The sequence below is a fragment of the Arthrobacter oryzae genome (assembly GCF_030812315.1).
Classification (GTDB): Bacteria; Actinomycetota; Actinomycetes; order Actinomycetales; family Micrococcaceae; genus Arthrobacter; species Arthrobacter oryzae_B.
Window position 1 is genome coordinate 115344 of sequence record NZ_JAUSSM010000005.1, and the last position, 57671, is coordinate 173014.

Sequence of the window (57671 nt, forward strand, 5' to 3'; positions counted from 1 at the left end):
AGGGACCGAGATGGCGCTGGTGACACCGGAAATGACCTTGACGGGTACGCCGGCAGCCACGCAGGCTGCAACCTCTTCGCCGCCGCGGCCGAACACGTAGGGGTCGCCGCCCTTGAGGCGCACCACGTTGTTGCCGGCTAGCGCGCTCTGCACCATGAGCTTCTCGATGTCGCCCTGGCTGACCTTGTGGTGGCCGGGCTGCTTGCCCACATCCACCAGCTCGGCCGAGGTCAGGGACGGCAGGTCCTGGTAGGGGGCCAGCCTGTCGTAGAAGACGACGTCCGCATCGCGCAGGGCCTTCACAGCCGCCACGGTCAGCAGCTCGCTGACGCCTGGGCCGCCGCCCACGAGGGTCACGTGGCCCACTGGTCCGGCTGACGGTTCCATTGAAACGGGGATGCCGGTTTCGCGGCACCGGTCCAGCAGCGCATCCCAGCCGGGCTGGCCGTCGTCGACGGCAGCCACGAGGAACGGGCGCTCGGGCAGCGGCCCGTCATGGCTCGCGCCCTGCGGGGTGCTGAGCCGGGACACGACGGCGCCGGCGGCCTGGTAGCGGCGGACCGCCTGCCTGGCGGCGTGGTCTCCGCCGGTGACCAGGACTTCACGGCCGGTGAGATCAATGCTGAGCTGCATGCCTATACCTCGTTCTCGTCGCGGGGCCTCATCGGGATGGAAGACCCGATCAGGACCTTCCCTTTTTCCTCGGGGGTGGCCGGACGCATCTGGCCGCGCTCGTCGGAGACGAACGTGATGGAGTCGTCCTTCTGGTCGGGAGCGTTGACGAAGGAGCGGAACCGGCGCAGGCGCTCGGGATCCTTCAGGGTGTCGGCCCATTCGTCGACGTACGTGTCAACGTGCTTGGCCATGGCTGCCTCGAGGTCCTCGGCGATGCCCAGGGTGTCCTTGACCACCACGTCCTCAACGTGCTTGATGCCGCCGTCAAGCTCTTCCTGCCAGCGCGCCGTGCGCTGCAGGCGGTCAGCGGTGCGGATGTAGTACATGAAGTAGCGGTCGATGTACTTGATCAGCGTCTCGTCGTCGAGGTCCTTGGCCAGGAGCTGGGCGTGGGCCGGGGTTGCACCGCCGTTGCCGCCGACGTAGAGGTTCCAGCCGTCGGCGGTGGCGATCACGCCAACATCCTTGCCGCGTGCCTCGGCACATTCGCGGGCACAGCCGGAGACGCCCATCTTGAGCTTGTGCGGGCTGCGGAGGCCGCGGTAGCGGAGCTCGAGCTGGATGGCCATCGCCACCGAGTCCTGGACACCAAAGCGGCACCAGGTGGACCCGACACACGATTTCACCGTGCGGAGGCTCTTGCCGTATGCCTGGCCGGATTCGAAGCCGGCATCGACCAGTTCCTTCCAGATTTCCGGAAGCTCCTCCAGCCGGGCACCGAACATGTCGATGCGCTGGCCGCCGGTGATCTTGGTGTACAGGTTGTACTTCTCGGCCACGGCGGCAATGACGCCGAGCTTCTTCGGGGTGATCTCACCGCCGGCGATGCGGGGGACCACCGAGTAGGTGCCGTCCTTCTGCATGTTGGCGAGGGCACGGTCGTTGGTGTCCTGCAGGGTGCCGCGGCCGGCGTCCAGGACGTACGCGCTGTTCTGGCTGGCCAGGATGTTGGCGATGGTCGGCTTGCAGATGTCGCAGCCTGCGCCGGTGCCGTACTTGGCCATGACCTCCTCGAAGGAGGTGAGTTCCAGGACGCGGATGGTCTCGAAGAGTTCCTGGCGGGACAGCTCGATGTGCTCGCAGAGTGCCTTCGAAACTTCGACGCCGGACTTGGTCAGTTCGGTTTCGAGCAGCTTCTTGAGCATCGGCACGCAGGAACCGCAACTGGTTCCGGCGCGGGTGCAGCCTTTCAGTTCGCCGAGTTCCTGGACGGGAGCGTTGCCGTCGCAGGCCCCGCAGCCGTTGACGGTGTCGCGGATGGTTCCGGCAGACACGTTGTTGCAGGAACACAGGATGGCGTCGTCCGGGAGTTCGGTGTCCGGGGCGTCGCCGCCGCCGGCCGCGGTGAGGTACGCGCCGGGTTCGGCGCTGAGCTCACGGCCCAGGAGCGGGCGCAGGCTGGTGTAGGGGGTGGCGTCGCCCACGAAGATGCCGCCCAGGAGGGTCTTGGCATCGTCCGTGGTGACAATCTTCTGGTACACGCCGCGGGCCGGGTCGGCGTAGACGATTTCGAGGGCGTGCTCGGTCTTGGCGAACGCGTCACCGAAGCTGGCAACGTCCACACCGGACAGCTTGAGCTTGGTGGCGGTGTCGAAGCCCGGGAAGGTGGCCTCTCCACCATGGAGGCGGTCAGCGACGATCTCCGCCATGGTGTTGGCGGGGGCGACCAGGCCCAGGCACATGCCGCCGAAGTTGGCGACTTCACCGATGGCCCAAATTCCGTCGACCTCGGTGGCGCAGTAGTCGTTGATCACGACGCCGCCGCGCTGGCCCAGCGAGAAGATCTGCTCCTCGCCCTCGGCTGCGCGGAAGAGTTCGTCGCGCGGCCGGACACCGATCGCGACGATTACAAGGTCAGCGTCGATGATGCGGCCGTCAGCCATGAGGACACCGGTGACCTGGCCGTCGTCGTCGGACAGTACTTCTGAAGGGAATACGCCGCCGTGGACTTCGAAGCCCTTGCCCTTGATGAGCCGGCCCATTGCCTGGCCCGCGCCTTCATCCAGCTGTGTGGCCATCAGCCACTGCGAACCGTCGATGACGATCGGGTTGGCGCCCAGCTGCTCCGTGCCGGCTGCGGACTCGAGCCCGAGGAGGCCGCCGCCGATAGTGACGGCGTTGACCTTGCGGCCGAGCTTCTCGGTGAGTTCGGCAATGGCCTTGTTGATGGCCCAGACGTCCTCGAGCGTGCGGTAGACGTGTGTGTGCTCGGCGCCCGGGATCGGCAGGCGGGCGGCATTCGAACCCGTGGCAACGACGAGGTGGTCGTATTCGAAGACGTTGCCGGCCGCGGTCTCCACGGACTTGGCTTCGTGGTTGATTTTGACGACGCGCTCGCCGGTCTTCAGGGACATGGCTTCGTGGTCCCACATGCTCGCCTCACCGAGGGTGAGGTCGTAGTCCATGACGGTCAAGGCCTTGCTGAGGGCCACGCGGTCGTAGGGGAGGTGGGCTTCCTCAGTGAGGACCGTGACATGCCAGCCTTCGAGGCCGCGGGCATGCATTGCGTCCGCAAAACGGTGGGCCGCCGGGCCGCCGCCGGCGACGACGATGCGGCGCGGAGTCTCTGTGCTTGAAGTCTGTTCGGTCACTGTGGGCCTTTCGCATGGGCAGCAGACGGTTTTCTGCGACCTTCTCTGACGAGGTGTCCATCCAGACTAGGTACCCGCAGTTTCGCTTCAGTTTCCCTTATGTTTCGTGAACTTAACTTCTGCATCACGAATGGATTTCCGGACAGGTGAGTTGCCTTTTACGTCCCGGACACATTCACTGCACGCTGCTGAAACACCGCCGCCCTAGCTTGGATATGTGGCCGCGTCGGCGGTCCGGGCCTGGCAGCCGTTCTAAAGTGCGCCGGGCCGCAGGCAATGCGAGAGGGGCCGGAAATGACCGCAACACTTGAACTTGATGACCAGACCACCGGATTTGCGACGGGCTGGAACCGCGTCTGTGCCGTGGAGGAACTGGAACTGGCATGGGGTGAGGCTGCACTGATAGCAGGCCGCCAGGTTGCGTTGTTCCGCACCGGCACTGCCGAGGTGTTCGCCGTGGCCCAGGAGGATCCCGCCACCGGTGCCCACGTGATGGCCCGCGGCATCGTCGGATCGCGCGGAGCCCGCCCGACCATTGCCTCCCCGCTCCACAAGGAGGTCTACGACCTGGAAACCGGTGAGTGCTTTGGCACCGCCGAACTCCGCCTCCCCACGTTCCGCACCCGTATGGTTGACGGCTACGTCGAGGTTGAGCTCTAGGCCAAAACACCCGGGGTTAAAGCCCGCGCGGCTAAAACCCGCGGGGCTAAAGCCCCAGCGCCTCCCGCACGTCTCCCAGCACGCCGTCGAGCGCTGCCCGGGCCGCCTGCCGCGCCTCGGGCAGCTCCGCGGCTGAACCCACGCTCCGGATGACTTCGAGGTAGCACTTGAGCTTCGGTTCGGTGCCGCTGGGGCGGATGATCACCCTGCTCAGGTCCTTCGTCAGGTAGAGCAGGCCGTCCGTCGGCGGCAGGTTTTCACTGCCTACGGCCAGGTCCCGGAACGCTTCGACGGCCGAGCCGCCGAAGGATTCCGGCGGGCTGACCCGGAGCCGGTTCATCATGGCATCCAGCAGGCCCAGGTCCGCCACGCGGATACTTAGCTGGTCGCTGGCGTGCAGCCCGTGCACCAGGTACAGCTCATCGAGCGTATCGAAAATCGTTTTGCCGTCCGCTTTGGCCGCGGCCGCCAGTTCCGCGATCAGCACGGCGGCGGAAATACCGTCCTTGTCCCGGACCAGTTCCGGGGCCACACAGTATCCCAGCGCTTCCTCGTAGCCGTAGAGCAGGCCGGGAACGCGGGAGATCCACTTGAACCCGGTCAGCGTTTCCTCATGGGAGTACCCGGCCGCAGCGGCGATCCGTGCCAGCAGGCGCGAGGAAACAATCGAATTCGCGAAGACACCCTCGGTGCTGCTGTCCCCGCCCGCGGCGAGCCTGGCCACAACGTGCGCACCCAGCAACGCACCCACTTCGTCCCCGCGCAGCATTCGCCAGGCCCCCGTGTCCGGATCCTTGGCTGCAACGGCGGCGCGGTCGGCGTCGGGGTCGTTGGCCAGCACAATGTCAGCGTCCTCGCGGGCCGCTGTTTCCAGCGCCAGGTCCAGTGCGCCAGGTTCCTCCGGATTGGGAAAATTCACCGTGGGGAAGTCCGGGTCCGGCAGGGCCTGTTCGGACACCAGGGTGACGTCGGCAAAGCCTGCAGCCTTCAGCACGGCCACCGCGGTGTCGCCGCCCACGCCGTGCATGGGGGTCAGGACAATCTTCAGGTCGCGGGCCGGGAACCTATCGGGAAGCGCCAGGGCGGCCACCGCGGCCTGATATCCGGCGGTGATGGACGGCTCAAGAACGGTCCAGCCCGAGGGGGCAAGGGCGATGGATTCCAGAGCACCGACCCCATCGATCTCTGCTGCAATCCGGGCATCGTATGGTGCCACGATTTGCGCCCCGCGCCCGCTTTCCTCGACCGCATGACGGCCGAGGTACACCTTGTAGCCGTTGTCCTGCGGCGGGTTGTGGCTGGCCGTCACCATCACGCCGCCGTCGCAGTCCAGCGCCCGGACAGCGTAGGCGACCAGCGGCGTCGGGAGCGCCTGCGGCATCAGGAAGGTTTCGATTCCCGCAGCCGTGAAGATCGCGGTCGTCTCCTCGGCGAAAATATCGGAGTTGTAGCGGGCATCAAAGCCGACGACGGCGCGGGGCCTGGTGCCCGGCGAGGCCTCCGCGACAGCGGCGGTCAGGAATGCGGCGAAACCGGCGGCTGCCCGCCGCACCACGACGCGGTTCATCCGGTTGGGTCCGGGGCCGAGTTCCGCGCGGAGGCCGGCGGTACCGAACTGCAGCGTTCCGCTGAAGCTGTCTTCGAGTTCCTGGCGGGCAGAGGGAACCCCGTCCTGCGTGAGCTGGATGAGTTCTGTCAAAGCGGCGGCAGTGGCGGGATCCGGGTCCTGGGCGGCCCAGTTACGGGCGTCGCTCAGCAGCTGCGGAAATCCGGCATCGGAAGACGTCATAGGAACAAGCTATCGTCTAACCGTCACTATCCGCTGCCCGACAAGCACCGGAGGGAATCCTTGACAGTAAATTTTCTGGACACGTAATGTCTGAAAAATGAAGATGGGCCAGGGGGTTGAGTGGGCGCTGCACTGCTGCGTCAACATGTCCTGGGCGCCCGCCGGGGAGGCGGTGAACAGCGCGCGGCTGGCGGAGCTGTACCAGTTGCCCGCCGCCTACTTGAACAAGCAACTGCAGGCTCTGGTCCGGGCCGGCATCCTGTCCTCCGTGTCCGGACCCCGCGGCGGCTTCCAGTTGGCTCAGCCTGCGGAAAAGATCACCGTGCTGGACGTTGTCCTGGCTATTGAGGGTCAGGAGCCGGCCTTTCGCTGCGAGTCCATCCTCGCGAAGGCGCCGGGGGCGGATCCCGCCGAAGACTACCTCCGCAGCTGCCTGGTGTCCCAGACCATGCGGCAGGCCGAGCTTGCCTGGCGGCAGACGCTGTCCCGGCAGACCGTCGCCGGCATCGCCGCCAACGTTGAACGGAAGTTTCCCGGATCCCGCAAAGACACGCTGCGCCGGCTGATGCCCGCCAGGTTTTAAGCGGACCCGGCGGGTAGTGCACCGGCTGCCCCACGCACCGGCTGAACCAGCTGTCAGAGCTTGACGATGATTTCCGCGAGCAGCTTGGAGATGCGCGGGCCGGCGGAGTGTCCGGCTTCCAGCACTTCCTCATGGCTCAACGGCACCGGGCTGATGCCGGCGGCGAGGTTGGTCACCAGGGAGATGCCGAAAACCTCCATGCCTGCATGACGTGCGGCGATGGCTTCGAGGGCTGTGGACATGCCCACCAGGTCGGCACCGATCCGCTTGGCGTACTGCACCTCCGCCGGCGTTTCGTAGTGCGGGCCGGTGAACTGCGCGTAGACGCCCTCGTCGAGGGAGGGGTCGACTTCGCGGGCCAGTCCACGGATCCGTGCGGAGTACAGATCTGTCAGGTCAACAAAGGTTGCGCCCTCCAGCGGGGACGTGGCGGTGAGGTTGATGTGATCTTTGATGAGCACGGGAGTGCCGGGCGTCCAGCTCTCATTGAGGCCGCCGCAGCCGTTCGTGACCACCAGGGTCCTGCAGCCTGCAGCTGCGGCCGTGCGGACTCCGTGCACCACGGCGCGGACGCCTTTGCCTTCGTAATAGTGCGTCCGGGCACCTAGCACCAGCGCGCGTTTGCCTTCCTTGGTCAGGACGGAGCGGATGGTGCCGACGTGGCCTTCCACCGCCGGGGCGGAGAAACCGGGGACCTCGTCAGCGGACAGCGTTGCGGTGGTCTCGCCGATCAGGTCCGCGGCGTCGCCCCAGCCTGAGCCGAGCACCAGCGCGACGTCGTGGCGGTCCACGCCCGTCTCCTCGGCGATGTAGTCGGCGGCTGCGCGGGCGGCATCAAAAGGGTCCGTGTTCAGGAATTCTGTATTACTCACTGGTACAAGCTATCGTGCCTGCGGTGCGCTGCCCAGCAGTGGCGCAGCTCCCTTTTCTTGGTGTGCGGCGGCGGATGGGTAGAGAATGGATCTTTGTGACTACGCATCCGGATTTCAGCTCACCTCGCATCGCAATTCTCGGCGGAGGGCCCGGTGGCTATGAAGCCGCCATGGTGGCCGCCTCCCTGGGGGCGCAAGTCACCATCATCGAACGGGCCGGCCTCGGCGGCTCCGCGGTGCTCACCGACGTCGTACCTTCCAAGACCCTCATCGCGACGGCGGACCTGATGACCCGCGTCGGTGAGGCGGGGGAGCTGGGCGTGAAGTTCGACGTCGACGGCGGCGATTTCGCGCCGGTGATGCGCGCTGACCTGAAGCACATCAACGACCGCCTGCTCGGCCTGGCACGGAAACAATCCGAGGACATCAGGGGCGGACTGGAGCATCAGGGCGTGCGCATCCTGATCGGCTCCGGCAGGCTGCTGGACAACCACACCATCGAAGTCCTCACCGTTGACGGCACGGAGACAGTCGAAGCGGACACCATCCTTCTCGCCGTCGGCGCCCATCCCCGCGAACTTCCCACCGCGCGGCCGGACGGCGACCGGATCCTCAACTGGGCGCAGATCTACAACATGGACGAGCTTCCGGAGGAGCTCATCGTGGTGGGTTCCGGCGTCACCGGCGCGGAATTTGCCTCCGCCTACAACGGCCTGGGCTCCAAGGTCACACTGATCTCCAGCCGCGACCGCGTGCTGCCGGGCTCGGACACCGACGCCGCCGAGGTCCTGGAAGGCGTCTTCGAACGCCGCGGCGTGAAGGTGCTTTCCCGCTCCCGCGCCGAAACGGTGGAACGGACGGACGACGGCGTCGTGGTCACCCTGGGCGACGGCTCCAAGGTGACCGGCAGCCACTGCCTGGTCTGTGTCGGTTCCATCCCCAACACGGCAGGCATCGGCTTGGAGGAAGCAGGCGTTGCGGTCACCGAGAGCGGCCACATCAAGGTGGACGGCGTCTCGCGCACCACCGCCCCCAACATCTACGCCGCCGGTGACTGCACCGGCGTCCTGGCTCTCGCATCGGTCGCGGCCATGCAGGGCCGCATCGCCGTGGCCCACTTCCTGGGCGACGCCGTCATGCCGATCAAGCTGCACCAGGTGGCCTCCAACATCTTCACCTCACCGGAGATTGCATCCGTGGGTGTGTCCGAAGCGGAAATTGATTCGGGCAAATACCAGGGCGACGTGGTGAAGCTGTCGCTGCGCAGCAACGCTCGCGCCAAGATGCGCAACCACCGTGATGGATTCGTCAAAATCTTCGCCCGCAAGGGTTCCGGCACGGTGATCGGCGGCGTTGTAGTGGGCCCGAACGCCTCCGAGCTGATTTTCGCGATCTCCATCGCCGTCACCCAAAAGCTTCACGTCGACGACGTCGCCAGCACCTTCACGGTGTACCCGTCACTCAGCGGTTCCATCTCTGAAGCGGCCAGGCGCCTGCACGTCCACATGTAGCACCGGAGGTTGAGCTGAGGCCGCACTCCGGGTCACCCGGGCGGCCACCAGATACAACAGCCCGGTGATCAGCGGCACCACGCTTACGGCAGAGAGGGCCACCACTCCGGCGAGGCTCCCCAGTGCCGAGAACGCGACAGGGCCGACGCCGAGGGCCAGCAGCAGCCAGCCCGCGGCGGATGTCCGCTTCAGGCCCAGGACGGCTGCCGGGAAGGCCAGCACCAGGACAGCCACCGCCCGGACGGGCCCGTTCGCGTTCTCAAACGCACGCCACGACGCCGAATCGACGGCGAACCAGACGCCCGCCGCGATGAGCAAACCGGTCAGCACGGTCAGGGCAGGGGCAGCCCACGCGGGACGAAGCCAGGCAAGTACCGCGAGTGCGGCCATCGGCAGGGCCCAGGACACGATCAGCATGACTCCTTCCGTGCCGCCTGGATCAGCCAGGGCATAGCCGCTGATGAACAGGCCGGCAACGGCGGTGAAGGCCGTCATGATCGCGGCCGCCGTCCAGACGAGCGCGCGGGCCCGGAAGGAACGGTCCGGCTGCCGCAGTGAGACGATGGCCATCACCGCGGCAGCCAGGGTGAGTGCGGCCGCAGCCAGGAATATGGTGACAGCAAACATCGCGGCCCTCCTCCGGATCCAGGGACCGTACGTCCCATGACACCCCAGCAGCTCGGGTCGGGCAAGGGGCCAAAGTCCTGCCGGGGAACGCCCCGCAGTTATTGTCAGACTGATAAAAATGGTGGTAGGTTTTTATTATCAGTTTGATAATAAAAAGGGGAAAGCGACATGAACCACTTGATTGCCTGGATGAACTCGGCAGCCTTCACACTCTTTGACAGCCCTGTCAGCTGGATCGAAGTCATCGGCTTCGCGACCGGCGCGGCCTGTGTCTACGGCGTCGCCCGGCAGAAACTGTGGAACTGGCCCGTCGGTATCCTGAACAACATTTGCTTCATCCTCCTGTTCCTGGGTGCAGGTCTCTACGGTGAGACTCTTCTCCAGCTGATTTTCGCGGCCGTTGCTCTTTACGGCTGGTACAACTGGCTCCGCGGTAATGCCGGGACGGCAGGAAGGAACGACCTTCCCATCCGGGATGCCTCGCGGAAGGAGATCCTCACTGGCCTTGGGATTACCGCCATCGGCACCGCCGCCGTCGCCATGGTCCTCACTCACGGCACCGACTCCCAGGTGCCTTGGCCGGACGCTTTCGTCCTGACTGCCTCCCTGGTGGCAACCTACGGCCAGGCAAAGAAGATTTTCCAGCACTGGCACGTGTGGATCCTCATCGATGTGGTCTCCGTTCCGCTGTACTTCAGCCGCGGGCTGACGCTGACTGCCTTCCTGTACGTTGGATTCCTGTTCCTCTGCGTCTACGGGCTCATCGACTGGAAACGCACCCGTACAGCCGGGGCGCCCGATGCCTTCCCGGCAACCGTTACCGCAGGAGCCTGACATGTACAAGAACGCCATGGTCATCGGAAAGTTCTACCCGCCCCATGCCGGACATGCCCACCTCATCGCGACGGCAGCTGCACAGGCGGAGCGGGTTTCGGTCCTGGTCCTGGGCAGCAGGTTCGAATCCGTGGACGTCGCGGAGCGGACGCGGTGGCTCGAGGAAGAATTCTCCGGCGACGCCGGGGTACAGATCATCGGCATGCGAAATGATTGCCCCGAGGACTACGCGTCCGACGAGATCTGGAAGGCCCAGAGCGAGCTAATGCGCCTTGCGCTGAAGACGCACGGCGTAGCTGCCATTGACGCTGTCTTCAGCTCCGAGGACTACGGATCCCGCCTGGCTGTCGCCTTCGATGCGGAACACATCCTGGTGGACCCGGCGCGGTCCACATACCCGGTCAGCGGGACGTTATGCCGTGACGACCTCACGGCTGCCTGGCCCAGCATCATCGCCCCTGCCCGGCTGCAGATGTGCACCCGCATCATCGTCGTCGGTGCCGAATCAACCGGCACAACAACCTTGGCAAGGGCACTTACCGATTACTACCGGCCCCGATTCCCGAGCATCGCCGAGGTACCCGAATTCGGCCGGCAGTACACCTACGAGAAGTTCGACGCCCTGCGCGCCAACCAACCGGACGCAAGGCTGGAGGACATGGTCTGGACCGCGGCTGATTTCGGAGTCATCGGCAACCGACAGAACGGGATGGAGAACGCCGCCGCCGATACCTGTCCGCTCGTCATTGCGGACACCGACGCCCTGGCCACAACGCTCTGGGAACGCTACTATCTGGGCGAACGCAGCTTTGGCTCCTTTGCCGCCGCTGCCCGCCTGCCCCGTCGCGACCTTTATCTGCTCACCGATCACGAGGGCGTTGAGTTCGAAGACGACGGCTGGCGCGAGGGCGAACACCGCCGATCCGAGATGACCGAATGGTTCAAGGAGACCCTCACTGAGGAAGGGCACTCGTGGATCCTGCTCACGGGGGACCCGGACCGGCGGATGCGCACCGCCATTGAAGTCATTGATGCGATCCTGGCCCAGCGGCACTGTTTCACCTCACCGCCGTGGGCCACCCGCACCGTCCTGGAAGGGGCAGCGGTATGAGCAGGACCCCGAAGGGCGAGCAGGAATACCTCAACGCCTACACGCCAAAGGATTACCCGTCCGTTGCCCTGACGGTGGACTTGGTGGTTCTCGCGGTCGCGGCGGGAGTGCTGCACTCAGCCCTTGTCCGCCGCGGTGTCCACCCGTTCATGGGCGGACTGGCCCTGCCCGGTGGGTTCGTCGGTCCACGCGAGTCGGCAGAGCAGGCGGCCTTCCGTGAACTGGAAGAGGAAACGGGCTTGGATCTGGGCCGGTTGCCCGTGCATGTAGAGCAGCTGGCCACCTACAGCGACCCGGACCGCGATCCGCGCATTCGGGTGGTCTCCGTTGCCCATTTGGCCCTGCTGGCCACTGACGGCCAGACCCTGCCTGCATTGTCGGCCGGGTCAGACGCGGCGGCCGCCGGGTGGCACCCCGTCCACGCGGTGGTGGATAGCCCGATGGCGTTCGACCATTCCTCAATCCTCCGCGATGGCCTGGAACGGCTTTCGGGGAAGTTGGAATACACCACAGTTGCCGCCCGGCTTGTGCCGGAAGAGTTCACCATGACGCAGCTTCGCACCGTCTATGAGGCGACCTGGAACACGCGCCTCGCAGCAGGAAATTTCACCCGCAAGATGCTGCCCCACCTGCACGACACCGGGCGGAAGTCCAAAGCGGCAGCCGGGGCGCCGGCGTCGCTTTTTACGGCCACGGAACGCCACATCCACCCGCCCATGAACAGGCCGGCGACCGACTAGGCGGCGGGCCCGGGAACGGCTGAGCGGCCAGGGCCCGGGTTGCATTGAATTTGCCGGGCCCAGCGTCACATCAGGTTAGGCGGCCGCTGCCGCCTGGAAGTGTTTTTCGATGATGTCCTTGATGTCGGAGTGGCAGCCGCCGCAGCCGGTGCCCGCGCGGGTGGCGCCGGACACCTCGGCCACCGTGGAGCAGCCGTCAACAACGGCGTCCTGGATCTTCGTGCCGGAGACACCGGCGCACCGGCACACGGTGCGCTCGGGGTCGCTGTTGCCGGGGGCGGCCAGCTGGTCCGGTCCGTCCAGGCGCAGCAGCAGCGACCTGTCGGCGGGCAGCTCGTCGCCACGCTCGAAAAGGGAGACGAGCTCCGCGGCCGTTCGCGGCATGCCCACGGCCACGAGGCCTTCCAGGACGCCGCCCCGCGTGGTCATCTTGACGTAGCGCCCGTGTTCCGGATCTGCCCACTGCGCAATCTGCAGCCGCGGGCGCCCGTTGACGGCACCGGCGGTGAGCACTTCTTCATCCCACGGTTCCGCTGCGTTGTCGCCGGCCACTGCCATGTTCATGCCGCGGGCCTTGAGGACGATGACGCCCGGTTTCTCCGTGGGCAGCTCAGGCAGGGACTCGGCAGCGTCCACGGAATCGCCTTCGTGCGAACCCCCGCCGGCGCTGTCAACGGTTTCCCCGGCGAGGAGCGTCAGGTACTCCGCCAGCCACTCCGCCTGGCGCCAGCCCGGGCCCACCAAACCGGACGGACCGCGTGCTGCCCGGCAATCGCTGCAGGAGGGATCGGGGCAGCGGACCTCGGCGCAGTCGCCGATCGCGAAGATGTGCGGCTCGTGGTGTGCCCGCAGCTTGTGGTCCACCAGGATGCCCGTGGCAGTGGACAGGCCGCAGCCCTCGGCGAGCTCCACGCGCGGACGGACGCCGCAGGACAGCACCAGCAGGTCGCCGTCGATCGCCGAACCGTCATCGAGCAGCAGGGCGGAGAAACCGCCGTCGGGAGCATTGTGTTCGACCCCCGTGGAGCGCGCGTTGCCGGCCATGCGGACGCCGCAGTTGCGCATGCTGGCGGCGAGCACCGCGCCGCCGCCGCGGTCGATGTTCCGGCCCAGCGGATGCGGGCCGTTGTGGACCACGGTCACCGTGGCGCCTTCCTCGGCTGCGGCCAGGGCCGTTTCGAGTCCAAGGACGCCGCCGCCCAGCACCACCACGCGCTTGCCGCCGGAGACGGCCTGGAGGAGAACTTCGGCGTCGCGCAGGTCACGCAACGCGGTCACGCCGGCGGGCAGGACGGGGTGGGCCGGGTCCGGGTTGAGGCCGGTCAGATTGGGGATCACGGGACGCGAACCGGTGGCGAACACCAGACGGTCGTAGTGCGGCGTTGTGCCGTCGGTGAGGACCACCTGCTGGCGGGCCCGGTCCACCCGGCGGACGCGGACGCCGAGCCGGACGTCCACGCCGTCGGCGATCAACGCGGCGGCGTCGGACAGCGCCAGCGCTGAAGCCGTCGTCCGCCCCACGCCGACGTCGGCCACCAGCACGCGGTTGTACGCGGCGTCGTCTTCCTCGCCGATCACTGTGAGGCGGGCGAGTCCGCTGCGCACTGCGGGCAGCAGCTCATCGATCAGCCGCGCGGCGACCGGACCAAAGCCAACAATTACAATCTGCTCACTCATGAGGCCTCCGATGTCTGAAGAACGCTGTGCTGAAGTCCTTTTGCGGCCACCCGCACCCACACCTTGTTGAATTTGAACTCGGGCATCCCGGAAATGGGGTCGGTGGCGGCCTCCGTCAGGCGGTTGGCGCTCTCGAGCTCCGGGAAGTGGAACGGCAGGAAGACCGTCTCGGGCCGGATCGCCGTGCTGAGCTCGGCCCGGCAGACCACCTCGCCGCGCTCGTTGGCCACTGAGACGAACGAACCGTCGGTGACGCCCATGGACGCAGCGGCCGCTGGGTGGATCTGCAGCTTCGCCTCCGGCTGCGAAGCCAGCAGCTCGGACACGCGGCGGGTCTGCGACCCGGACTGGTAGTGCTCCAGCAGGCGGCCGGTGATGAGCGTCATGGACTTGGCGCCCTGGTTTGCAATGTCCCGGCTGATATCCCGGGCGGGGGGTGCGGGAGTACGACGGCGGCGCGGCGCCACCGGGGTCATGACCGCCTTGCCGTCGGCGTGGGCAAACCCGTCGAGGAAGAGCCGCGGCGTGCCGCTGCTGCCCACGGGGTACGGCCAGTAGGCCGCTTCGCCGCGGTCCAGCATGGCGTAGTCGATGCCGGAGTAGTCAGCCAGGCCGCCGGCGGAGGCCAGGCGCAGTTCCTCGAAGACCGTCTCGGGATCCTCGCTGTAGGTTGACGGAGCCTCGAGGGCTTCCGCGAGCCGCGCCATGATCCAGAGTTCGCTGCGGGCGCCGGCCGGCGGCTGGAGGGCGCGGCGGCGGCGCAGGACACGTCCCTCGAGGTTGGTCAGCGTGCCCTCCTCCTCAGCCCACTGGAGCACCGGCAAAATGAGGTCGGCCTCGGCCGCTGTCTCTGAGACGAAGAAATCGCAGACCACCAGGAAGTCCAGGCTTCGGAGCCCGTCAATGACGGCATTGGCATCGGGGGAGGCCACCGCGATGTTCGAGGCATGCACGAAGAGGCAGCGGACGCCGTCGGGCTGTCCGAGGGATTTCAGGAGCTGGACGGCGGGGAGACCGGGGCCGGGAATCAGGGATTCCGGCACGCCCCACACCTTCGCCATGTGCGCGCGGGCGGCGGGGTCCGTGATTTTGCGGTAGCCGGGGAGCTGATCGGCCTTCTGGCCGTGCTCGCGGCCGCCCTGGCCGTTGCCCTGGCCGGTGAGCGTGCCGTAGCCGCTGCGTGCAGAGCCGGGCAGCCCGAGCAGCAGGCTCAGGTTGATGGCGGCGGTGGCGGTGTCCGTTCCGTCCACATGCTGCTCCACGCCGCGGCCCGTCAGGATGTAGCTTCCGCCCTGGGTGGCGCCGTGGGCAAGCCGGCGGGCCGTCTCGCGGATCAGGTCCGCGGGTACGCCGGTCAGGGACTGGACGCGTTCGGGCCAGAAGGCGTTGACGCTGCGGGCCAGGGCTTCGAAGCCGCTGGTGCGCGCCTGGATGAATTCGGTGTCTGCAAGGCCTTCGTGGATGACCACGTGCGACAGACCGAGGAGGAGGGTGAGGTCGGTGCCCGGCAGGGGCTGGAGGTGCAGGCCGCCGCCGTCGGACGTGAACGCGGCCGTGGCGGAGCGGCGCGGATCCACCACTATCAGCCCGCCGGCGTCGCGCGCTCCCTGGAGGTGCTGCACGAAGGGCGGCATCGTCTCGGCGACGTTGGAGCCGAGCATCAGGATGGTGCTGGCTCCGTCGAGGTCTTCCAGCGGAAACGGCAGGCCGCGGTCGACGCCGAAGGCCCTCATGCCTGCGGCGGCTGCGGAGGACATGCAGAACCGGCCGTTGTAGTCGATCCGGGACGTGCCCAGGGCCAGGCGGGCGAACTTGCCCAGCATGTAGGCCTTCTCATTGGTGAGGCCGCCGCCACCGAATACGCCGACGGCGTCCTTCCCGTAGCGGGCGCGGGTGTCCTTGACTGCCGCCGTGATGAGCTTCAGGGCATCATCCCAGCTGACGGGGCGGTGGACGCCGTCGGAGCCCTTCAGCATGGGCTCGGTGACGCGTCCGGGGTGGCTCAGCAGCGAGGCGGACGTCCAGCCCTTGCGGCACAGTCCGCCGCGGTTGGTGGGGAAGTCACGCCCGGAAACTTCCAGGACGGGCGCAGTTGCCGGGCCGCCGGCAGCTGCAGCTGCGGCGGAAACGTTTGGAGCGGATGGAGCCGGCACGGGGTCTGACCCCGGCTGGACAGCCGGGGTCAGAGCCGCTGGAGACTTCAGCGTCATGGCGCACTGCAAGGCGCAGTAGGGGCAGTGCGTATCGGCGCTTTTGGTCATGTTAGACGTGTCCCATCGCATTTCGGTTGGCGTTGCGGATGTAGCAGGCCCAGCAGACCACCAGCATCAGGACGTATGCCCCGACGAAGCCGTAGAAAGCGGGAGTGTAGGAGCCGCTGGCCGTGTTGGAAGCGTTCAGCATCTGCGGGATAACGAACCCGCCGTAGGCGCCGATGGCCGAGATCAGTCCGAGGGCAGAGGAGGCCAGGCGCTGGGTTTGCACCGAGCTGGCGCCCTTGCGTGCTGCACGGCTGTTGGTGGCGAAGATGACCGGGATCATCCTGTACGTGGCGCCGTTTCCGAAGCCACTGGCCGTGAAGAGCATCAGGAACAGGACCAGGAAGAGCCAGAAGTTCTTCAGAGGAAGGGTCCAGATCATGGTGAGCGTAATGACTGCCATGGAGGCGAAAGCGGCAACGGTCATGCGGGCGCCGCCCATCCGGTCCGCCATGCGTCCGCCGTAGGGGCGGGCCAGCGAGCCGACCAGCGGGCCGAGGAACGCCAGGGACAGGGCCACCGTGCCCACTCCGATGGAGGAGAAAGCCGGGAAGTAGTCCTTGATGAGCTTGGGGAACACACCGGCGAAGCCGATGAAGGAACCGAAGGTGCCGATGTACAGCAGTGCCATGATCCACAGGTGCGGTTCCTTGAGCGCTGCGATCGAGCCGGCCACGTCACCCTTGGCGCTGGTGAGGTTGTCCATGTATTTGTAGGCGCCGAAGGCGGCGATCAGGATGAAGGGGACCCACATCCAGCCGGCCAGGGGCAGGTTGACGGTGCCAACGGCGAGGAGGGTGATCACGATCGGAACAGCGAGCTGTGCGACGGCGGCACCCATGTTGCCGCCGGCGGCGTTCAGGCCCAGGGCCCAGCCCTTTTCACGGGCCGGGTAGAAGAACGTGATGTTGGCCATGGAGCTGGCGAAGTTTCCGCCGCCGAAGCCTGCAAGGGCCGCCACCAGCAGCATGACACCGAACGGGGTTTCAGGGTTGGAGACGCAGAGACCCAGGCCGATGGAGGGAATGAGGAGCAGCAGCGCGGACACGATGGTCCAGTTCCGGCCGCCGAACTTCGGGACCATGAACGTGTAGGGGATGCGGAGTGTGGCACCCACCAGGCTGGGCATGGAGATCAGCCAGAAGATTTCAGAGGTGGAGAACGTAAAGCCGGCCGCGGGGAGCTGGACCACCACGATGGACCACAGCTGCCAGACGACAAAGCCGAGGAATTCGGCGAAGATGGACCAGTTCAGGTTGCGCCGGGCGATGGAACGGCCCTGGGATTCCCACTGCTCCTTGTTCTCGGCATCCCAGTTGGCGATCCAGCGGCCGGGACGGACTTCAAGGGCGGGGGCGTCAGTGGTGCGGGTAGTGCCGGGCTGTCCGCTGGACGAAGTGGCAACACTTCCGTGCCAAGGCTCGGAGCCAGTCTCAGGGGAATTGCCGGCTCCGGCATCTGCGTTGCGGTCAACAGTCACGGTTTACCTCCTTTGGGGTTTGTTGTCCTTCCAAGGTAGAGACGGCGCGTTTCGTGAAGCGTCGCCGTTTGTTAACGTGCTGTGAAGTTTGCCTATCGTGACCTTTGTGACGGCGTGAGGCGCCGTTAGTGAGACAATTTCAAAAGTCCGGATGATGGACGCCTTTGTCCAGTCGATGGACTACCGGAACTATTATTGAGACCTATGTATCCGTTAGCCGGGCAGCCTTGTGGGGATGAACGCCCGGTTCTCACGAAAGTGTTACTACATGTCATCCACTGCCACTTCACCGCAACCGGGGTCAGCCAAGCAGGTTAACTCGCGCGGGCGCGTGATCGTCGCCAGCCTGATCGGCACTACTGTGGAGTTCTACGACTTCTATGTCTACGCCACGGCCGCCGTACTGGTGTTCCCCAGGCTATTCTTCCCGGGACAGAATGAAACCACCCAGCTGCTGAGCTCCTTCGCAGTGTTTGGCGTCGCGTTCATTGCCCGTCCGCTGGGGTCCATCGTCTTCGGCCACTTCGGGGACAAATTCGGCCGCAAGGGCACCCTGGTGGCCTCGCTGCTGACCATGGGCATTGCCACGTTCCTGATTGGTTGCCTTCCTACAGCGCTCGTTCCGGGCTGGGGCTTCTGGGCCCCTGCCCTCCTGGTGGTCATGCGCTTCGCCCAGGGCCTCGCGCTCGGCGGCGAATGGAGCGGCGCGGCCCTCCTGGCCACGGAGAACGCCCCCGCCAACAAGCGGGCTATCTATGGGACGTTCCCGCAGCTCGGAGCGCCCATCGGCTTCATCATTGCCAACGTGATCTTCCTGGTGGCCAGCTACGTCCTTTCCCCGGCCGCCTTCGAAGCGTGGGGCTGGCGCGTACCGTTCCTGCTGAGCGCCGTCATGGTGATCATTGGCCTGTACGTCCGCCTCAAGCTCATTGAAACGCCGGCGTTCACCAAGGTGCTCGAATCCAACGAAGTGGCCAAGCTGCCGCTTGCCCGGGTCTTCAAGACGAGCTCCCGCCCGCTCATCCTGGGCACGTTCATCATGCTTGCTACGTACGTGCTCTTCTACCTGATGACCACGTTCACGCTGACCTACGGCACGCGCCCGGCCAGCCTGGACGCCGCCAAGGCAGCTGCGGAGAAGGCGGGCAAGCCCATGACCGAGGCAGCCGCCGCGGCGTTCGTTCCAGGACTGGGCTTCACCCGCAACGACTTCCTCTGGATGCTGATCGCCGGCGTCGTGTTCTTCGGAATCTTCACCCTCGTCTCCGGTCCGCTGGCGGAGAAGTACGGCCGCCGCAAGATGCTGCTGGCCGTGACCGGTGGAATCTTTGTCTTCGGCCTGCTGTTCGTCCCGCTGTTCAGCGGCGGCTTCGTGGGCACCATGGCACTGCTGGTCATCGGCTTCTCCCTGATGGGGCTCACCTTCGGGCCGATGGGTGCGTTGCTGCCGGAACTGTTTCCGACCAACGTCCGTTACACCGGCTCTGCTGTCAGCTACAACGTGTCCAGCATCCTGGGTGCGGCTGTGGCGCCGTTCATCGCCGTCGCCCTCTGGGAACAGGCTGACGGCAGCCCGGTCCTCGTGGGCATTTACTTGACCGTCATGGCGGTCCTGACCCTGGTTGCGCTGTTCCTGAGCAAGGAAACGCGGGACCTGGACTACGAGAACAACGTCGCCTGACCCGTTTCGCCTTTCACAACAAATGCCCGGCACTCCTTCACGGAGGTGCCGGGCATTTGTTGTATCCGGCGGCTACCGCGCGTAGCGCTCCACGAAATTGCCCAGGATCTTCATTGGTTCAGTCGCGGTGAACTGCCGCGCGTTCTCCATCAGGATTTCGGCCGATTCCGGCGGGAAGTAGCCGGCATGGCGGTAGATGTCGATCCTGGTGACCAGCCCGTCCGCGTCGAGCTCCGGGTGGAACTGGGTGGCGTACAGGTTGGTCCTGATCCGGAACATGTGAACCGGGCAGGCTGCTGAGCTGGCCAGGAGCACGGCGTGGGAGGGGAGGACGGTGCAGGCTTCCTTGTGGCCGGTGAAGGCCGTGAAGCTCTCCGGCAGCCCGCGAAGGACAGGATCCTGCAGGCCTTCGGCGGTCAGCTTGATGGTGGTGCCGCCCAGCCCCTCGCCGTAGGTCCGGTCGATCACCGCGCCCTGGTGCAGGCCCAGCGTGCCGACCCCGTAGCAGGCTCCGAGGAACGGGAAATCGGCGGGCACAATGCGGTCCAGCAGCAGGGCCAGCTCACGCTCCACCCGGTGCTGGGCTGCGCTTTTGTGGTCCGCCGGGTCGCTGGACGTGAAGGGGCTGCCGCCGACGATCACCCCTGAGTAGTCGGAGAGATCCAGCTCGGGCAGGGGTGCGGCTTCCATCCGGATGCGCCGCAGCTGCGCGGGTTCGAGCCCGCCATAGCGCAGGTAGGCCTCGTATTCTTCCTCGGCGGCCTTGTCCTCAGCGCGCGATGCAAGCAGTAGAAATGGCTTCACACGCTAAGTCTGCATGTAGCCGCCCCCGGGCGCCATGGGCGCGCCGGGGGCGGTGGGCAATGCTGTGCTGCGGCGGGGGAACCTCCGCGGGGATCAGTCCTCGATCGTCGCGATCACTGCACCGGCGGAAACCGTTGCCCCGGCGACGGCAGCGAGGCCCGTGATGGTGCCCGCCCGGTGCGCCGTGAGTGGCTGCTCCATCTTCATCGCCTCGAGCACGACGACGAGATCACCTTCGGCAACAACGGCGCCTTCGGCGACGGCCACCTTGACGATGGTGCCTTGCATGGGTGAGGTGAGCGCGTTGCCGCCGCCGGCAGCAGCCGCCCCGCCGGAACGGGAGCGCTTCTTCGCCTTGGCCGGCTTGGCGGAACCGCCTCCGGTGTTGAATGAGCCGAGCGATGCCGGCAGCACCACCTCCAGGCGTTTGCCGCCCACCTCGACGACGACGCGCTGGCGATCGCCGGCGTCGGACGTTTCAACGTCGGTGCCGGTGGGGGTCCAGGCGGGAATGTCGTTGACGAACGCCGTTTCGATCCAGCGGGTGTGGACTTTAAACGGCCCCTCGGCGGGGGCGAAGTCGGGATTGGTGACGACGGCGAGGTCGAAGGGGATGACGGTGGGGATGCCCTCCACCACCATCTCCTCCAGGGCGCGGCGGGAGCGCTGCAATGCCTGCTCACGGGTTGCGCCGGTGACGATCAGCTTGGAGAGCATCGAGTCGAAGTTGCCGCTGATGACGTCGCCCTGCTCCACCCCGGAGTCGATCCTGACTCCGGGGCCGGTGGGGTTTTTCAGCGTGGTGATGGTGCCGGGAGCCGGCATGAAGTTGCGGCCCGGGTCTTCACCGGTGATGCGGAACTCGATCGAGTGTCCGCGCACCTCGGGATCGTCGTAGCCCAGCTTCTCGCCGCGGGCCAGCCGGAACTGTTCGCGGACGAGGTCGATTCCGGTGACTTCCTCGGAGACGCAGTGCTCCACCTGGAGGCGGGTGTTGACCTCGAGGAAGGAGATGGTGCCGTCCTGGCCCACCAGGAATTCGCACGTTCCCGCGCCGAGGTAGCCTGCCTCTTTAAGGATGGCCTTGGAGGACTCGTAAAGGCGCCGGTTCTGCTCTTCGGTGAGGAACGGCGCAGGCGCCTCCTCCACGAGCTTCTGGTTGCGCCGCTGCAGTGAGCAGTCTCGGGTGGAAACCACCACGACGTTGCCGTAGGCGTCGGCGAGGCACTGGGTTTCGACGTGCCGGGGTGCGTCCAGGAATCGCTCGATGAAGCATTCACCGCGGCCAAAGGCAGCGACAGCCTCACGGACTGCGGATTCGAAGAGTTCGGGGATTTCTTCACGGGTGCGGGCTACCTTGATGCCGCGGCCGCCGCCGCCGAAGGCAGCCTTGATGGCCACGGGAAGGCCGAACTTGTCCACGAATTCGAGGATCTCTTCGGCGGACTCCACCGGATCGGCGGTGCCGGGGACCTGCGGTGCACCCACCTTTTCAGCGATGTGACGTGCCTGGACCTTGTCACCGAGGGCGGAGATCGCCTCCGGGGAGGGTCCGATCCAGGTGATGCCGGCCCCGATGACCATGGCCGCGAACTGTGCGTTTTCAGCCAGGAAGCCGTAGCCGGGGTGGATGGCGTCCGCGCCGCACTGGTGGGCCACCTCGATGAGCTTTTCCATGACCAGGTAGGACTCGGCGGCGGTGTTGCCACCAAGCGCGTAGGCTTCGTCCGCCAGGCGCACGTGCAGGGCATCGCGGTCCGGGTCGGCGTAGACGGCCACCGATGTGATGCCTTCGTCGCGGGCGGCGCGGATGATGCGCACGGCGATTTCACCGCGGTTGGCGATCAGGACTTTGCTCAGCCGCTTGGAGCTCGTCAGGGCGGCTCCTGCGTGGCTTGGGGCGGCGGACTGCTCTGGACTTGCGGACTGCTCCGAATTTGCTGACAAGGCGTCTCCTTCTTTCCTTCAGGGAGCCTAGCGCGATTTTGAGGGTTCCGCCGATATTACTTGCGGATTCCGCGCGTAAAGCTCCTAACCTTTGTAGGGAAGCTACAAAGAGTTGCGAATTGGTTCACTCAGCCCGGACTTCCGCGGGGTCAACGGCACCACCGGTCCATAGCTCTGTGATGCCCACCTGCGCCTGGCCCAGCAGGCCGCGGAGGGTGGATATGGAGAGTCCGACGACGGTGTGGGGGTCGCCGTCGACCTTACGGATGAAGGCCCCGCCGTAGCCGTCGATCGTGAAGGAGCCGGCGCACTGGAGCGGCTCACCTGTGGCGATGTAGGCCTCGATCTCCTCGCTGCTCATCTCCATGAAGTGGACCTCGGCGGACGTCACGGAGCCCAGCGTCGCGCCGGAACCGGCGCCCGTGCCGTCGCTGTTCTCCGACGAGTCGGGATTGGTGTCGCGGCAGTCCACCAGCCAGTGGCCGGTGTGCAGCACGCCCATCCTGCCGCTCATGCGCAGCATCCGTTCCCTTGCCACCTCCGCCGTGTACGGCTTTCCGTGCGCCTCGCCGTCGAACTCGAAGACGGAATCGCAGCCGAGTACCAGGGCTCCTTCCGCGTCGGGCAGCGAGGCGACGGCCTCGGCCTTGGCGCGTGCCAGCAGCAGGGCGGTGTCGTGCGGGTCCGTCACGCCGTAGCGGGCCTGGACGGCGTCTTCGTCCACGTCGGAGACCAGGATCTCGTGCCGGATGCCGGCGTGGCTCAGCAGTTTGGTGCGGGCGGGGGACTGGGAAGCAAGAATGAGGCGGGTCACCGCTCCAGCCTAGTTCCCTTCTGCGCGGTTGGCGGTGGGCCTTATTGTCGTAGGTCGCTGGGTCTCGTCGCCCGGGCGGCAGTGTGCCCAGACCGGTCCGGGAGAGTCCATAAAATGTCATAGCCCGGAGGGACTCGAGGAGTTCTGTCAGCGTGCGCCGACCTCTTCCGGTTCTGCCCCGGCGGGGGAGACCGCGGCCGGCGCATCCTTGCGGAGCTTCGCGCCTTCCACATCCACGTCGGGCAGGATGCGGTCCAGCCAGCGCGGCAGCCACCATGCCTTGCCTCCCAGCAGGTACATCACGGCCGGGACGATCGTCATGCGGACCACGAAGGCATCCACCAGCACACCGAAGGCCATGGCGAAGCCGAGGGGCCGGACCATGTTCAGGTGCGAAAAGATGAAGCCGGCAAACACGCTGACCATGATGATGGCGGCCGCGGTAACCACGGCGGAGGCATGGCTGAAGCCGCTGCGGACGGCATGCCTGGCTGACTCCCCGTGCATGAACGATTCGCGCATTCCGGACGTGATGAACACCTGGTAGTCCATGGCCAGTCCGAACAGCACGCCGATCAGGATGATGGGCAGGAAGCTCAGCACGGCGCCCGGATTTTCGACGCCGAACACCGTCCCCAACCAGCCCCACTGGTAGACGGCCACCACGGCGCCAAAGGCCGCAGCGAGCGACAGCAGGAAGCCGCCGGTGGCGAGCAGCGGCACCACAATGGAGCGGAAAACAAGCAGCAGTAGAATCAGGGACAATCCCACGACGATGGCCAGGTACGGAGGCAGGGCATCGCCGAGTTTGGTGGAGACGTCCACGTTGCCGGCCGTCTGGCCGGTGAGGCCGATGCCAACGCCCGTGGCGTCCCGGATTTCGGCGTTTCTAGCCCGCAGTTCCGAGACCACCTTTACCGTGCTGGCACTTGCCGGGCCTTCCTTCGGAATCACTTGGAACACCGCGGTGCGGCGGTCCTCGCTAAGGGCAACCGGGACAGCGGCGGTGACGTTATCCACCCCGCGGAGGATGTCCGCGACGTCGAGCTGCTTGGCCAGGGCTTCCTCGTCGGTGAGCCCGGCGGGGAAATCGCCCACCACCACGATGGGGCCGGTCATGCCTGCGCCGAAGCTGCGGCCGGTGACATCGTAGGCCTTGAAGGCCTGGGACTCCACCGGCTCCGAACCGCCGTCGGGAAGCGCCAGGCGGAGCTGGCCGGCGGGCAGCGCCAGGACACCCAGCAGCGCCACACCTGCGAGCAGCGCCATTACAGGGTGCCGGGTGACCAGGCCGCCCCATCCGTGGCTGCTGCGGTGTTCTTCCCTGGCCCGGTCCTCGGTTTCGTGCCCGGGGGCTGCGTTGTGCCGCTCGGCCTTGGCCCAGGCCCGCTTGGAGATCAGTCTCCGGCCAACCAGCGACAGCACCGCCGGGGTGAGGGTCAGCGCCACGACGACGGCGACGGCCACCGTCGCGGCGGCGGACAGGCCCATAACTGCCAGGAACGGCAGTCCCGGAACCACCAGGGCGGCCAGTGCGATGATGACAGTCAGGCCTGCAAACATCACAGCGTTGCCCGACGTTCCGGTTGCCAGGGCCACGGACTCCTCAGCATCCATGCCGGTCAGCAGCTGGCTGCGGTGCCGGTTGACGATGAACAGTGAGTAGTCGATTCCTACCGCGAGGCCGAGCATGAGCGCCAGCATGGGGGAGATGGAGCTCATGTCCACGACGCCGCTGAGGGCCATCGTGCCGCCCACACCGACAGCCACGCCCACCACGGCCATCAGCAGCGGAAGCCCCGCGGCGATCAGGGTACCCAGCATCACGATGAGCACCAGGGCGGCGATGGCGATACCGAGGATTTCGGAGATGCCGAAGAGCTCGGAGATATCTTCGGTGATGTCCTTGCTGGCCAAGGCCGTGACACCGGCGGAGGATGTCTCGCCGGCGATGTCCTGGACCTGCTGGCGGGTCTCGGGGGTCAGCCCATTAATGGAAGTCTTGAACTGCACCTGGGCGACGGCGGCCTTGCCGTCCTCCGACACGAACCGCATTCCCCGGGATGCCTCCAGCTGGCGCTTGCCCGTCGCAAGCCTTGCCGCGCCCGCCTCCAGTTCCCGGGTGCCGGCGTCGAGCTTTGCCTGGCCCTCCGCGAGGGCTGCCTTTTGCTGCCCCAGCTGCGCCTCGATCGCGGCGGCGGGCATGCCGGCGGCCGTCATCTGCTGTTCCGCGGCCTCAAGCTGCGCCTTGCCCGCAGCCAGCTCGGCTGCGGCCTGGTCCAGCCGTGCCTTGCCCTCTGCTGCCTGCTGCTCACCGGCGGCGAGGTCGGCGGCCGCCTGGTCAAGCTGCGCCTGCGTCGCAAACGGATCCACTGTTCCCTGCACGTCGGGAAGGGTCTTGAGCTTGGTCAGTGCGGCGGAGACTGCATCTTTGCCGACCTGGCTGAACTGGGCGTCCCGTGCCTCGAAGACGATGGTGGCCGAGCCGCCGGAGGCATTGGGGATCTCCTTCTTGAGCTTGTCCGCCATCTGCTGGGTTTCGGTGCCAGGGATCTGGAAGTTGTTTGACATGGTGCCGTGGAAGGCAGCGGCAGACCCGCCCACGGCGACAAGCACGGCCAACCAGAGGGAAATGACCAGCCAGCGGCGGCGGTACGAGAACTTGCCGAGGCGGTAGAGGAAGAGGGCCATGTCAGTGCCGATCTGTGGAGAGGTTGGCGGTGGGCATGAAACCTGAGCCGAGGAGGCCCATGGCATCGATCAGGAGTTGACGGAGTGTTGAAAGCGACTTGGCCGAAAGGTCGGCGCCGCACTGTGCGAACCAGACGTCCATGGCGGCCTTTCCGCAGGAGATCACGGAACCGGCCAGCGCGCGGAGGTAAAGCTCGTCGAGTTCGGTGCCGGAGGTCCGGGCGAAGCGCTCCCGGGCCGCTTCGATGATTTGTTCGGTGCAGTGGTCCCAGGCTTCAAGTTCGGAGCGGTTCAGCTGGGGATTCGACTGCGCCAGGCTGTACAGCTCGGCCATGGGGGCAACCGTCATGGGGTCGGCCAACTGCACCAGTGCCGCCCGCGCCGATTCAATGATCGGTTCGTCGGCGGGCCTCAGCCGGAACTGCGCCAGGGCGTTGTCCAGGAATCCGTGGGTAACTGAGGCCAGGGCCGCCTCGGTGCTGCTGAAGTAGTTGAAGAAGGTGCGGCGGGAGATGGCGGCGGCATCGGCAATGTCCTCGACGGTGAAGTTCCCAGGTCCTTTGCTGCGCAGGAGCTGCAGGGCGGCGTCGCTGATGGCCTGACGGGTTGCGGCCTTATTGAGTTCACGGCGAGAAGTCGGCGAAGACGCCGGGGTGCCGGTCCCGGTCTGGGTTTTGGGCATGCCCTTACACTACGTGCATTTTTACACTCTGTGCAAGTTTCTGCCTAGGGGGATTCACAGCTTCCTAACAGCTTCATGACAGCTCATCCTTATGCCGATGCCGCAGCCTTATGGAAGGTAGGCGAACTGTAGCTACCACCGGAAAGCAGCCGTGTTCCCGCGGCAGATCGAGGAGACGTGCCATGTCTAGCAGAAAGAAGTTGGGCCTCGGCCTGGGCGCCGCTGCCCTGGTCGTTGGAGCCGGGATCGGTGTCAGCGGAATTGCGTCGGCCGCGACCACGCCGACGCCCACACCGTCAGCCAGCGCATCGGCTGACACCCGCACCGGCGGTCACGACCGCGGCCACATGGGTGGCCGGCACGGGCACGGGCACGGAGGAGGTGTGCGGGCATCGGAGCTCGCCGCCAAGCTCGGTGTCGACGAGGCAAAGGTCACTGAAGCGCTGAAGTCATTCCGTGAAGCAAACAAGCCGTCCGCGCGTCCTGCCGAGGGTACGAAGCCGGACCGTGCGGCCATGGAAGCTGCACTGGCCAAATCCCTCGCGGAATCCCTCGGCATCGACGAGGCAAAGGTCACGGCAGCCTTTGAGGAGTTGCGCAACGACGCTCAGTCAGAGCGCGCCGCAGCCCTCAAGGCCCGGCTGGACAAGGCGGTGGCGGATGGCAAACTCACCCAGGCCGAAGCGGACGCTGTCACCAAGGCCGTTGAGCAGGGTGTGATTGGCGGCGGAGGCCGCTAGTGCCGCGGGCCGTCACAGGAAGCTGGCTTAACGCGGCAGTCCCCCGGTACGTTGCCGGGGGACTGCCGCGTTGGTAGGCGGCGCGTAGCCACCGGGTCAAAGCGGTTACGCCTTCGCGTCTGCCAGCTCGCGTTCTTCCCGTCCAGTGACGGGAGCCGAAGCGGCCGCCGTCGGATCGGTAGCCGGATCGGTTGCTGCGTCGTCGTCCACGAAAGGGTCACCGTTGCGAGGGGCGTTATACAGTGCCTCGTCCAGGATGCCCTGGCGCTTCGCGACGATCGTGGGGACGAGCGCCTGTCCGGCGACGTTGACCGCGGTGCGGCCCATGTCGAGGATCGGGTCGATCGCCAGCAGGAGGCCGACACCGGCCAGCGGCAGTCCCAGCGTGGAGAGGGTCAGAGTCAGCATCACGACGGCGCCGGTGGTTCCGGCGGTCGCGGCGGAGCCCAGCACCGAGACGAGGGCGATCAGCAGGTACTGGCTGAAATCCAGCTGGATGCCGAAGAACTGGGCCACGAAGATCGCGGAGATGGCCGGGTAGATCGCGGCGCAGCCGTCCATCTTGGTGGTGGCGCCCAGCGGCACGGCGAAGGAGGCGTAGGCGCGGGGGACGCCCAGGCTGCGCTCGGTTACGCGCTGGGTCAGCGGCAGGGTGCCCACGGAGGAGCGGGAGACGAAGGCCAGCTGCACGGCAGGCCACACGCCGGAGAAGTACTGTTTGACGGACAGCCCGTGGGTGCGGACCAGGATCGGGTAGACCGCGAACAGGACCAGGGCCAGGCCGACGTAGATGGCGAACGTGAACTTGCCCAGTGAACCGATGGTGTCCCAGCCGTAGACGGCCACGGCGTTTCCGATGAGGCCCACCGTGCCCAGTGGTGCGATCCGGATGATCCACCACAGGACCTTCTGGATGACCGCGAGGGCGGACGCGTTGAGGTTCAGGAACGGCTCGGCGGCCTTGCCCACCTTCAGGGCAGCCACGCCGACGGCGATCGCGATCACCAGGATCTGCAGGACGTTGAAGCTGACGGCGGTGGTGGCCACGCCCTCGGTGACGGTGGTGCTGGCGCCCAGGCCCAGGAAGTTCTTGGGGAAGAGGCCGGTGAGGAAGGCCCACCAGTCACCGGATTTGCCGGCGTACTTGGCTTCCTGGGTGATGCCGGTGCTGGCACCGGGCTGCAGCAGCACACCCAGGCCGATGCCGATCAGCACGGCGATCAGGGACGTGATGGCGAACCAGAGCAGAGTGTTCCAGGCCAGCTTCGCGGCGTTGGATACCTGCCGGAGGTTCGATATGGAACTGACGACGGCGGTGAAGATGAGGGGCACCACGGCGGTCTGCAGCAGCGAGACGTAGCTCGAGCCGATGGTCTGCAGGGTTGCGCCGAGGGCATTGGGGCTCGCCTTGGTGCTGCCCGTGTATTTGGCCAGGAGGCCAAGGCCCAGGCCCACGATCAGGGCGGCGATGATCTGGAAGCCGAACGAACCGGCCCATTTGGGCAGCCGGAAGCCGGTGTTTCCTGCGGGGGAGGGGGTGCTGGTTTGAGTGCTCACCCGAACACGCTAGGCGGATGGTTCATACCACCACGAACGCACGTTGAGAAATGTTACGGGAATAAAATCGATGCGCGCCTCGCAATTCCCTATAGAACGGCGTAATTAGGCACATTTATGAAGTTATTCCCGGCGGGCATGTGGCAAACATCTCGCGGCTGGGCGGCCACGCCGCTGCAGCCAGCCATCAGGCCCTAACCCAGCAATGCCCGCTTGAGGGTATCGAGTCCGACCGAGCCGATGTTCAAGGCCTTGGTATGGAACTCCTTGAGGTCGAATCCGGGGCGGGCTTCGAGGTCGGCGCGGATCTGCTCCCACAGCCGCTGGCCCACCTTGTAGGACGGCGCCTGGCCCGGCCAGCCCAGGTAACGGGCGAACTCGAAGTTGAGCTGGCCCTCGCTGATCGCCAGGTTCTCCTTCAGGAAGTCGTAGCCCTTGTCCGGCGTCCAGGTTCCGCTGCCCCAGCGTTCCGGAACCTCCAGCTCCAGGTGGACGCCGATGTCGAACACCACGCGCGCGGCACGCATGCGCTGCATGTCCAGCATGCCCATATGGTCGCCCGGGTCCTGCAGGTAGCCCAGCTCCTGCATCAGTTTCTCGGCGTAGAGAGCCCAACCTTCGCCGTGCCCCGACGTCCAGCACACGTTGCGGCGCCACTTGTTCAGCAGTTCGCGGCGGTAGATTGCCGTGGCGATCTGGAGGTGATGCCCGGGGACGCCTTCGTGGAACACCGTGGTGGTCTCGGCCCAGGTGGTGAAGGTGTCCTCACCGGCGGGGACCGACCACCACATCCGGCCGGGCCGTGTGAAGTCGTCGGAGGGTCCCGTGTAGTAGATGCCGCCCTCATCGGTTGGGGCGATCAGGCATTCCAGGGTCTTCATGATGTCCGGAATCTCGAAGTGCACGCCGGCGAGGTCCGCCACAGCCCTGTCCGACAGGCCCTGCATCCAGGCCTTGAGCGCGTCAGTGCCCTCGAGCTGACGTGCGGGATCGCTGTTCAGGATCTCCTTGGCTTCCTTCACCGACGCCCCGGGGCGGATTTCGGCGGCCACGTGTTCCTGTTCGGCAATGAGCCGTTCAAGTTCCTGGACGCCCCAGGCGTAGGTCTCGTCGAGGTCCACAGTCGCACCGAGGAATTCCCGGGATGCCAGCGCATATCGGTCCCTGCCCACGGCATCCTTGTCAGGGGCTGCGGGCAGCAGTTCTGTGGACAGGAAGTCCGCCAGCTTCGTGTAGGCCGCGCGGGCCGCGGCAGCGCCGTCGTCGAGCTTTGCCTGAAGTTCCTCGGAAAGCGGGCCCTCCTTGGTCTTTGCGCCGGCGGCCATTTTGGCAAAAAAGCCGTCCTCGGCGGCGTACTTGGTGCTTTGTTCGACGACGATCGACACCTGCCGCGCAGCCGAGACCTTCCCCAGCTCCTTGGCGGACCGCAGCGACGCGATGTAGCCGTCGATCGCTCCGGGGACACTGTGGGCACGGCCGGCGATGTGCTCCCAGTGTTCCGCGGAATCGGTGGGCATCAGGTCAAAGATGGCGCGGATGTCCTGTGCCGGCGAGGAAATGTTGTTCAGGTCCGCGGCATCCCAGCCGGATTCGTGGATTTCCAGTTGCAGCCCCAGCCGTTCACGCATGGCGTCCAGCGTGACGGCGTCGACGTCGTCTGCCGGCTCCAGCCCGTCAAGGGCACTGAGCGTTTCCTTGGCCGCCGCGATGAACTCTTCGATTCCGGCCGGTGAGAAGTCCTGGAATTCAGTCTCGCTGCCCGGCACACCGAGTGTCGTGGCAAGGCTGGGGTCGAGCCTGATAAGGGTATCTGTATAGGCGTCGGCGACGGCGTCAATGGCTGTTTGGGGGCGCGCGGGGGCGGCGGGTTCGGTAGTCACCCCACGAGACTAACGGGGCAATCCCAGTTATGAAAGACTCACTGAACTTTTCGGAGTGTCAGTTGCCGCTGGCTGCGGCGGCCTTTCGGCGCCGGCTTAGCCCCGGCTGCGCTTCCAGGCGCCCGGCCCCGGTGTGGGGGCCAGGCGCAGCTGCTGCCGGCGGACCCACTGGCGGACGCTGGGCTTCGACTTGCCTTCTGCCGCGGACGTGCCAAGGGACAGTACGACGGCGGCCAGCGCCGCTAGCTCCACGTCCGTGGGTTCGCCCTTGACCACGGAGAACAGTGGCTCCGCGGCGGCCGTTTCGGGTGCTGTTTCGTTCACCGCCGGCAGGGCGGCCGGCTCCGCTTCCGGCGTCACAGCGGGATGTTTCCGTGCTTCTTGGCGGGAAGGCTGGCGCGCTTGTCCCGGAGGGCACGCAGGCCCTTGATGATCTGCACCCGGGTTTCGGATGGTGCGATGACGGCGTCCACATAGCCAAGCTGGGCCGCCTGATAGGGGTTAAGGAGCTCTTCTTCGTATTGCCGGATGACCTCCGCGCGCTTCGCCTCGACGTCCCCGCCGTTCTCAGCGACGGCGGCGAGCTCGCGGCGGTAAAGAATGTTGACGGCGCCCTGTGCGCCCATGACGCCGATCTGCGCGGTGGGCCAAGCCAGGTTCAGGTCGGCGCCGAGCTTCTTGGAACCCATGACGATGTACGCGCCGCCGTAGGCCTTGCGGGTGATCACGGTGAGCTTGGGAACCGTGGCCTCGGCGTAGGCGTAGAGGAGCTTGGCGCCGCGGCGGATGATGCCCTGGAATTCCTGGTCCTTGCCGGGGAGGAAACCGGGCACGTCCACGAGCGTGATGATGGGGATATTGAAGGCATCGCAGTGCCGCACGAAGCGGGCGGCCTTTTCCGAGGCCGAGATGTCGAGGGTGCCCGCGAACTGCATGGGCTGGTTGGCCACGATTCCCACGGTGTGGCCTTCGATGCGGCCGTAGCCGATCATCACGTTGGGCGCGTAGAGGGCCTGCATTTCCAGGAAGTGGGCGTCGTCCACGATCTGCTCAACGACCTTGCGCATGTCGTAGGGCTGGTTGGCGGAATCCGGGATCAGCGAGTCCAGGGCGAGGTCGTCGTCGTCGACTTCCAGTTCCTGCTGGTGCTCCAGGACAGGGGCCTCGGCCAGGTTGTTGGAGGGCAGGAAGTCCAGGAGCTCGCGGACGAATTCGACGGCGTCTGCCTCGTCCGAGGCCAGGTATGTGGACGTTCCGGTGGTGGCGTTGTGCTGCCGCGCACCGCCGAGGGTCTCCATGTCAACGTCCTCACCGGTGACGGTCTTGATCACGTCAGGGCCGGTGATGAACATGTGCGAGGTCTTGTCCACCATGACCACGTAGTCGGTCAGGGCGGGGGAGTAGGCCGCGCCGCCGGCGGAGGGGCCCATGATGAGCGAAATCTGCGGGACGACGCCGGAAGCGTGGACGTTGTTGCGGAAGATGTCCGCGAACATGGCCAGGGAAGCGACGCCTTCCTGGATGCGCGCACCGCCGCCGTCGAGGATGCCCACCACCGGGCAGCCGTTGCGGAGTGCGAACTCCTGCACCTTGACGATCTTCTCGCCGTTGACCTGGCTCAGCGAGCCGCCGTAGACGGAGAAGTCCTGGCTGTAGACCGCTACGGGACGGCCGTCCACGGTGCCGTAGCCGGACACGAGCCCGTCGCCGAGCGGCTTCTTCTTCTCCATACCGAAGGAAGTGGAGCGGTGCACTGCAAGGGCGTCGAACTCGACGAAGGAGCCCTCGTCCAAAAGGAGGTCGATGCGTTCACGCGCGGTGTTCTTGCCCCGGGCGTGCTGCTTTTCGATTGCTTCCGGGCCGGAAGGCTGCTCGGCACGAGCCTGGCGGTCGCGGAAGTCTGCAATCTTGCCCGCTGTCGTTGTCAGATCGTGGCTCATCAAGTGTCTCCGGCTCTGTAGCTGATAGTCGCTGGCCCTGTGATGCATCGGCGCTTAAGTAGCTTCCGCACAAAAACAGGACCCTGCTGGCAAGTCTAGTGACGCTATTCGCACGGACCGCTGTAGAAACCCTACAATTTTCTGCCCCTGAGTGACGCCGACCGCTATGTTACCCACCGGTAACATAGTTCGGTTAGAGTTGCCTCATGACTTCAAGCAACGATGCTTCGGGCACCGCCGCAGGGCCGTACCAGGCCGCCGGTTCCCTTAAAGGCCGCACTATCCTGATGTCCGGCGGCAGCCGCGGTATCGGTCTGGCGATAGCCCTCCGCGCCGCCCGCGACGGCGCCAATATAGTGCTGATGGCAAAAACCGGTCAGCCGCACGCCAAACTCGAAGGAACGGTTTACAGCGCCGCCGAAGAGTTGGAGGCTGCTGGCGGCCAGGCGCTCCCGATCGTCGGAGACGTGCGCAATGACGACGACGTGGCCGGTGCAGTTGCCGCTGCTGTCGAACGGTTTGGCGGCATCGACACTGTGATCAACAACGCCTCGGCCATTGACCTTTCCAAGACCGACGCCGTGGACATGAAACGCTATGACCTCATGCAGGACATCAATGTCCGCGGCACCTTCCTGCTGTCCAAGCTGTCACTGCCGGCACTTCGCCGCTCATCGTCCGCCAATATCCTGACCCTTTCGCCGCCCCTGAACCTTGACCCCAAGTGGGCCGGAATGCACCTTGCCTACACGATGGCCAAATATGGCATGAGCCTGACCACGCTCGGACTGGCCGAGGAACTCAGGGGAGACGGCATCGACGTCAACTCGCTTTGGCCCTGCACCCTGATAGACACTGCCGCCATTCGCAACATGCCCGGAGGCGAGAACATGGTCAAGGCCGCACGCGGTCCGGAGATCGTCGCGGATGCGGCACACGCGGTGCTGACGCGCAGCAATGCAGTGGGCGACGGAGGCTCGCGGAGCGGCAATTTCTACACGGACGAACAGGTGCTCGCTGCGGCCGGCGTGACCGATTTCTCCCCATATAGCCTCGGGGTGCCGGAGGGCCGGCTGGTCCCTGACATTTTCCTCTGAGAACGCCGTGGGCCGCCGCCGCAGCTGCGGCAACTCGGTAGGATTCAACTATGGACGCCCCACAGCCTGCCGACGGCATGGACCCGAGCAACGTGCCTTCTCCCGAGAGCAACCCGGAGGAGCCTTCCGCGGCCCAGCCGGTGTCCGCGGCCCGGGTCGGACTCAATAGGAACGAGTTGAGTGGCGAGGATTTCCTGGCGGCCAACGGGATAGCGCAGCTCATTGTGGTGGACTCGACCGGCTCCACCAATGCGGACCTCCTGCAGGGGGTGGCCGTGGACCCGCATGCCTGGCCGGACCTCTCCGTGCTGACGGCAGAGCACCAGACGGCAGCGCGCGGCCGGCTCGACCGCCACTGGGAGGCGCCTCCGCTGAGCTCGGTGTCTGTCTCAGTAGTCCTCCGGCCGGTCAACTCGGACGGACGGCCGCTGCCCACCCACAGCTACTCCTGGTTCTCGCTGCTCGCGGCCCTTGCCCTGCGGGAGGCGCTCCTGGAAACGGCAGGCATCCCCGCCGAGATCAAATGGCCCAACGACGTCATGGTGCGGGGCCGGAAGATCGCGGGCATCCTGGCGCAGCTGGGACCCATGGGGGATGGAACCGTCCCTCCCGTTATCCTCGGCACCGGCCTCAACGTGACATTGACCGCCGCGGAGCTCCCTGTTCCCACGGCCACGTCCGTGCTGCTGGAAAGTGCCCGGACCGTCGACCGGACCACGCTGCTCAAGAGTTACCTGTCGCGCTTTGCCTCCCTGTACCGCAACTTCTGCAATGCCGACGGCGACCCCGCCGCCGGGATGGCCGGCGGGCCGTCGCTGCACAAGCGTGTTGAAGCGGTGATGTCCACCCTCGGCAAGCAGGTGCGCGCGCAGTTGCCCGGTGACCACGAAATCATCGGTCACGCATCCCGCCTGGACGAATACGGCTCCCTGCTGGTGGTCGATGCGGGCAAGCACGAGCACGTGGTGACTGCCGGTGACGTGGTCCACCTCCGGCCGTGGACGCCGCCGGGCGCGGCGGGTTCGCAGACCGGAACCGCGGAAAGCGGATATGCGTAAAGACCTCCTGCCGGGGGAACAGGTCATCACTGTTACCCGGCCTCAGCCCCGGAAGCTGGCATTTCCAGGGCTGCTGTTCATCGTTGCGCCCGCTTTGGGTGCCTTCGCGAGTGCCTGGATCGTCAAAGGCGAACCGGCCAGGCTGGTGCCGCTGATTACCAAGGAATGGACGCTTTGGCTTGTCGCAGTGTGCGTCGCCGGAGTTGCGTGGATACTGTTGGGGTACTGCCTGCCGCGACTGCTGAGATGGCACGCCACCCAGTACATATTGACCAGCAGGCGGATAGTTGCCCGTTACGGCATGTTGCGCAGGCGGGACGTGCAGATCTCGCTCGCATCCGTACGCCACGTCGGAGTCAGCCAGTCGCTGTGGCAACGCATATTGCGATCCGGGAATATATCGTTGGATACCGGGCATGGTGCTGACGCCGTGATCCCGGACGTTCCGGAGGCCGCGAAGTTCCGGAACTTCGTCCTCGATGCGATTGATGAGCTGCCGGACGGCGTGATTTTTGAGGCCGACCGGGTGCAGGGCGATGCGGGGGACGCGCCGCAGTACCGGCCGTGGGATATGAGGGAGCCGTGGGATACGAGGGAGCAATGGGATACGAGAGAAGGTGGAAGAGATGAGCGCTGAGAATGCCGGGCCTGTGAACGACGTGGAGCCGTCAGAGCTTCCCTCGCCGCCGGACGCCGTAGTGGAATCCGCCACGCTCGAAGCCGCTGTGCTGGAAACCGCCACCCTGGAAACGGTCTCGTTGGAGCCGCCCCCGTCATTGGTGGACAGTGCCTTCGTTGACGGGGCCTCGCTCGACGCTGTCTCCGTGGAGGCCCCGGTGCTCGGTGCGACACTCCCTGGTCACCCTGCCGATGCCCGACCGGCAGTGCACCACCCGATACCCCACGATCCTGAGCCGTATGATCCTGCTGGCGTAAGCCGGTCCGCGGAGACCGTCGAACCCACTCCCACCGGAACCCTTTCCGCCGAACGGCTCGCCGCCAAGGCGCTCGAGGCCAGGCTCCTTGGCGGGGAACGCAAGCTGCGCCGCCGTGAGGTGGCGGCCGGTGCGGGGCTGTCCCTGCTGTCCGCCCGCAAGCTTTGGCGTGCCCTGGGGTTCCCCAACCTCGGCGACGAAGATGTTGCCTTCACGGAACGTGACCAGGCGGCCCTGTCCACTGTGGTGGACCTCGTCCGGACGGGGGCGCTTACCGAAGAGGCAGCAATCTCCGTTACCCGTGCCATCGGGCAAATGACTGACCGCATGGTGGTGTGGCAGATCGAAGCCCTCGTGGAGGATTTGGTGCACCAGCAGGGCGTACCGGACGCCGTGGCCCGCAAGATGCTGGTTAAGCAACTGCCGTCCCTTGTGGATGCCCTGGAAGAAATGCTGACTTACTCCTGGCGACGGCAGCTCAACGCCGGTGTCCAGAGGCTTGCCGTACGGGCCGAAGCCGGACTGCAGGCCAGTGAAGAGGGCCGTGAAGGCGACGAGGATGACGCCCCGCTGCCCCTAGCCCGGGCTGTGGGCTTTGCGGACCTGGTGTCCTATACGAGCCTTTCCCGGCGCATGAATGAGAAGACGCTCGCGCAGCTGGTCCAGCGCTTTGAGAACAAGTGCGCCGAGATCATTTCCGTCGGTGGCGGCCGGCTCGTGAAAACAGTGGGGGATGAAGTCCTCTACATTGCCGAGACACCGGCAGCCGGTGCCGAAATTTCGCTCGCGCTGTCACATGCCTTCACCGAGGATGAAATCCTTCCGCAAGCCCGGGTTGCCATGGTGTGGGGCCGCATCCTCTCGCGCCTCGGCGACATCTACGGCCCTACCGTCAACCTCGCTGCCCGTCTGACGTCGCTGGCCGATCCGGGTACTGTCCTCGTCGATTCGATGACCGCCGCAGCGCTGGAACACGACGAACGGTTTGTCCTGGAGCCTCAGCAGGCCGAGGAAGTCCGCGGCTTCGGCGAAATCCATCCCGTACTGCTGCAGCGTGGCAGCGGCCGGGGCCTGATCCTCGATTGAGATCCGAGCCCGTGTTCCCGCAGCCGGGAACTGCCGGCGCATGTTTCTAAAATTGATGGTCTTATGACATAGTCGGACTGATCCGGCTATTTTGCACAGCGGGTCCTGGCATGCCCGGAATGCGGCTCCCGCGGGAACTGCAGTGCTGAGCCCTGTTACGGAAGAACCCGCAGATCGGGCCGTTGGGGAGTGCTCCCCATCGCGGTCCGGCAAATGGTTGGATAGGCTATCGCGGGAAACAGAGAGCCCGGTACCGGGTCTTTGGAAACGCTGCCCTGGGGGCGGCTGCGATTTTGAGGGATTTGAAAACTTGTGACAACTCTGTTCGGCAAGCTGGGTCTCAGGGAGCGCCGCAGGAAGTTGGTTTCGGGCACCGTTTTTGCGGTGGCCGGTGCTGCTCTGGTGGCCGGTGCGGTGATCTATCCGGGGTTCAAGACCACTGAGGTGGAATTGAACGACGGCGGAGTGTGGGTAGTCAGCAAAGCCAAGAATGCTGTTGGCCGGCTCAATTACCCTTCGCGTGTGCTTGACGGTGCGGTGACACCGGCAAGTACCACCTTCGATATCCTGCAGAATTCCGGCGACGTCTTCGTCGACGACGAAACCGGTTCCACCCTCAACCAGGTTTCCCCGGCCAACATGCAGCTCGGCGGCGACAAGCAGTTGCCCGGTTCGGCGGATGTCAGCTTCGGGTCCGAGGTCATTTCGGTGACCGATCCCGCCAAGGGCAAGGTCTGGGCGCTGTCTCCATCGACCGTCAACGCCTTCGACGAGGAAGCCACCGAGCCAGCCCTGGTCGGCTCCGAAGGCCTGGTTTCCGCTGTCGGTTCCGACAACCGGATTTACAGTGCCGATCCCAAGTCTGGCGCTGTGACCGTCACGACCGTGGACTCGAACGGTGAGACAACGTCCACCGAGTCCAACACGTGGAACGAGCTTAAGGGCGCAGGTGATCTTCAGCTGGCGGTGGTGGGGGACAAACCGGTGGTGCTGGATGCAAGCCGCGGGAAGCTGTTCCTGCCGGGCGGGCGTGCGCTGGATCTGGCGGAGGCGCGGGATGCGAAGCTGCAGCAGTCCGGTCCGGCCGCTGACACTGTGGCCGTGGCGACGCACAAGGCGTTGCTGAAGCAGCCGCTGGACGGGTCCACGGCGAAGACTGTGTCGTTTGACGGTGAGGGTGTTCCGGCTGCGCCGGTGCAGCTGGGCGGGTGCATCCACGCGGCGTGGTCGGGCGCGAACAAGTACGTCCGCGACTGTGTAAATGATGCCGATGACAAGAACGTTGATGTGCCCAAGGCGAGTGCATCGCCGTCGTATGTGTTCCGGGTGAACCGGGACCTGGTGGTCCTGAACGACGTGAACTCGGGCAATGTGTGGCTGGTCAACCAGAACATGCAGCTGGTCAACAACTGGGACGACGTCGTCCCGCCCAAGAACCAGTCCGATGACCAGGACCAGGAGTCGGCTGACAACAACACGATCAACATCCTGCCGGACCGCACCAAACCCAACCGGCCGCCGGAGACCAAGCCTGACGCCGTCGGCGTACGGCCCGGTCGCACCACCATCCTCAGCGTCCTGGACAACGACTCGGATCCCGACGGCGACGTTCTAACCGCGTCAGTCGGCAGTTCCGGTCCCACCTCGGGCACCCTGCAGAACATCTACGGGGGGACGGCCTTCCAGATCACCGTGCCGGCCGACGCCAAGCCCGGCAGCGAAACGTTCGGCTACAACGCGGCGGACGGCCGCGGGCTTTCCGCGGGAGGACAGGTCTCGCTGAATGTAGTTGGTCCTGACGAGAACAAACCGCCCGTGTTCAAGCGCGGTGAGCCCACCACCATGCTGGTGGAGCAGGGGAAAACCGTCAGCCAGAACATCCTCACCGACTGGACCGACCCCGACGGCGATGACCTTGTGCTGATGGACGCCAAGGCAGACAACGACCAGGACCAGGTCAAGGTCCGCCGCGACGGGCTGCTCACCTACCAGGATTCCGGGGCCGCGCCCGGCAAGAAGACCGTCACCGTATCGGTCTGGGACGGCCGCGACACCACCACCGGCGAGGTAGTCGTCAACGTCCAGCCGCCCGGGGCGCTGGCTCCGGTGGTCAACGCCGACCACGTCACCGCCGTCGTCGGCCAGGACCTGGTGATCGCACCGCTGAAGAACGACGTCGATCCCAACGGCGGCGCCTTGCGGCTTGCCCAGGTGGAAGCCTCCGGCCCGGCCGAACTCGGCCCCGTCACCGATGGCGGAACGTTCACGTTCCGCAGCGAGACCGCAGGACCCGTCTACCTGACCTATATCGCCAGCAACGGTCCGCAAAGCAGCCAGGGTCTCATCCGCGTTGACGTCGAATCCGGCAAGGACACCGGCGATCCCGTGGCGGTCCACGACGTGGCACTTATGCCTACCGGCGGAAGCGTCCTCCTCGACCCGCTGGCCAACGACTCCGACCCCTCCGGGGGAGTGCTTGTCCTGCAGTCGGTCCAGCTTCCGGAAAACACCACCGCATCGGTGAGCGTGATCGACCACAGCGTCTTGCGGATCACCGACGTCCTTGGCACCAAGGATCCCTTCCTCTTCCAGTACACGATGTCCAACGGCCGGAAGTCCGCCACCGGCAGCGTCTCTGTGGTGCCGGTTCCGGCACCCGCCGTGGTCGAGGCCCCCCAGCCCAAACCGGACGAAGTGAACGTCCGGGTCAACGACGTCGTCACCATTCCGGTGCTGGCCAATGACACCCACCCGCAGGGTGAAAAGCTGACTGTGGATCCGGTGCTGCCGCAGGCAGTGGCCGAAGAGGACGGCAAGAGCTTCGTCTCGGAGAACACCCTCCGGTTCATCGCAGGGCCGCAGCCGAAGACGGTCCGGGCCATCTACAACGCCGTTGATCCGCAGGGCCAGAAGAGCGCTGCGGCCGTAACCATCCACATCCTCCCTCTGGAAGGCGCCGAGAACTCCCGGCCGCAACCGAAGAACCTGACGGCGAGGGTGGTGGCGGCCGGCTCGGTCCGCATCCCGGTGGAACTGGACGGCATCGATCCCGACGGCGACTCGGTCCAGCTGACCGGCATCGACAGCACCCCCAACATGGGCACCGCGACTGTCGGCAGCAACTTTATCGACTTCACCGCAGCGGGCGACGGCGCTGGCACGGACACCTTCCGCTACAAGGTGGTGGACCGGCAGGGTGCCGTCAACACCGGCACGGTCACCGTGGGCATCGCGCCGCGCGGCGACGCGAACCAGAAGCCAACTCCTGTTGATGACGACATCCAGGTCCGCCCGGGACGCCAGATTGCGGTGGACGCCACCGGAAACGACACCGACCCCGACGGCGACCCCATCGGCATAGTCAGTGACGGCATCGAGGCGCCCGCGGAACTCCAGGCGACGGTGAGCAAGACGAGCGGACGCATCATCCTGCAGGCCCCGGCCAGCGAGGGCACCGTCAATGTCCGCTACAAGATTGCCGATGACCGCGGCGCCTCGGCCCAGGCCACCATCCGGGTGAACGTCCGCAATGACGTGCCGTTGCAGGCACCCATCGCCAGGGATGACCGCGTGACCTCCGCCCAGACGCTGGGCAAGACCGCCGTCGACGTACCGGTACTGAAGAACGACGAAGACCCGGACGGCGTGGGGGAGAATCTCAAGATCGCCACGGACGCCACCACTGCCCGGCCCGGCACCGACGGCAATATGATCGTGGACCTGACGGAGCAGCCCCAGCTCATCCCGTACAGCGTCGAGGACGTGGACGGACAGAAGTCGACCGCCATCATCTGGGTGCCCGGCGTCGGCCAGCAGGTCCCCACGCTCGCCAAGGACGAGGTCCTTGAAGTCATTGCCGGACAGTCGGTAACGGTTGACCTGAAGGAATGGGTGAAGGTCCGCGACGGGCGATCGCCGCGCCTCACCCAGACCGACCGGATCAAGCTGATCGGCGCCGACGGCGGGGATCCCGTAGCCGGAAACGGCGCGGCCATCAAGTACACGGCCGGTCAGGACTACGTGGGACCCGGCTCCATCAGCTTCGAAGTCACCGACGGCTCCGGCCCGGATGACGCGGAAGGGCTGAAATCGACCCTCAGCATCCGGACCAAGGTTCTGCCGGATCCCAACCGGAACAACCCGCCAACCCTGCTGGGAAGCTCGGTGGACGTTCCCAAGGGTGAATCTGCGGACACCGACCTGGGCCGGCTGACCTCGGACCCGGACCGGGATGACATGGACAACATGAAGTACGAACTCGTGGGGGACGGCCCCGCCGGCTTCAATGCCCGCATTGACGGCAAGACCCTGAAAACATCCGTCGACGGCTCAATGGCCACCGGCACGTCCGGAGCGGTCCAGGTCAAGGCGAAGGATTCACGGGGACTGGAAGCGACCGCAACGTTCCAGCTCGCTGTCACGGCGTCCAACCGGCCCAAACCTGTAGCCAGTGACGACCTTGAGCCCAACGCGGCCGCCGGCAAGACCGTGTCCGTAGATGTCCTCGCCAACGACTCCAACCCGTTCCCCGAAACGCCGCTGAAGATCGTCTCAGCCGCAACGGAGACAGGCAGTGGCAACGTTGAGGTGGCCGGAGGCAACGTCAGTGTGACCCCCGCACCCGGCTTCACCGGAACACTGATTGTGTCCTACACCGTGGCGGACAAGACCGGGGAAACTTCGCGGCACGCCACGGCACGGATCCGCCTGACGGTGAAGGACAAGCCGCTGGCCCCCGCCACCCCGCAGGCGCAGAGCGTTGGTGACCAGACGGCCCTGCTGAACTGGACTGCACCGGCGGACCGCGGCTCACCCATTACCAAGTACACGGTGTACGGCGAGGGCGGCTACCAGCAGGACTGCCCGGCCAACTCCTGCACCCTGAACAGCCTGGTCAACAACACCAAGTACCACTTCCAGGTCACGGCCACGAACGAGTTTGGCGAATCGGACAGGTCTCCGGCTTCAGCCGAGGTCCGTCCGGACGTCAAGCCCGACACTCCGGTTGCCCCGGCGCTGAAGTTCGGCGACAAGCAACTCACCGTTGCCTGGTCCGCTCCGGCCAGCAAGGGCTCGCCCGTCAAGTCCTATGACCTGGAGATCTCCCCGGCACCCGCCGGGCAGAACGCCCAGATCCAGAACCTGACGTCCCTCAGCTACGTCTGGAAGGGCCTGCAGAACGGCGTGGCCTACAAGGTCCGGGTCCTGGCGCGCAACGATGCCAAGGAGCCGTCCGAATGGAGCGCCTACTCCGCGGCGGAAACCCCGGCCGGTGTTCCCGTGACCCCGGCCGCGCCCAGCGCGGCAGCGGCAAGCTCCGTGGGCACGCAGAGCCAGCTCAAGGTGGACTGGACGGCGCCGAACAACAACGGCGATGCCATCTCGGCGTACACGCTGACCACGCTGAGGGGCGGGGCCGTCGTGGCCACGCAGCAGGTTTCCGGGACGTCGCAGAACGTCACGGTGGATAACTCCGAGTCGGGCTACACCTTCACCGTGTCGGCCACCAACAAGGCCGGCACCTCCGGCACGAGCGCGCAATCCGCGGCCGTGCGGGCGGTGGGCAAGCCGGACATGGTCGGCAAACCGACCGCGACCCTCTACGACACCGGCGGCGACGGCGGGAAGATCGATGTGAGGTTCCCTATCCTGACCGATGCGCAGCGCAACGGTTCGACAGCCGGCGAAATCACCTACAAGTACAGGCTGACTTCCGGCGGCGGCAGCGGCAACATACCCGCCGGCGGCGGAATCGTGTCAGCAGCCAACGGCACCGATACCGCCGTGGTTGTTTGGGCTGTTTCTTCCCGTAGCTCCACTGCCGGCGACGCAAGCCCCGCATCGAACAGCGTGAACCCCTACGGGCTGGCCTTCGCGCCTACCGTTACCGGCAGCAATAGCAGCGGCGTCGGGGACAGGACGGTCTCCTGGACCTGGAACCAGCCCAGCGGAAACGGCCGTGCGGTAACCGGCTACCAGTACAGCGTGGACGGCGGAGGCTGGCAGAACACCGACCAGCGGTCGTTCTCGAAGGCTGTTGGATACAGCGAGACGGTCCAGTTGCGTGTCCGGGCCATCAGCGCAGGGCAGCCGGGCCGAATCGGCAGCGATACCTCGCGCAGCGGGGCGGAACCGCCGCCTCCGGCTCCGACATCCTGGGATATCACTGTGACCCCGGTCCGCAGCTGCACTGAGCCCAGCAGGAACACCGACAGCTTCCGTGAAGGCAATCCCTCAAGCTGCATCTCCCCGGGCAAGTGGATGAACGCCGGCGTCACGGCCCAGTCCGACTACTACGTCGTCTGGTACCAGAGCAGCGATAACCCGAGTGGAATCTGGTACCACCTGACGTCGGGGCCGGCCGCCGGAAACTTCGTGCGACATGACACAACGAGCAGGGAAAACTCAGGACCGCCGGCAGGCATGCCCAAGCGGTGAAACCGACAAGACCGAAACAAATAGACTAATCGCTGGACGAAGCGGGCAGCGGCCCGAAGTTTCACCCGAACCCGGAAGAGGATTCACCCATGACCATGACAACTGAGCAGGCCGCCTGGTTTGCAGGTACGTTCGAGAAGCTCGTTGCCAATGTAGGGCAGGCGGTCCTGGGCAAGGCCCACGTCATCCGCCTGACCTTCACAGCCATGCTGGCCGAAGGGCATGTCCTCTTCGAGGATGCGCCCGGGACCGGCAAGACCTCCCTGGCGCGCGCCCTGGCAGCGACGGTGCAGGGCTCCAACAACCGCATCCAGTTCACCCCGGACCTGCTGCCCTCCGACGTCACGGGCGTAACAATCTACGACCAGAAGACGCAGAAGTTCGAGTTCCACAAGGGCCCCATCTTCAACAACATCGTGCTGGCTGACGAAATCAACCGTGCGTCGCCCAAGACACAGTCCGCCCTCCTCGAGGTCATGGAGGAATCGCGGGTCACTGTCGACGGCACCACGTACGAAGCCGGCCGCCCCTTCATGGTGATGGCCACGCAGAACCCGATCGAACAGGCGGGCACCTACCGCCTGCCCGAAGCCCAGCTGGACCGCTTCCTGATCAAGACCTCCATTGGCTACCCGGACCACGCGTCAACCGTGAAACTGCTCGGCGGCGCCAACCTCAAGGACCGGTCCAAGGAAATCACCGCCGTCATCACCACGCAGGCAATCGGCGACATGGCGGACCTGGCCGCCACGACCCACGTGGACACCGCGGTATTGGAATACATCTCGCGGCTTTGCGAGGAGACCCGCAACGCCCCTGAGACCCGGCTCGGTGTCTCCGTCCGCGGTGCCCTGGCCATGGTCCGGGCCGCCAAGGTCTGGGCAGCAAGCCAGGGCCGCAACTTCGTTCTTCCGGATGACGTGAAGGATCTTGCCAGCGTGGTCTGGACCCACCGCTTTGTGATGGATCCGGAAGCCGAATTCTCCGGCGCCACCGCGGAAGCTGTGCTGGCCCGCGTCCTGACCGAGGTCGCTGCCCCGCAGCAGCGCGCCGGCGTCTAAAGGTGCCCTCACCGTTCCGGCACGACTCACGCGCGAACAAAGGCACAGATATGTCCAGCAGCACTCCGTTGACCCGGCTTGCTGAACGCCTGAAGAGGCGGTTTTCCAGTGACGGGGCGGCGTCCCGGCTGCACCCGGCCGCCATGTGGTCCGAAGCCGTCAGCACGGCCGGCCTCGCACTTGCACCCGTCTGGTCCAACGTCCGCGGTCTCTGGCTGAAGTACGCCTGGCCGGTGCTCTCGGTGGTGAGCGTCCTGGGCTGGTCCGTCCTGGCCGCTTCCATTCTGCTGTGGAGCGTCGGCCAGGCCTACGGCTGGCAGGAGGCGAAGGCCGCCGCGGTGGCAGCCTTCGTCCTGTTTGTCCTCGCCGTCGGCTTCATCCTGGGCCGCTCCTCCTATGGTGTGGTGCTGGACCTGGCCAGGACCAGGGTGGCAGTAGGGGACAGCGCCGTCGGTAGCATCGCGGTGTCCAACACCTCCACGCGCCCCCTCCTGCCGGCCGCACTGGAGCTCCCCGTGGGGGCCGCAACTGCCGTCTTTCACCTGCCGCGGATGAAACCGCAGCAGGTCCACGAGGACCTGTTCACTATTCCCACGGCCCGGCGCGCGGTGATCATGGTGGGTCCGGTGCGGTCGGTCCGCGCCGACCCCCTTCACCTGTTGCGGCGCCAAGTGCTGTGGACTGAGCCGGAAGACCTCTACGTACACCCTCGAACGGTTGCCCTGGCCGGTTCCGCCGCCGGTTTCATCCGCGATCTTGAGGGCATGCCCACCACGGACCTGTCCAGTGCGGATGTGTCGTTCCACGCCCTCCGCGACTACGTGCCGGGCGACGACCGCCGCCACATCCACTGGAAAACCACAGCCCGGACCAACAAGCTTATGGTGCGGCAGTTCGAAGAGACCCGCCGCGCGCACCTTGCCATCTCGCTCTCCATCAACACGGACGAGTACGAGTCCGAGCAGGAATTCGAGTTGGCCATTTCCGCCGCCGCGTCCATCGGGCGCCAGGCAATCCGCGAGCAGCGCGAACTCGATGTGCTCACCCAGAAGGGGCCCCTCCGGTGCGAAACGGGCCGGAACATGCTCGACGACATGACCCGGATCGTGGGTTCACCGATGCGGAAGACCGCCGTCGACCTTGCCCGGACGCTAGCCGACACCATCCCGAATGCTTCGGTGGTCTTCTTCGTTGTGGGCAGCCGGGTCACTCCCGCCCAGCTTCGCTCGGCCGCTGCCTCGGTGGCGCCGGGAGTGCGCAGCCTCGCCGTCCGCCTCCAGACGGGCGCAGCGCCCGCGCGTGCCAACATTGCGGACCTGACAGTCCTGACGCTGGGAGACCTGTCCGACCTCGCCATCATCCTCAGGAAGGCGGCTGCATGAGCTCCGCGCCCGCTTTCCGACCGCGCAGGCAGCCCGCCCAGCCACAGCCCTCCGTCTTCAGCGACGGGCAGCCCGCCTGGCATTTTGCGCTCGACGCCGGTGCTCTGGTTGTCCTGCTGGGGCTGGGGGTCCTCGGGTTTAGCCTCAGCTTCGGCGGCGACCCCTACTATCTGATTGCCGGATTCGGCGGGATCCTGCTCGGGCTTGGAATTGCAGCAGCCAACGCACACTTCAGGCTGGGGACGCTGATCACCGCGGCCGCCACGCTCGGCTCGTACCTGGTCCTGGGCACCCTGCTGGCAGTGCCGGACGCGGCCATCGCCGGTTTTGTTCCCACGCTGGAGTCGCTGCGGACCCTCCTGCTCGGCGTCGTCTTTTCCTGGAAGGACATGCTGACGGTTGGTGTTCCGGTGGGAACCGCCGGGGGGATGCTCATAGTCCCTTTCCTCAGCGCGCTCATCACGGCGCTGTCCGCAGGGCTGATGACGTGGCGGTTGAAGAGCCCTTACTGGCCACTCCTGCCCGTCCTGGTGTTGTTCGTCACCGGTATCGCGTTCAGCACCAACGCCGGCTTCCTCAATGTGGAGCGCGGAATTTCGCTGACGGTGGTGGCGGTGGCCTGGGCTACCTTCCGCCGGGACGCGCACCGGCGCCGCGACACGCGCAAGGTGTCCGTGAACCGGCCGGAGTCGGACGCGGCCACCACGCGCCGCGCCAGGGTTCGCCGGCTGGGATCCACCGCCGGAGTCATAGCTGCCTGCGTTGCCATCACCGCTGTGGCTTCGCCGCTGGTTACCGCCAGTGATGACAGGACGGTCCTTCGCAACACGATCGTTCCGCCGTTCGACCCGAAGGACTACATCACCCCCTTGGCGAGCTTCCGCAACTTCGTCAAAGACAAGAAGGACGACAATCTTTTCGTCGTGAAGGGGCTGCCACGGGACGGACGAGTCAGGCTTGCGGCGCTGGACGCCTTCAACGGCACCAACTACAACATGGACCCGGACAGCTCCGGTAACTTCAGCAAGGTGGGGGACGCGAAGTCCCTCAACACCCTGGCCGGTTCCGACGGAATTGTACCCAGCAACGATTACACGCTGGATATCACCATTGAGGATTACCAGGGGTACTTCCTGCCCGGTGGCCGCCGCACCACTGGAATCAGTTTCACCGGGGACTCTTCCGGAGCCGCGTCCGGTCTGTACTTCAACTCCGGGACGGACACCGCGGTTACCACCAAGGGCCTCGCGAAGGGCGATGCGTACAGCGTCCAGGTATCCGATCCCGCAAAACTCGAACATGGCCAGCTGACGCAGTACGACTTCGCCAAGGTGGCTCTGCCGGACGCCGCGGAAGTACCGCCCGTGGTCGGTTCGCAGGCCAATGACCTGTCCGCAGATGCTCCCACGGCAATCGACCGGGTCCGGCAGATCGAGGCCCACTTCCAGAAGAAGGGGGCGTTCAGCAACGGCCTGATCGACGACGGCCAGCTGCCGAGCGTGTCCGGGCACGGTTCGGCACGCATCCGCAGCCTCCTGACTGCCAAGCAGATGCTGGGTGACGACGAGCAGTACGCCGTGGCGATGTCGCTGATGCTGCGGCACCTGGGTATCCCGTCGCGGGTAGTGATGGGTTTCTACCCTGATCCGAAGAGCCCTGAGAACGGTGCCGGAGAAGTGAAGATCACCGGCAAGGACGTCCACGCCTGGGTAGAGGTGGCCTTCGACCGTGTCGGCTGGGTGTCCTTCGACCCCACTCCGCCCAAGGACAACGTCCCGATTCCGCCGGACCCGGAGAACAAGTCCAAGCCCAAGCCCCAGGTCCTGCAGCCGCCGCCCCCGCCGCAGGAGCCGGCCGACCTGCCGCCGGACTCCTCCCCGGACGCGCTGGACGCGGACCAGAAGAAGAACAATCCGTGGCTGTTCTGGGGGCCCATCCTCACCGCAATCGGCATTGCCCTGATCCCCATCGGAACCCTGGCGCTGCCGCTGCTGCTCATCGCGCTGCTCAAGAGCCGGCGCCGCAAGGCCCGTTTCTCTGACGGACATCCGGCCCAACGGGTTGGCGGCGGCTGGAACGAAGTAGTCAGCCTCGCAACAGACATGGGTGCCGCCGTGGACACCCGCGCAACACGACGGGAGTCCGCCGTCGTCCTTGGCGAGGCATTCCCCGGAACGGCGGGCACCACCACGCTGCTGGCGCACCGTGCCGATGCTTCCATTTTCGGTGCCGGCCAGCCCAGCGAAACAGAGGTCCAGGAGTACTGGACCATCGTGGACGGCTCGCTGAAGGAAATGACCGCCACCGTGGGTTTCTGGGGACGGCAAGCTGCCCGTTTCTCGCCGCGTTCCCTCCTGTCGGACGGCAGGACCGCACTCAAGCTGAAGGGCCTCCGGCCTGTCCGGACGGCAAAACCGGAACCCGCGGGTAGGGTGGATGGCGGTCCGGCACCGTCGGGCCCTGCCGCGTCCGCGACGGACGATGAACAGACCGTGCTACGGCGCGATTTGAGAGAGAACCGCAACGAACCATGATGCACGACCCTGAGCGCTGCCAGCGCTGCCAGCAGCTGATACGTCCCGGAGCGACGTTCTGCCCGGCCTGCGGGGCCCCTCTCACTAACAGGGCCGCCCGCAATGTCCGGAACATCGACCACTCGCAGCGGGAGCTGATGGAGCGGTCCGCCGCGCATGGCAGCCCGATTCCCGGTAGTATCCCCGTAGCGCAGGCAGGGGCGGACGCCGCCGCCGACGTACAAGGGGGAGGTACCGGAATGGGTGGCAAGCTGGACTTGATTCCCGCAGCGGCCGGACGGCGCCTGGGCGCCGCCGTGCTCGACTGGGTGGGGCCGGCCGCGTTGCTGGTGGCAATGCTCACCATCGGGTTCACCACCATCACGCGCACCCAGAGCGGCGGCTTCATCATCTACAACACGGGCACGCTGGTGCTGCTGGGCAGCATCGCCGTTGGCATCACCGTGGTTTACATGCTGGTCCAGCTCGGAATCGAAGGACGCACCGGCAACACCATCGGCAACCGGCTCATGGGCATCCGCAGCACCGACCCTGACGGGTACGCCCCTGGCGCCGGGCCCGTTTTCCTGCGGGGCCTCATCACGGGGGCGGGACTCATCCTTTCCGTGGTGGCAGCCGTGCTCGTGGTGGTTTTCAAGTGGTTCGAGGCCGCCCTCTGGATCCTTGTGCCACTGTTGCTGCTCGGCGTCGCCTGGGCGTTCGTAGTGGTGGTTTCCAACTCCTGGGACAAGAACGGCAGGCTCAGGGGCTGGCATGACACCGCGGCCAAGACCCTCGTCTTCGACGTCAACGCCGGACGCAACCCCGTGACAAGCGGCGGCATCCAAGGTCCGTACAGTTTCGCGCCGCTGGACCTTCCGCCTGTGCAGCAGGTGTCCTCCCCGATTGCGGGTGCGGCGGGCAGGCCGGCCCAAGCGATGCCGGCGCAAACCGCGCAAGCACCCACCAATGCCCAGGTCATCAACCCCCAGGTCACCAATGCCCAGGTCATCAACCCCCAGGGCGCTCCGGTCCAGGGCTCCAACCAGCCTGTCGCTGTTCCGCAGCCACCCCTGAACCCGAACCAGTGGCAGCCGCCGGCGACCCCCCAGCCGTGGGCGGCCCCGGCCGCGGCGGCCCCTGTTCCACCGGTGGCGCCTGCCCAAGCGGAGCCCGCCGGGCCTGCCCCCGTCGGGATCCAGCCGGGGCCTGCCCCGATCCAGGGCCCGACGGCGCAGGCACCGACGGCGCAGGCACCCTCGGTTCCGGCGTGGGGCTTCCACCCGGACGACGACCACGACCGCACCCAAATGCGCGGCCAAGCCGCCCCGGCACCGGTTGCCGTGCTGCGGATCCGGCTGGACGACGGCCGTGATTTCCAGCTTGACCGCAGCGTCCTCATCGGGCGTAATCCGCGCGGGCTGCCGGGCGAAGATATCGCGCAGCTGCTGGCAGTCGCCGACCCCGGCCGTTCCATCTCCAAGACCCACCTGCACCTTCTCGAGGACAACGGCGGCGTCTGGGTCACAGACCGCAACTCAACCAACGGCAGCGCCGTCACCACCCCTGACGGCATCCGAACAGCTTTGCAGGCCGGGGAACCCGCCTATGTACGCCCAGGGTCCACCGTGCACTTCGGTGACCGCACCTTCCACCTAGGACAGGCATGAATCCCCAGCCGGCAGCCGCCACCTCCGACACGGGCCGGGAGCCCGGACTCCAATTGAGCTGCGGCTACGGCACCGACCGTGGCCTGCGCCGGGAACTCAATGAGGATTCGTTCATAGCCTCGGATCCGGTGTTCGCGGTCGCGGACGGCATGGGAGGCCACGAAGCGGGCGAGATCGCCAGCGGAATCTGTGTCCGGACGCTTGCCGGGATGCCGCAGCTGGCTAATGGGGAACGGACCGCCACGGCCGACGTCGTCCAGCAGTACCTGGTCAGTGCCGATGAACGCATCCGCACGGCCACCGGCTCGCGGGCCGGGACCACGCTCTCCGGAGTCGTGGTTGTGGAACAAATGGGCGTCCCTTACTGGCTGGTCGTGAACATCGGCGACTCGCGGACCTACCGGCTGAGCCAGGGCGAATTCACGCAGGTCAGCGTTGACCATTCCGAAGTGCAGGAACTTGTGGACGCCGGCGAAATCACCAAGGAGCAGGCAGCAGTACATCCGCGCAGGCACGTGGTGACCCGCGCGCTGGGGACAGGCGACGAGACGGAAGCCGATTACTGGCTGCTGCCCGTCGAGGAAGGCGACCGCATCATGGTCTGCTCGGACGGCCTGAACGCCGAGCTCACGGACGACCATATGTTCCGCATCCTCAGCACGGTGGGCCATCCCCAGGACGCCGTTGACGCCCTCATCCAGGCGGCACTCCGCAGCGGCGGCCGTGACAACGTCACCGTGATCGTTGTGGATGCCAAGAATGTCATGAACGACGCCGGCACGGACACCGCGCCGCGTCCCGCCGTCGAGGACGAGGACACACTGCCGCGCACCGAAGTGCTCGACAGCACCGCGGTAGACACAGAGGAACTTCCCGAGGCTCCCGGTGCCGTAGGGCCCGCGGATGCACCGGACTCTTCAGACCAGGCCCCGGCCGTGGAGGATCCGGATGCCGTCAACGAAGACGAGGACCGCAACGATGGTCTCAAGTAGCTACACGCCGGGAACCTGGCTGGGGGTGGTCCGGTCAGGGACCGCTGTGCTGCTGGCGCCCGCGACACCGCCCGGCCTCGTGGACTCACTGTGGGAGCTTCTGGGCGGCGAGCCCGAGGTCCATGAAGTGTTGCATGCGGTGACCAGTGCTTCCTCCGGCTCCCTGGCTCAGATTCCGTGGTTCGGCATCGTGGAGTTCCGGGATTCCCTGCGCGTGTTCCTTCGGGGTGACATCGAGCTGACAGCCGGGCTTGCCGCAGGACCGGTGGAGCTGAACGGCAGCGACGTGACCACCTGGACCGAACGCCGGCTCAGCGAACCGCAATGGTACAAGGTCACGGTTCCCGGCGACGCTCCCGTTCCCGGCGTCTCGGCCGAGGCGGCCGAACTCCCGCTGCGGGAGGGGGTTGTGCTGATGCAGAGCCTCACTGTGGGACACATTGCCGCTGCCTTGCCGCCGATGCCGGAAACGCCCCGAACGGAAGCGGCCGGACCGGCTGCGGTGCCCGTCGCTGAAGTGTTTGTCGCTGAAGTGCCCGTGGCCAAAGTGCCCGTCGCTGAAGTGTCGGTCGCTGAAGCGCCCGTGGCCGAAGTCCCGGCGGCGGAGGTGCCTGCGGCATCAGTGGAACCCGCGCAAGCGCCGGCGGAGGTTCCGGAACCGGTTCGCGAAGCGCCGGCTGAACACGGTGCGTCGGCCGAGACCGTGATGGGTCTTCCCGACGACCTTGAGTACACGAACGATGGAACGCCCGGCCTGCCGGACGATACGGGCTCGGACAATGCGGCTACGGATGCCCACGGCACGGAGGTTCCCCATACCGTCGCCGGGACCGAGGCGCCGGAGCCGGTTCCCGCAAACGAGCTCACCGGAAGTTACGACCACCTGTGGGACAAGACCGTGATGCGCCGCATTGAGGACGCCGCGGTGCGGGACGAACCCGAGGAGGAGCCCGAGGAGTTGCCCGGGAACCAGCCCGGGAACCGCAGCGGCGAGCAGTCGGACAGCCCGGAGGAATCCGCCGACGGAGGCGATCAGCAGGAAGCAGCCGTGCAGGAACCGTCGCAGGTCCCCGCACAGCCAGCTGTCCCCGGCCCGCCGAGCATGCCGGTCGCGCCCCTGATCCCCGCCCAGCATGGCGGACTGATCGACTCAGTCCCTTGGAACACCAGCGGCGACCAGCCGGCCCGGCCGTCCGTGCCGCCGTCGTTCGTTCCGGAGCCGTCCGCGCAGCCGTCGTCAGCCGAGACGCCCGACTGGCAAAGCCTGTCAGCGGTGCCCCCGGCGCCGGAAGGCGACCACGACGGCGAAACGATCATGAAAAGCGACCTTGGGCTCGGGGTTGCCCCGCAGGCGCCGGCGCCGGCCGTTGCAAACGCCCCGGCGACGGGTCCCATGGTTCTGGCCCGTGTGTGCCCGCAAGGACACGCGAACCCGCCGACGCACTCGCAGTGCGCCGGCTGCGGTCTGGCACTGGGCTCCGACGCCGTGCAGGTACGGCGGCCACGGCTGGGGCGTGTCCGGGTATCCACCGGTGACCTGATCGACCTGGACCAGTCACTCGTGATCGGCCGCCAGCCCTCCGTATCCCGGGTCCAAGGCGGCGGCATGCCGAAGCTCGTCCAGGTGGCCAGTCCCAGCGGCGACATTTCCCGGTCACATGTCGAAATCCGGCTTGAAGGCTGGCACGTGATGCTGTGCGACCTCAAAGCCACCAACGGCACCGTCCTGGTCCGGGAGGGCCAGCCACCCAGGCGCCTTGCCCAGAACGAGATGGCCATCCTTTTAGATGGTGATATTGCAGAACTCGGCGACGACGTCTCGCTGCGGTTCGAGGAGATTCTATGAGTTCCAAGCGGCCCGTTGCCCCGCCGCCCCCGATTCCCGGCTTCACCTACATCAGCCTGCTCGGTTCAGGCGGGTTCTCCGACGTCTACTTATACGAACAGGACAGGCCACGGCGCAAGGTCGCCGTCAAAGTGCTCCTGTCCGACCTGAAGACCGAGGGTGCCCGGCGCCGCTTCGAATCCGAAGCAAACCTTATGGCCCAGCTGTCCTCGCACCCGTACATCGTCACCATCTTCGAAGCCGAAGTTACCAAGGACGGCCATTCCTACCTGGCGATGGAGTACTGCTCCCGGCCCAGCCTGGACGTCCGCTACCGCCGTCAGCGGTTCAGCGTGGACGAAGTCCTTGCCGTCGGGATACAGGTGGCATCCGCCGTCGAGACCGCCCACCGGGCCGGCATCGCCCACCGGGACATCAAACCGGCAAATATCCTGGTCACTGACTACAACCGTCCGGCGTTGACCGACTTCGGCATTTCCGGCACCCTCGGCAGCGACGCGGACGAAGATGCTGGCATGTCGATCCCCTGGTCCCCGCCTGAACAATTCCGGGACGGTCCCGTGGACGGCGTGATGGTGGACGTCTGGGCCCTGGGCGCCACCCTGTACACCCTCCTGGCCGGACGGTCACCGTTCGTCCTTCCGGGTGCCGACAACTCCCAGCGCGAACTGATTTCCCGGATTACCAACTCACCCGTGCCCCGGCTGGGACGCGCTGACGTCCCCGAATCGCTGGAACTGGCGCTCTCCACGGCGATGGCCAAGTCGGCCGCCTCCCGGTACTCCTCGGCCCATGCCTTCGCACTGGCATTGCAGCGGATCCAGGCGGAACTGAACCTGTCGGTCACCCCCTTCGAGGTCCTCGAGGAGGCGCACGCCGACGACAGCCACCCGGACGACGGCTTCGAGGAAACCCGGGTTCGGAGCATCGCCGCTGTGGACCCCGACCAGACCGGGCACGTCCCCACGTTCCCGGCCAGGACACGCCCCGCGGCTCCTTCCGGGTTAACTCCCGTCATACCTTCGGCTCCGCCCGCACCTTCGGGGCCGGTTCCGGGACCCGCCGGTCGTCCGGAGACACAGGATGACTGGGCACAGGGCACCATGCTGCGGGGGAGCCTGGCGGCACGGTCGCAGCCGGGCCCGGGACATGATGCCACCGATGACGCGACCGTCCACCGGGGTTCCCCGGGGCGGCCGGGAAGCTGGCAGGGCGGTCCGGCGGGCCGGGACAACCGTAGCGACGCCGACATCGCCGCCACGGTCAACAGGCCGCAGCCGGTCCATGACGCAACAGCGGAGGCGACCGTTGACCACAGCAAGCGGAACCTCTGGTTGTCGGTGGCGGGCGCTGCCGTACTCGTCGTCGCCGTCGTCGTGGGCATTGTCCTGGGCAATTCAGCGCCGCCCAAGGTGGTGCCCAGCGAAACGGTGAGTAAGCCACCTGCCGACGCGCTGGACAGCGGCACCGTTCCCGACGTCCAAGGCCTTGCCGGGGCGCGTGATGACGGGGGTGGCAATCTGGTCGTCTTCAGGTGGACGAATCCGCAGCCCAAGGATGGCGACACGTACAAGTGGCGGGTTAGGACGGCCCAGTCCGAGGGCACCTATGAGACCACGCTTGCGTGGAATGCCTGGGTTTCCGCCAAGTCCCTGCCCGTCTGCGTGCAGGTCATCATGGTTCGCGCCGACGGTGCCGCGTCACCGGGAGGGCCTGACTCCATTGCTTGCGTTGACTCGTAGCCGGCATATGAAACAAACACTCAGCCGACTAAGGAGGCACGGAAAATGGGGGATCTAGCAGTAGATTTCTGTGGCGAATGGTACGAGCCGTCGGACGAGGACGTCTTCAGCATCGGCCGCGAGGGCGACCTGGAAGTCGACGACAACCCGTATTTGCACCGGCGCTTCCTCCAGATCGCGCGGTACGACGGCATCTGGTGGCTCAGCAACGTCGGCAGCATGCTGTCCGCCACCATTGCGGACGGCACCGGAGGGATGCAGGCCTGGCTATCACCCGGCGCACGGATTCCGCTCGTCTTCAGCCACACCAACGTGATCTTCACCGCCGGTCCCACCACTTACGAGTTTGCCGTTCACCTCAAGACACCCTCCTTCCGGCAGGAGGCCCCCGGAGACGAGAGCGGCGGGGACACGACCATCGGGCCCGTTGTCTTCACCGATTCCCAAAAAGCCCTCATCGTTGCCCTCGCCGAGCCCATGCTTCGGCGCGACGGCACAGGCTTCAGCGCCATCCCGTCGTCGGCCGCGGCCGCCAAGACCCTGGGCTGGGCGCTGACCCGGTTCAACAGAAAGCTGGACAACGTGTGCGACAAACTGGACCGAGTCGGCGTAGCCGGGCTCCGCGGGGGAGGCGGAAAGCTGGCCACCAACCGGCGCGCGCGGCTGGTTGAACACGCTGTTACATCGCACCTGGTGACGGCGGACGACCTGTACCTGATCGAGCAAATGAGGGGGGTCGACGAAGCGTGAAAATCCGACTGACACTGCGCCGGGATCCGGCCGAGGCCAAGGATCTCGCCGTAACCGTTGACGGCCTGGCAACCGTGGCGGACATCGCCACCCAACTGTGGGCCGCCGACCCCGAACGGCGCGGAACCCAGCCGCCGGAGAACCTGTCGCTCTGCATTGATGAGGCGTTCGTGGCCGGCGGAATGCGCGGCAACATCCTCAACCGCTCAGACAACCTGCTGGAATCGGGGCTGAGGCCCGGGTCAATCGTCTCGCTGAAACAGGTGAGTGAGCAGTTTGCGACACCGGGGGCGAACCGGGGACCCGCAGCGGCGACCCTCCGGGTCCTGTCCGGGCCCGACGTTGGGCAGGAATTTTCGCTGCCGACAGGGACCAGCTACATCGGCCGGGACCGGGACGTCGATATCCGCCTCGCGGACCCCATGACGTCCAAGCGGCACGCCCGCATCACGGTGGGGGAAACCGTGGAAATCGTGGACACGAATTCCGCCAACGGGTTGATCATGGACGGGCTGCCCGTCACACGGGCCACGCTGAACTCCTCGGACACGGTGACCCTGGGCGACACGACCATTTCCGTCGTGGGGCTTGGGCACCACGGAGGCGCGCCGACATCGCCGTTGGTGGACTTCAACCGTTCGCCCCGCGTGGTGCCGCGTTTCGCCCCGCCCAAGCGGGTGCTCCCGGCCGGGCCCAAACGCCAGGACCACCACCCGTTCCCCTACATCATGCTGATTGCGCCCCTCATGATGGGCGCAATTTTGTTTGCGGTCACCGGCAACGTGCTATCAGTCCTGTTCATGATGATGATGCCGCTGTTCATCATCGGCCACTACGTCGACCACAAGATGCAAAGCAAGCGTGAACGCAAGGAGCAGCTCAAACAGTTCCGGGAAGCGATGGCGGCGTTCCGCAACGACATCACCGAGCTGCAGCACATCGAGCGGTCCGTACGCCTCCAGGAGGCTCCGTCCGTAAGCGACACCGTCGATTCGATCTACAAGCTGGGACCGTTGCTCTGGACGCACCGGCCCGAGCACAAGGGATTCCTGGGCCTGCGCTTCGGGCTGGGTACGGCGCCGTCGCGCATTTCGTTCGAGGAACCCGGCAACAACGAAACCGAAGTCGAGTACATGCAGGAAATCCAAGCCTGCCTCAAGCAGTTCCGGGACATTGAAGGCGTTCCCATCGTGTCGCAGCTGCGCTCATCGGGCGCCTTCGGGCTCGCAGGTGCCCGCGGCCTTGTGGACGATGTGGCGCGCGGCATGGTGCTGCAGACCGTGGGGCTGCATTCCCCGGCCGAAGTTGTGGTCACGGCGATCACCTCCGCCCAGTCCAGGGAACGTTGGAACTGGCTGCAGTGGCTGCCCCACGTCGGCTCGGGACACAGCCCGCTCGGCGGCGACCACCTCGCGGCCGGACCGGCCGGCGGGTCCTCATTGCTCGCCCGGCTGGAGGACCTCGTTGACCAGCGCGAAGCGGGCGCGCAGTCGCCGCGTCCCGCACCCCGGCCAGGCGTCGACAGCGAGAACGGCGACATCCCCGCCCCCGTCCTGCCGTCCGTGCTGGTCATCGTCGAAGACGATGCACCCGTAGACCGCGGCCGGCTGACACGGCTCGTGGAACGCGGCCCGGACTCGGGCGTCCACGTCATGTGGGTGGCCACCAGCGTGCAGTCGCTCCCGGCAGCGTGCCGTGACTTCATGGTTGTCGACGGCGACCACGGAACCACCACCGGCCAGGTGCGCCTGGGCCGCCACACCTACCCGGTCAGCTGCGAAAGCCTCGACGCCGAACTGGCCGCCCAACTGGCCCGGATGCTGTCCCCGGTGGTGGATGTGGGCAAGCCCGTTGACGACGACTCCGACCTTCCCCGCGCAGTGTCCTACGTGAGCCTTATCGGCAAGGACTTCATGGACAACCCCCAGGCCGTGGCGGACCGCTGGAAAGAGAACAACTCGGTCCGCGCCACCGCCGTCGCCAACCGCAAGGACAACGGCACCCTCCGTGCCCTGGTGGGATCCAAGGGCGTCGAGCCGCTGTACCTCGACCTGAAAAACGAGGGCCCGCACGCGCTGGTGGGTGGCACCACGGGCGCCGGAAAGTCCGAATTCCTGCAGTCCTGGGTCATGGGCATGGCGGCCGCCTACAGCCCGGACCGGGTGAGCTTCCTGTTCGTGGACTACAAGGGCGGTGCCGCCTTTGCCGACTGCCTGCACCTGCCCCACACCGTGGGCCTGGTAACGGACCTCTCGCAGCACCTGGTGCGACGCGCCCTGACCTCCCTCCGGGCGGAACTGCATTACCGGGAACACCTGCTCAACCGGAAGAAGGCCAAGGACCTCCTGGGCCTCCAGCGCGAGGCGGATCCAGAAGCTCCGCCGTACCTCATCATCATCGTGGACGAGTTCGCGGCCCTCGCCACCGAAGTCCCCGAGTTCGTGGACGGTGTGGTGGACGTGGCAGCCCGTGGCCGGTCCCTGGGCCTCCACCTCATCCTTGCCACCCAGCGCCCCGCCGGCGTCATCAAGGACAGCCTGCGCGCCAACACCAACCTGCGGGTGGCTCTCCGCATGGCTGACGAGGAGGACGCCACGGACATCCTCGGCGTCCCCACCGCCGCCTACTTTGACCCCTCGATCCCGGGCCGCGGCGCCGCGAAGACCGGTCCCGGCCGGATCCAAGGCTTCCAGACCGGTTACGCAGGCGGGTGGACGACGGAAAAGCCGCAGCTTCCCCAAATCGACATTGTGGAAATGGCCTTCGGCTCGGGGCCCAGCTGGGCCGCGCCCGCGCCCGAGAAGCCGGTGCGGGAGGAACCTGCCGGACCCAACGACATTGCCCGGATGACGGCCAACATCATTAAGGCCGCCGAGGTGCTTTCCATTGCACCGCCCCGCAAGCCGTGGCTCAACGAGCTGGCCAAGACCTACGATTTCTCCAAGCTGCCCAACCCC

39 protein-coding genes (2 of these 39 cut by a window edge) are annotated in these 57671 nt (G+C 66.2%); 22 read left to right on the forward strand and 17 right to left on the reverse strand.

Annotated elements, in window-relative coordinates:
* Positions 1-633, reverse strand: partial view of a uroporphyrinogen-III C-methyltransferase gene (gene cobA / locus J2S97_RS11675; protein ID WP_307049537.1) — the 5' portion only. The gene continues 402 nt to the left of window position 1, outside the view; 633 of the gene's 1035 nt are visible here — the first part of the coding sequence; it begins with the start codon at positions 631-633; the stop codon falls past the left edge of the window.
* A 2-nt stretch (positions 634-635) separates the two neighbouring features.
* Positions 636-3266 (reverse strand): nitrite reductase large subunit NirB, encoded by a 2631-nt coding sequence (gene nirB / locus J2S97_RS11680; RefSeq protein WP_307049539.1) that lies wholly within the window; start codon positions 3264-3266, stop codon positions 636-638.
* A 294-nt stretch (positions 3267-3560) separates the two neighbouring features.
* Between nirB and nirD the strand changes: the two genes are divergently transcribed.
* Entirely contained in the window at positions 3561-3926 is a 366-nt protein-coding gene (nirD, locus tag J2S97_RS11685; protein WP_307049541.1) for a nitrite reductase small subunit NirD, read from the forward strand.
* A 46-nt stretch (positions 3927-3972) separates the two neighbouring features.
* On the opposite strand, the gene J2S97_RS11690 is transcribed toward nirD, so the two are convergent.
* Positions 3973-5715 carry a phospho-sugar mutase gene (locus tag J2S97_RS11690; RefSeq protein ID WP_307049543.1) on the reverse strand — a complete coding sequence of 581 codons (1743 nt, stop codon included), beginning with the start codon at positions 5713-5715 and terminating at the stop codon, positions 3973-3975.
* A 97-nt stretch (positions 5716-5812) separates the two neighbouring features.
* Here J2S97_RS11690 and J2S97_RS11695 point away from each other — a divergent pair, with 97 nt between their 5' ends.
* On the forward strand, positions 5813-6298 hold the full coding sequence (locus tag J2S97_RS11695) for an RrF2 family transcriptional regulator (RefSeq protein WP_307049545.1): 486 nt from the start codon (positions 5813-5815) through the stop codon (positions 6296-6298).
* A 53-nt stretch (positions 6299-6351) separates the two neighbouring features.
* Here J2S97_RS11695 and J2S97_RS11700 read toward each other — a convergent pair whose 3' ends face one another.
* Entirely contained in the window at positions 6352-7170 is an 819-nt protein-coding gene (locus J2S97_RS11700) for a purine-nucleoside phosphorylase (RefSeq protein ID WP_307049547.1), read from the reverse strand.
* A 95-nt stretch (positions 7171-7265) separates the two neighbouring features.
* Here J2S97_RS11700 and J2S97_RS11705 point away from each other — a divergent pair, with 95 nt between their 5' ends.
* On the forward strand, positions 7266-8681 hold the full coding sequence (locus J2S97_RS11705) for an NAD(P)H-quinone dehydrogenase (RefSeq protein WP_307049549.1): 1416 nt from the start codon (positions 7266-7268) through the stop codon (positions 8679-8681).
* Here J2S97_RS11705 and J2S97_RS11710 read toward each other — a convergent pair.
* Positions 8628-9308, reverse strand: coding sequence for a hypothetical protein (locus J2S97_RS11710; protein ID WP_307049551.1), 681 nt, complete (start codon positions 9306-9308; stop codon positions 8628-8630). The two genes, J2S97_RS11705 and J2S97_RS11710, sit on opposite strands and share 54 nt — an antisense overlap.
* A 168-nt stretch (positions 9309-9476) precedes the next feature.
* Between J2S97_RS11710 and pnuC the strand changes: the two genes are divergently transcribed.
* From pnuC to J2S97_RS11725, 3 genes are read left to right on the forward strand one after another with little or no spacing between them, the layout of a single operon-like run.
* Complete coding sequence (gene pnuC, locus J2S97_RS11715) at positions 9477-10142, forward strand: nicotinamide riboside transporter PnuC (protein ID WP_307049553.1); 666 nt, start codon at positions 9477-9479, stop codon at positions 10140-10142.
* Position 10143: 1 nt separating this feature from the next.
* Positions 10144-11253, forward strand: a complete 1110-nt coding sequence (locus J2S97_RS11720) for an AAA family ATPase (protein ID WP_307049555.1) — start codon at positions 10144-10146, stop codon at positions 11251-11253.
* Positions 11250-11993 (forward strand): NUDIX hydrolase, encoded by a 744-nt coding sequence (locus J2S97_RS11725; protein WP_307049557.1) that lies wholly within the window; start codon positions 11250-11252, stop codon positions 11991-11993. The genes J2S97_RS11720 and J2S97_RS11725 overlap by 4 nt, the downstream gene beginning before the upstream one ends.
* A gap of 75 nt (positions 11994-12068) precedes the next feature.
* Here the strand turns inward: J2S97_RS11725 and J2S97_RS11730 are convergent, their stop codons facing one another.
* From J2S97_RS11730 to J2S97_RS11740, 3 genes are read right to left on the reverse strand one after another with little or no spacing between them, the layout of a single operon-like run.
* Positions 12069-13670 (reverse strand): FAD-dependent oxidoreductase, encoded by a 1602-nt coding sequence (locus J2S97_RS11730; RefSeq protein WP_307049559.1) that lies wholly within the window; start codon positions 13668-13670, stop codon positions 12069-12071.
* A complete protein-coding gene (locus J2S97_RS11735; RefSeq protein ID WP_307049561.1) occupies positions 13667-15931 on the reverse strand; it encodes a molybdopterin oxidoreductase family protein in 2265 nt (754 codons plus the stop codon). Before J2S97_RS11735 ends, J2S97_RS11730 begins: the two co-directional genes overlap by 4 nt.
* Before the next feature lies 1 nt (position 15932).
* Positions 15933-17408: an MFS transporter gene (locus J2S97_RS11740; protein WP_307049563.1), complete on the reverse strand. Its 1476-nt coding sequence runs from the start codon at positions 17406-17408 to the stop codon at positions 15933-15935.
* Between the two features lie 268 nt (positions 17409-17676).
* On the opposite strand from J2S97_RS11740, the gene J2S97_RS11745 reads away from it, so the two are divergent.
* Complete coding sequence (locus tag J2S97_RS11745; protein WP_307049565.1) at positions 17677-19089, forward strand: MFS transporter; 1413 nt, start codon at positions 17677-17679, stop codon at positions 19087-19089.
* Between the two features lie 72 nt (positions 19090-19161).
* Here the strand turns inward: J2S97_RS11745 and J2S97_RS11750 are convergent, their stop codons facing one another.
* From J2S97_RS11750 to J2S97_RS11770, 5 genes are all read right to left on the reverse strand, one after another.
* Complete coding sequence (locus tag J2S97_RS11750; protein ID WP_307049567.1) at positions 19162-19893, reverse strand: glutamine amidotransferase; 732 nt, start codon at positions 19891-19893, stop codon at positions 19162-19164.
* Between the two features lie 93 nt (positions 19894-19986).
* Positions 19987-21840, reverse strand: coding sequence for an acetyl/propionyl/methylcrotonyl-CoA carboxylase subunit alpha (locus tag J2S97_RS11755; protein ID WP_373460548.1), 1854 nt, complete (start codon positions 21838-21840; stop codon positions 19987-19989).
* A 124-nt stretch (positions 21841-21964) separates the two neighbouring features.
* Positions 21965-22654, reverse strand: coding sequence for a Maf family protein (locus tag J2S97_RS11760; protein ID WP_307049569.1), 690 nt, complete (start codon positions 22652-22654; stop codon positions 21965-21967).
* A gap of 147 nt (positions 22655-22801) precedes the next feature.
* Positions 22802-25345, reverse strand: coding sequence for an MMPL family transporter (locus J2S97_RS11765; protein WP_307049572.1), 2544 nt, complete (start codon positions 25343-25345; stop codon positions 22802-22804).
* A 1-nt stretch (position 25346) separates the two neighbouring features.
* Positions 25347-26027 (reverse strand): TetR/AcrR family transcriptional regulator, encoded by a 681-nt coding sequence (locus J2S97_RS11770; RefSeq protein WP_307049574.1) that lies wholly within the window; start codon positions 26025-26027, stop codon positions 25347-25349.
* Between the two features lie 182 nt (positions 26028-26209).
* Here J2S97_RS11770 and J2S97_RS11775 point away from each other — a divergent pair, with 182 nt between their 5' ends.
* Positions 26210-26767 carry a hypothetical protein gene (locus J2S97_RS11775; protein ID WP_307049576.1) on the forward strand — a complete coding sequence of 186 codons (558 nt, stop codon included), beginning with the start codon at positions 26210-26212 and terminating at the stop codon, positions 26765-26767.
* Between the two features lie 105 nt (positions 26768-26872).
* On the opposite strand, the gene J2S97_RS11780 is transcribed toward J2S97_RS11775, so the two are convergent.
* The 4 genes from J2S97_RS11780 to J2S97_RS11795 form a co-directional block, all read right to left on the reverse strand.
* Positions 26873-28324: a dicarboxylate/amino acid:cation symporter gene (locus J2S97_RS11780; RefSeq protein ID WP_307049578.1), complete on the reverse strand. Its 1452-nt coding sequence runs from the start codon at positions 28322-28324 to the stop codon at positions 26873-26875.
* 194 nt (positions 28325-28518) lie between these two features.
* A complete protein-coding gene (locus tag J2S97_RS11785) occupies positions 28519-30204 on the reverse strand; it encodes a DUF885 domain-containing protein (protein WP_307049580.1) in 1686 nt (561 codons plus the stop codon).
* Between the two features lie 96 nt (positions 30205-30300).
* Positions 30301-30564, reverse strand: coding sequence for an acyl-CoA carboxylase subunit epsilon (locus tag J2S97_RS11790; protein ID WP_373460549.1), 264 nt, complete (start codon positions 30562-30564; stop codon positions 30301-30303).
* A complete protein-coding gene (locus J2S97_RS11795) occupies positions 30561-32144 on the reverse strand; it encodes an acyl-CoA carboxylase subunit beta (RefSeq protein WP_307049582.1) in 1584 nt (527 codons plus the stop codon). Before J2S97_RS11795 ends, J2S97_RS11790 begins: the two co-directional genes overlap by 4 nt.
* A 206-nt stretch (positions 32145-32350) precedes the next feature.
* Between J2S97_RS11795 and J2S97_RS11800 the strand changes: the two genes are divergently transcribed.
* The 14 genes from J2S97_RS11800 to J2S97_RS11865 form a co-directional block, all read left to right on the forward strand.
* Positions 32351-33241 (forward strand): SDR family oxidoreductase, encoded by an 891-nt coding sequence (locus tag J2S97_RS11800; protein ID WP_307049584.1) that lies wholly within the window; start codon positions 32351-32353, stop codon positions 33239-33241.
* Positions 33242-33291: 50 nt separating this feature from the next.
* A complete protein-coding gene (locus J2S97_RS11805) occupies positions 33292-34299 on the forward strand; it encodes a biotin--[acetyl-CoA-carboxylase] ligase (RefSeq protein WP_307049586.1) in 1008 nt (335 codons plus the stop codon).
* Positions 34292-34936 carry a PH domain-containing protein gene (locus tag J2S97_RS11810; protein ID WP_307049588.1) on the forward strand — a complete coding sequence of 215 codons (645 nt, stop codon included), beginning with the start codon at positions 34292-34294 and terminating at the stop codon, positions 34934-34936. Before J2S97_RS11805 ends, J2S97_RS11810 begins: the two co-directional genes overlap by 8 nt.
* The gene (locus tag J2S97_RS11815) at positions 34926-36320 is read left to right on the forward strand and encodes an adenylate/guanylate cyclase domain-containing protein (RefSeq protein ID WP_307049590.1); all 1395 of its coding nucleotides are present in this window, start codon (positions 34926-34928) and stop codon (positions 36318-36320) included. Before J2S97_RS11810 ends, J2S97_RS11815 begins: the two co-directional genes overlap by 11 nt.
* A 312-nt stretch (positions 36321-36632) precedes the next feature.
* Positions 36633-42758 carry an Ig-like domain-containing protein gene (locus J2S97_RS11820; RefSeq protein WP_307049592.1) on the forward strand — a complete coding sequence of 2042 codons (6126 nt, stop codon included), beginning with the start codon at positions 36633-36635 and terminating at the stop codon, positions 42756-42758.
* Positions 42759-42847: 89 nt separating this feature from the next.
* Positions 42848-43819, forward strand: a complete 972-nt coding sequence (locus tag J2S97_RS11825) for an AAA family ATPase (protein ID WP_104172632.1) — start codon at positions 42848-42850, stop codon at positions 43817-43819.
* Between the two features lie 50 nt (positions 43820-43869).
* The gene (locus J2S97_RS11830) at positions 43870-45201 is read left to right on the forward strand and encodes a DUF58 domain-containing protein (protein ID WP_307049594.1); all 1332 of its coding nucleotides are present in this window, start codon (positions 43870-43872) and stop codon (positions 45199-45201) included.
* Complete coding sequence (locus J2S97_RS11835) at positions 45198-47735, forward strand: transglutaminase family protein (protein ID WP_307049597.1); 2538 nt, start codon at positions 45198-45200, stop codon at positions 47733-47735. Before J2S97_RS11830 ends, J2S97_RS11835 begins: the two co-directional genes overlap by 4 nt.
* Positions 47732-49384, forward strand: a complete 1653-nt coding sequence (locus tag J2S97_RS11840; RefSeq protein WP_307049599.1) for an RDD family protein — start codon at positions 47732-47734, stop codon at positions 49382-49384. The genes J2S97_RS11835 and J2S97_RS11840 overlap by 4 nt, the downstream gene beginning before the upstream one ends.
* Positions 49381-50376: a PP2C family protein-serine/threonine phosphatase gene (locus tag J2S97_RS11845; protein ID WP_307049601.1), complete on the forward strand. Its 996-nt coding sequence runs from the start codon at positions 49381-49383 to the stop codon at positions 50374-50376. The genes J2S97_RS11840 and J2S97_RS11845 overlap by 4 nt, the downstream gene beginning before the upstream one ends.
* Positions 50363-52222: an FHA domain-containing protein gene (locus J2S97_RS11850; RefSeq protein WP_307049603.1), complete on the forward strand. Its 1860-nt coding sequence runs from the start codon at positions 50363-50365 to the stop codon at positions 52220-52222. Before J2S97_RS11845 ends, J2S97_RS11850 begins: the two co-directional genes overlap by 14 nt.
* Positions 52219-53964 carry a serine/threonine-protein kinase gene (locus tag J2S97_RS11855; RefSeq protein ID WP_307049605.1) on the forward strand — a complete coding sequence of 582 codons (1746 nt, stop codon included), beginning with the start codon at positions 52219-52221 and terminating at the stop codon, positions 53962-53964. Before J2S97_RS11850 ends, J2S97_RS11855 begins: the two co-directional genes overlap by 4 nt.
* Before the next feature lie 45 nt (positions 53965-54009).
* Positions 54010-54714 carry a hypothetical protein gene (locus J2S97_RS11860; protein WP_307049607.1) on the forward strand — a complete coding sequence of 235 codons (705 nt, stop codon included), beginning with the start codon at positions 54010-54012 and terminating at the stop codon, positions 54712-54714.
* Positions 54711-57671, forward strand: partial view of an FtsK/SpoIIIE domain-containing protein gene (locus J2S97_RS11865; protein ID WP_307049609.1) — the 5' portion only. Its footprint extends 1521 nt past the window's final position; the window shows 2961 of its 4482 coding nt (coding positions 1-2961); it begins with the start codon at positions 54711-54713; the stop codon falls past the right edge of the window. The genes J2S97_RS11860 and J2S97_RS11865 overlap by 4 nt, the downstream gene beginning before the upstream one ends.

Coding starts and splice junctions, on each gene's coding strand:
- J2S97_RS11730 (WP_307049559.1), bottom strand. CDS start 13,670: ATGAGTGAGCAGATTGTAATTGTTGGCTTTGGTCCGGTCGCCGCGCGG.
- J2S97_RS11725 (WP_307049557.1), top strand. CDS start 11,250: ATGAGCAGGACCCCGAAGGGCGAGCAGGAATACCTCAACGCCTACACG.
- J2S97_RS11855 (WP_307049605.1), top strand. CDS start 52,219: ATGAGTTCCAAGCGGCCCGTTGCCCCGCCGCCCCCGATTCCCGGCTTC.
- J2S97_RS11810 (WP_307049588.1), top strand. CDS start 34,292: ATGCGTAAAGACCTCCTGCCGGGGGAACAGGTCATCACTGTTACCCGG.
- J2S97_RS11845 (WP_307049601.1), top strand. CDS start 49,381: ATGAATCCCCAGCCGGCAGCCGCCACCTCCGACACGGGCCGGGAGCCC.
- pnuC (WP_307049553.1), top strand. CDS start 9,477: ATGAACCACTTGATTGCCTGGATGAACTCGGCAGCCTTCACACTCTTT.
- J2S97_RS11825 (WP_104172632.1), top strand. CDS start 42,848: ATGACCATGACAACTGAGCAGGCCGCCTGGTTTGCAGGTACGTTCGAG.
- J2S97_RS11765 (WP_307049572.1), bottom strand. CDS start 25,345: ATGGCCCTCTTCCTCTACCGCCTCGGCAAGTTCTCGTACCGCCGCCGC.
- J2S97_RS11850 (WP_307049603.1), top strand. CDS start 50,363: ATGGTCTCAAGTAGCTACACGCCGGGAACCTGGCTGGGGGTGGTCCGG.
- J2S97_RS11710 (WP_307049551.1), bottom strand. CDS start 9,308: ATGTTTGCTGTCACCATATTCCTGGCTGCGGCCGCACTCACCCTGGCT.
- J2S97_RS11860 (WP_307049607.1), top strand. CDS start 54,010: ATGGGGGATCTAGCAGTAGATTTCTGTGGCGAATGGTACGAGCCGTCG.
- J2S97_RS11815 (WP_307049590.1), top strand. CDS start 34,926: ATGAGCGCTGAGAATGCCGGGCCTGTGAACGACGTGGAGCCGTCAGAG.
- J2S97_RS11775 (WP_307049576.1), top strand. CDS start 26,210: ATGTCTAGCAGAAAGAAGTTGGGCCTCGGCCTGGGCGCCGCTGCCCTG.
- J2S97_RS11800 (WP_307049584.1), top strand. CDS start 32,351: ATGACTTCAAGCAACGATGCTTCGGGCACCGCCGCAGGGCCGTACCAG.
- J2S97_RS11690 (WP_307049543.1), bottom strand. CDS start 5,715: ATGACGTCTTCCGATGCCGGATTTCCGCAGCTGCTGAGCGACGCCCGT.
- J2S97_RS11735 (WP_307049561.1), bottom strand. CDS start 15,931: ATGACCAAAAGCGCCGATACGCACTGCCCCTACTGCGCCTTGCAGTGC.
- nirD (WP_307049541.1), top strand. CDS start 3,561: ATGACCGCAACACTTGAACTTGATGACCAGACCACCGGATTTGCGACG.
- J2S97_RS11835 (WP_307049597.1), top strand. CDS start 45,198: ATGAGCTCCGCGCCCGCTTTCCGACCGCGCAGGCAGCCCGCCCAGCCA.
- J2S97_RS11745 (WP_307049565.1), top strand. CDS start 17,677: ATGTCATCCACTGCCACTTCACCGCAACCGGGGTCAGCCAAGCAGGTT.
- J2S97_RS11695 (WP_307049545.1), top strand. CDS start 5,813: ATGAAGATGGGCCAGGGGGTTGAGTGGGCGCTGCACTGCTGCGTCAAC.
- J2S97_RS11840 (WP_307049599.1), top strand. CDS start 47,732: ATGATGCACGACCCTGAGCGCTGCCAGCGCTGCCAGCAGCTGATACGT.
- J2S97_RS11830 (WP_307049594.1), top strand. CDS start 43,870: ATGTCCAGCAGCACTCCGTTGACCCGGCTTGCTGAACGCCTGAAGAGG.
- J2S97_RS11805 (WP_307049586.1), top strand. CDS start 33,292: ATGGACGCCCCACAGCCTGCCGACGGCATGGACCCGAGCAACGTGCCT.
- J2S97_RS11720 (WP_307049555.1), top strand. CDS start 10,144: ATGTACAAGAACGCCATGGTCATCGGAAAGTTCTACCCGCCCCATGCC.
- J2S97_RS11795 (WP_307049582.1), bottom strand. CDS start 32,144: ATGAGCCACGATCTGACAACGACAGCGGGCAAGATTGCAGACTTCCGC.
- J2S97_RS11770 (WP_307049574.1), bottom strand. CDS start 26,027: ATGCCCAAAACCCAGACCGGGACCGGCACCCCGGCGTCTTCGCCGACT.